Below are 54783 nucleotides of genomic sequence, written 5' to 3' on the forward strand. Positions count from 1 at the left end.
GCCGCCGGGGGGGGGGGGGGGCCACCGCGTGTGCCCCCCCCCGCGGTGGGGGGGGTGCTCATCCATGGTTTCCTGCGGGCCCCCCCCCGGGGGGCGTACGAAACGACTTCGACGACACCCCCTAGGATCGGGAGCATGAACAGGACCGACCGCGCCAGCCGGGTGATCGCGGCACCACCGGCGGCCGTCTACCGGGCGCTCCTCGACCGTGGGTCGCTGGAGGCCTGGCTGCCGCCGGACGGCATGCTCGGGCGCGTCGAGCGGTGGGATCCCCGTCCCGGGGGCGGGTTCCGGATGGTGCTCACCCACCTCGACCCCACCGGAAGCCCCGGCAAGACCTCGGACGCGACGGACGTCGTCGACGTGGGCTTCGCGGAACTGGTGCCGGCGGAGCGGGTGGTGCACCGGGCGGTGTTCGAGGCCGACGATCCTTCGTACGCGGGCACGATGACGATGACCTGGAGCCTCGCCGCCATCGGTGGCGGGACCGAGGTGACCGTCACCGCCACGGACGTCCCGCCCGGCATCGATCGCGCGGACCACGAGGCCGGCATCGCCTCCTCGTTGGCCAACCTGGCGTCGTACGTCGAAGGCGCGTCCGGCTGAACCAGGGCCCCGGCGCTGCCCGTTCCGCCCGTGCTGCCGTGCCGCCCGTGCTGCCACGATGGGCGGATGAGCGGACATCGGAAAGACGGTCTTCTGGCGGAAGCGGTCGGGCTGCGCGAACAGGGCCGACTACAGGAAGCCCGGGCCGCATTGCTGGCCCTTGCCGCAGAACATCCCGAGGACGCACAGGTGGCGTACCAGACCGCCTGGGTCCACGACGCGATGGGACTCGAAGCCGAAGCCGTTCCCTTCTACGAACACAGCCTCGCCGGAGGCGCGTTGCCGGCGCAGGAGCGCAAGGGCGCGTTCCTCGGGCTCGGCAGCACCTTCCGGGTGCTCGGCGCGCACGAGAGGGCCGTCGACACCCTTCGCGCGGGCCTGTCGGAGTTCCCGGGGGACGGGGCGCTCGAGACCTTCCTCGCCATGGCGCTGTACAACACCGGCCACCACCACGAGTCCGTGCAGCTCTTGCTGCGGCTGCTCGCCGCCACGAGCGACGACCCCGGCGTCCAGCGGTACCGGCGCGCCGTCGAGCACTACGCCCAGGACCTCGACGACACGGTCTGAGCCGGCGCTCGCCGGTCGCGCCGCCGGCCTCGTCCGGACCGGCGACGCGGCCGGAGGGTGACGATTCGGGCACATGTGCCCGTGGGGCCGACAGCGCGCCCCGGCCTACAGTGATGCGCCGGCCGCCACCCGGTGAGCAGCGGTCGGCGGCGGTTCACGGTTCGGTTCGGCGTCGAGGGAGGCCGCTCATGGCCAGTGCGTTTCAGGAGCGCAAGCTCAGGGGGATGTTCGCCGCGTTCGACGCGGACGGCGACGGCTATCTGCGCGAGGAGGACTTCGCAGCGCTCGTCGCCCGCTGGAGCCGGCTGCCGGGAGTGGGGCCGGGCACGGAGCTGCGGGCGCGCATGGAGGCGCTGCTGATGGGCTGGTGGGCGGCCCTGCTGGAAGCGGGCGACGCCAACGGGGACGGCGCGGTCGACATGGGTGAGCTGCTGTCCCTCGTCGACAGACTGCCCGCAATGGTCGCCGACGTCACCGCGACCGCCGACACCGTCTTCGACGCCGTGGATTCCAACGGCGACGGCGTCATCTCCCCGGAGGAGCACCTCCGGCTCGTGGAAACGTGGAACGGACAGGCCGTCGACATGACCGGCGTGTTCGAGCTGCTCGACCTGAACGGCGACGGACACCTCAGCCGCGAGGAATTCGCGATCCTGTGGCGGCAGTTCTGGATCAGCGACGATCCGGCGGAGCCGGGGAACTGGCTCTGCGGCCGGTTCGAGGCCGCGGCCTAGGAGGAGGGTCGTCGAACTCGTTCCGTGTGCCCGCACGGCGGGAACGAGTTCGGCGACACCGCCTGGCTCCCGCGGTCGACCGCCGGCTCCGGGCGAGGGGGCCGGAGCCGGCGGACGGCGCTCACTCCCCCGTCGACCCGTCGATCGCCTCGCGCAGCAGGTCAGCGTGACCGTTGTGCCGGGCGTACTCCTCGATCAAGTGGGCCAGGACGTAGTGCAGCGTGTACGCCTGGTCCCCGGAGTGCCCCACCGAGTCCAGGGATTCGGCGGCGTCCACGACGGCCCGCGACCGCGCACAGGCCTCTTCCCAGATCGCGAAGGACGCGGCCGGTTCCGCGTCCTCGACGTGGACCGTCCACGCGCCGCCCTCGCTGCTCGGGAAGTACGCCGGTACGTCCTCGCCGCCGACGACGGTGTGGAACCACCCCCGCTCGACTTCCGCGAGATGGCGCACGAGGCCGAGCAGCGTCAGGCTCGACGGCGCGACCGCCTTCCTGCACAACTGCTCGGCGCTCAGTCCCGCGCACTTCATCATCAGGGTGTCGCGCTGCCCCTGCAGGACGCTCGTCAACGTGGCGCGCTCGTCGCCCGTCAGAACGGGCGGGGTCCGCTGTTCATCGATCATGAGCCGATCATCGCGGGTGCCGGTTGGTCGTGCCCAGCAGGTTTCCCCCGTCGTTGCGGACACCCCTGGTCCGGCGGGTCCGGTCAGGGCAGTGGGGTGGCCCGGGCCGTGATCCAGAGCTCGTACCACTCCTCGTGGGTGAGGTCGGGCTCGCGCACGGCCGCGTCGCGGCAGGCGCGGATGCGGTCCGGGCGGGCGGTGCCGATGACCGGGGCGATGCCCGCGGGATGACGGGCCAGCCACCACAGCAGGACCGTTTCGGGGGTCGTGTCCTTCTTGCGGGCGAGGTCGGCCAGGAGCTCCGCGGTGGCGTGCTCGGCGGCCGTGCTCTGGCGGCCGGTGAAACGCCCCTGGGCCAGCGCGCCCCAGGCCTGGAGGCGGATGCCGTGGTCACGGCAGTGTTCCAGCGTGCCGAACGGGAAGCCGTTCGACGCGTACCCGGGGGTGTTGAGCAGGACCCCGGCCTCGACCCAGTCACGGCTGTGCAGGCTCATCTCCAGCTGGTTGGCGACGAGCGGTACGTCGAGCCGGGCCTGGAGGGCCGTGATCTGCGGGGCGCCCATGTTGGACACCCCGAAGGCGCGGACGAGGCCCTGCCGGTGCAGGGACATAAGCGCCCGCGCCGTCTCGTCCGGGTCCGCCAGCGGGTCGGGGCGGTGCAGCAGCAGGACGTCGATCACGTCGGTGCGCAGCCGCGCGAGGCTCTCCTCGACGCGCCGGACGATGCTCGGACCGCGCAGGTCGTACCGGCCGGGGCCGTGCTCGCCGCCCAGGCGGATGCCGCACTTGGTCTGCAGGGTGATCCGCTCGCGCAGGCCGGGCGTGCGCGCGAGCACTTCGCCGAACACGGCCTCGGCCTTGCCGTGCCGGTAGATGTCGGCGTGGTCGAAGGTGGTGATGCCGCTGTCGAGGGCCGCCTCGACGGCGGCCTCGGCCGCGTCGATGTCGTCCGGGCCGTACGGGCCCGGTTCCCAGCTCCCGCCGAGGCCCATGCAGCCGTACAGCACCCGGTCGCCCGTGGTGTCCCGGTTCACGGGCGCATCGGTGCTCGTCCCGACGTCCGCGCGTGCGTTGTCGTCTGTGTTCAGGTTCGCCGCCACGCGCCCACCCTATGGGCTGTCCCGCCGTGGTCCCAGGGCCGGTGTCCGCTGTGGGGCCGGGGCAGCTGGGTGGGCCGTACACTCGGCCCATGGGTGACACACGTTCTTCGAGGCAGTGCCTGCAGCAGGCCGCCTTCGGGACGTGTCCGGCCGCCGGGGTTCCGACCGTCGTCGACCCGGCCCGCGCAGCCTTCGCCGCGGCGCCCGAGACCCGCCGTGTCGCCTTGCACGGCCACGGCTAGCGCTCCGCGCCTCGGGCCCCTCCGCTCCACATCACCACAGCAGCCCTCCGGCATGCCGCCGGCGCTGCCGCCTGGCTACGGCCGCACGCCCGGGCCGAGCCCCCTCGAAGGGATCATTGTGAAGCTGAGCGATTTGCTGGCCGGGCAGGAGTACCACGTCCTGCAGGGTGATCCCGACACGACGCTGATCACCGCGGGCACCACCTTCGACGCCGACAGGGTGACGCCCGGTTCCCTGTTCATCGCCGTACCCGGCCACCGGGAGGGCGGCCCCGGCTCCGTCTCGCCGGCGCTGGCCCGGGGAGCCGCCGCCGTGCTCGTCGACGGCGGTGAACCCTCCCTGCCCGCGGCGGTCTGGCCGCCGGGCACCTGCGCCGTACGCGTTCCCGACACCCGGACGGCGGCCGCGGTGGTGACCTCCCGGTACTTCGGCGAGCCCGGCCGCCAGATGGACATGGTGGCGATCACCGGCACGAACGGGAAGACGTCCGTGTCGTACATGGTCGAATCCGTCCTGCGGCTCGCCGAAGGGTCGAAGGTGGGGGTCATCGGCACCGCCGGGAGCCGGATCGGCGACGAGCCGATCCCGATGCCGCGCTCGGTGCTGACCACTCCGGAATCGCCGGACCTGCAGTACCTGCTGGGCTACATGCGCGATCGCGGCGCCGCCAGCGTGGTGCTGGAGGCCACCTCCATGGCGCTGCTGACGCACCGGGTGGACCGTACGTTCATCGACGTCGGCGTCTTCACCAACCTGACGCAGGACCATCTCGACGACCACGGGACGATGGCGGACTACCGGGACGCCAAGCTGCGGCTGTTCCAGGGGCTGTGCCGGCGCGCGGTGGTCAACGCCGACGACCCGGTGGGCGCGGGCATCGTGGCGATGATGCCGGGTGCGGTGACCACGTACGCGCTGGACTCCCCGGCCGACTACCGGGCCACGGACCTGGAGGTGAGCGCGGCGGGCACCCGGTTCACGCTGCACCACGGCGGGCGCGCCTACCCGGCGTCGATCCCGGTGCCCGGGCGGTTCTCGGTGGCCAACGCGCTGGCCACGGTGGCGGCCTGCCACGTGCTGGGTCACGAGCTGGGCCCCCTGGTGGACGCGCTCGACCGGATGCCTCCGGTGCCGGGCCGCCTGGAGCGCTTCCGCACCCCGTCGGGCACGTCGGTGATCGTGGACTACGCCCACTCGCCGGACTCCCTGGACAAGGTCCTCAGGACCATCCGCGGGTTCGCCCGCGGCCGGGTGATCACGGTCTTCGGATGCGGCGGGGACCGCGACACCACCAAGCGGGCCGAGATGGGCCGGATCGCCGGGACCCATTCCGACGTGTGCGTCCTGACCTCGGACAATCCCCGCCACGAGGACCCCGACGCCATCCTGGACCAGGTCGCCCCCGGCCTGACGGCGACCGGCACCCCCTTCCACCGCCACGCCGACCGGCGCCGGGCGATCGCCTTCGCACTGTCCGCCGCGGGCCCCGAGGACACGGTCCTGATCGCCGGCAAGGGCAGTGAGCCGCACCAGATCGTGGGCGACGAACTGCTCCCGTTCAGCGACATGGCCACGGTGCGCGAGCTGGCGCTGCCGTAGGGATGCCGGCCCCCGTCACGGCGCGTCGCCGGGGCCCGGCATCGCTACGGGGCCCGGGGCCTCGACAGGGCCCAGGGTCTCGACCGTTCCGGCGAGCCGGGCGCGTTCGGCGGCCAGCACGGTCAGGTGGCTGGTGAGGGACTCCCGGGGGCCCGACTTCACGAGGGCCGGGTTCCCCGTGGCCACCGCGGCCACGAACGCGTCCATGAGGCCCGCGTCGCCGCCTCCGTGGCCGCCGCCCGCGTCCATCGTCCCCCCGGCGCCGGGGTCGACGTGCTCCTCGGTGCGGGTGAGGAAGTCGTAGATCCGCAGGCTCCGGCCGTCGCCCCGCAGTTCGGCCCTGGTGCCGAAGACGCGGGTCTGGCGGTCCGCCTGCTCGGTGAAGGCCGTCATCGTGAAGGTGGCGGTGGCTCCGGAGGCGAACTCCATGGCGACCACCTGGTGGTCGACCACGTCGTTGTCGCAGGCGTACACGCACCGCCCGTACGGGCCGTCCCGCAGGGCGCCGGCGAGGGCCTGCGGGGTGAACTCGTCGAGCACCGCGCTCAGCGGCCACCCGTGCCGGCCGGCCGCGAGCCGCTCGCCGTACTCGCGCGGGGCCGAGTAGGGGCAGGTCGGCTCGACCGCGCAGTCCAGGCACCGGTCCGCGGCGCCCGCCGGCCGGTGTTCGGGGCGGAAGTGCGAGAGCCGGCCGAAGCTGGAGACGCGCACCGGCGGCCGGCCGAGGACGTACTGCAGCCAGTCCAGGTCGTGGCAGGACTTCGCCATGAGCATGGAGGTGGCCTCGTCCTCGCGGCGCCAGTTGCCCCGTACGAACGAGTGCGCCTGGTGCCAGAAGCCGACCGGCTCCAGGTGCTGGACGCTGACGACGTCGCCGAGCCGGCCGGAGTCGACGACGCCCTTCAGCGCCCGGGTGTACGGGGTGTAGCGCAGGACGTGGCCGACGGCGAGGACCACTCCGGCCGCCTCGACCGCGGCGACGATCCGCCGGCACGCGTCCCCGTCCAGTGCCATCGGCTTCTCCAGCAGGACGTGGTAGCCGAGGGCGGCGAACGCGAGCACCGGTTCCAGGTGGTCGCGGTCCAGGGTGCAGATCAGGACGGCGTCCGCGATCCGGCCGCGGGCCGCCAGGGTCCGCCAGTCGTCCACGGCCACCGCGGGTGCCAGGCCGTGGGCGGCCGCCAGCCGGTTCCTGCGCGGACCGCGCGGCTCGGCGACGGCCACCACCTTCGCGCGGTCCGGGTGGGCCAGCGCCCAGCGGGCGTGGCCGGTTCCCCGGTCTCCGGCACCGACGACGGCGAGAGTGACCACTGAGGACATCTGACCCACTTCCCGGAGCAGCGAGGCGGTCTGCCCCTCTCATGCTCCTCTTCCGTCGGCGGATCCGGGGAGAGACGCGGCGAGTGGTCGAAACGAATGTAAGGAGCGATCGTTCAATACATTCATCCTGGATCGCGGGCGCGGCGTAGAGTGACCCGTACGACAGGAGCAACAGGGGGACGAGACGTGCGAGTTCATGTCCACGAGCGGCACGAGCACGTGATCCGGATCGTCCGTGAACACGGCAGCATGGCCATCGCCGAGGTGGCGGCCGCCCTGAACGTCTCCATGGTCACCGTGCGCCGCGACGCGGGACTGCTCGTCGCCGAGGGCCGGCTCGGCCGGGTGCACGGGTCCCTGGTGTGGCCGGGGAGCGGCCGGCCGTTCCGGACGCCCGCGCCGGACGCCGCCCCGGTGCGGGAGGGGACCGTGGTCGGCATGATCGTGCCGACGATGCACCACGCGTTCTCCGAGATCGTCCAGGGGGCCCGCTCGGTGCTGGCGGACCGCGGGGCTCGGCTCGTCCTCAGCCTGACCGGGTATCTGGCCGAGGAGGACGGCAGGCAGATCGAGCGCCTCGTCGCCTCCGGGGTGAACGGCCTCCTGATCACTCCGAGTTGGGTCCGGGGCGAACCTGGTGACGGTGAGGCCGAGGCGCTCCTCGCGGCGACCGTGCCCACCGTGCTGGTCGAGCGGTGGACCACCCCGGGCCGCCCCGCCCACGATCTGGACCGCGTGCGCTCGGACTCGGCCCACGGCGCCGGCTCGGCCGTCCGCCACCTGGCCGCCCTGGGTCACGTCCGGTTCGCGCTGGCCTTGCAGAGCAGTCCGCACGCGGCGCAGCTGCGGGCGGGCTTCGAGGCCGCGCTGGCGACGCTCGGGCTCCCGGCCGCGCTCGCGCCCGGATTCGACGCGGGAGCCCTCGCGTCGGAGTCGGAACGCTACGCCCGCACGCTGGAGTTCCTGCGCCGGGGCGTGCGCGAGCACGGGGTCACGGCCGCGTTCGTGCACAGCGACGCCGACGCCGTCGTCCTGGTGCCGCGCCTCCAGGCGCAGGGCGTCCGCGTTCCCGGGGACCTCGCGCTGGTGGTCTACGACGACGAGGTGTCCGGGCTGTCCGAACTGGCGCTCACCGCGGTGGCGCCGCCCAAGCGCGCGGTGGGCGCGGTGGCGGCCCGACTGCTGCTCGACCGGCTCGCGGCCGGCCCGGTGGCCGGCGCGCACGGGGCAACCGGGGGAAACGGCGCAGACAGTGCGAACGGTTCGCGCCGCCACGTCGAGCTGCTTCCGGAGCTGCGCGTGCGCGACTCGTGCGGCGGCTCCGTGCCCCTGATCTGATCGCTTGAGCGTATCGATCCGTACGCGCCTCTTGAGCGTTCTTTCGATCGCGTGCTAGAAACCGGTCAGCGGGGCGCCCTCCCACCCCGCATCCCGCCGTGTCGCCGCCTCGGCGTCGCGCGGTCGCCTCCTGCTGCGCGCGCACCCGCGCGGCCCGCGGCCCGCCGCACGTCGAGCCGGTCCACGCCCAGCTCTGGAGGCCCCATGTCCACCCCGTGGTCCCGCCGTTCCTTCCTCCTGCTGTCCGGCAGCGCCCCCTTCCTCGCCGGAGCCCTCTCGCCCGGACCGGCCGCGGCCGCCGTCCCGCGGTCCGCGGCGGGCGACGCGTACGACGCGCTGCGCGGTGTCTGGCGCGGGACGCTGCTGGGCAGTGGGTTCGACCCGGCGGCCGCGCCCTTCGCGGAGAAGCTGGCCCTGCTGGGCGTTCAGGCGGGCGAGCACCGCTCGACGATGGCTGCCGCGAGCGGGTCGCTCTGGCCCGACCTCCCGCTGAACGTGTCGAGTTCGATCACCGCCAGCTACACGCGGCTGGCCACCATGGCGCAGGCCCACGCCCAGCCCGGCACGGGCCTGACCGGCAGCGCCGCGCTCCTGAGCGAGATCAGGACGGGGCTCGACCACCTGCACGACCAGGCCTACAACGCGTCCGCGAGCCCGTTCGGCAACTGGTGGGACTTCCAGATCGGCTCCCCGCAGGCCCTGCTGGACATCAGCACGATCCTGTACGACCAGCTCTCCGTCACCCCCCAACTGACCCGGTACCTGGCAGCTGTCGACCGCTTCGTCCCCGACTCCTCGGTGGGCAGCTACACCGGCACCAGCACCGGCGCCAACCGCGTGGACCTGTGCCGTTCGCTGGCGCTGCGCGGCGTCCTCGGCAAGGACCCGGCCAAGATCGCGCTCGCCCGCGACGCCCTCTCCCCCGTCTTCCCGTTCGTCACCACGGGGGACGGCTTCCACGCCGACGGATCCTTCGTCCAGCACACGTACGTCGCCTACACGGGCTCGTACGGCGCCGTGCTGCTGAGCGGCCTGGCCGGGCTGTTCTCGCTGCTGGACGGATCGGCCTGGGCGGTGTCGGACCCCTGGCGGCAGATCGTCCTCGACTCGGTGGAGCGGTCCTTCGCGCCGTTCCTCTACAACGGTCTGATGATGGACGCGGTGTCGGGCCGCTCCACCAGCCGGGGCAACCCCCGGACCACGTCCCACGGCTTCCAGGGCGGCGACCACGGGCGGGGCCACGGCGTCCTGGCCGCCATCGCGCTGCTGGGCACCGCCGCGAGCGGCGCGGAGAACCGGCGCTGGCGCGGACTGGTCAAGGGCTGGATCCAGCGGGACTACTACAGCCCGGTGCTCGCCGACACCGACCTGGGCGTGGCCGCGCTGGCCCGCCTGAAGGCCGTACGGGACGACGACGCCGTCGCGGCGATCGCCGAGCCGACCGGGCACCGGCTCTTCCCGGGCATGGACCGGGCCGTCCACCGGCGGCCCCGCTGGGCGGCGTCGATCAGCATGGCCTCCCGGCGGATCGCCTCCTACGAAACGGGCAACGGGGAGAACCTCCGCGGCTGGCACACCGGCGCGGGCATGCTCCAGTGGTGGGGCGACACGTACGCGAACGGCCAGTACACGGACGCGTTCTGGCCGACCGTCGACCCGTACCGGCTGCCGGGGACCACCGTCTCCACGAAGGCGCTCGCCGACGCCGAGGGCGGCGCCTGGGCCCTGCCGCGGCCCGATGTGAGCTGGGTCGGCGGCGCCACGGACGGGGAGTACGCGGCCGTGGGGCAGTTCGTCCGCGGGCTCTCCAGCACCCTGTACGCCAAGAAGTCCTGGTTCTGCCTGGACGACTCCGTCGTCTGCCTGACGGGCGCGGTCCGGAGCACCGACGGCGTCGCGGCACAGACGGTGGTGGAGAACCGCAACCTCGGCGCGACCGGTTCCCACGCCTTCACGGTGAACGGCGCCGTCCAGCCCGCCGCCCTCGGCTGGTCGGCCACCCTCGCCGGCAGTCGCTGGGCGCACATCGCGGGCCACGGCGGGTACGTGTTCCCGGGCGGGGCCACGCTCAGGGCTCGGCGCGAGGCCCGCACCGGGTCCTGGCGCGACGTCAACTCCACGGGGACGGCCGACCCCGTCACCCGCCGCTACCTGACCCTGTGGTTCGACCACGGGGTGGATCCCGTCGACGCGTCCTGCGCGTCCGTCCTGATGCCCGGTGCCACCGCGGCCGCGACCGCCGCCCGGGCCGCGGACCACGGCTGGGTGGTGGTCCTCGCCAACGACAACACCCGGCAGGGGATCGCGCTGCCCTCGCTCGGCGTCACCGCCGTGAACTTCTGGTTCGCCGGTTCGGCGGGCACCCTCACCGCCGACAACCCAGCCTGCGTCCTGGTCCGGGAGCGCGGGGACGGTACCGCGACCGTCTGCGTGTCCGACCCGATGCGGATGCGGACCGGCCTCACGGTTAGGTGGAACCGCCCCGTGGCAGCCGTCCTGTCCGCACCGGCCACCGTCACTTCCGCCGTGCCGGGATCCGCCCTCACCCTGACCTTCGGGGACCTCACGGGTCAGGCAGGAGCCACCCAGCGGATCGAGGTCGCGCTCGCCTGAACGGCGTGCGTCCCCCTCCCGGCACGGCGGCCGGGAGGGGGACGCCCGGGTCAGTTCCGTACGAGGGAGCGCAGCAGCGGGACGTCGACGCCGGTCAGCGCGGGCAGGACGAGCCGGCCCGGCGCCGCGCCGATCGGCACGGTGGAGGGGACGGCCAGGACGGCGCAACCCGCCGACTCGGCGGAGGCCAGGCCCGAGGGGCTGTCCTCCACGGCGACGCAGGAACGGGGCTCGACGCCGAGGGCGGCGGCCGCGGCCAGGTAGGGGTCGGGGTGGGGCTTGGTCCGCGGCGTCTCGCCCTCCGCCACGGTGACGGCGAAGCGGTGCGCGCCGAGTCCGGGCAGGACCAGGTCGACGACCGACCGCGGCGAGGCGGAGACCAGGCCGAGCGGGATCCCGGCCCCGGTCAGGGCGTCGAGGAGCTCCGGCGCCCCCGGCATGGGGAGGGGGCCGCGGGCGACCCGGGCGAGGAACCCGGTGAGCAGGTCCCCGCCGATCACGCGGACCGGGGCCGCTCCGCCGGTGACGCGGTGCAGGTGGGCGGCCGTGTCCGCGACGGAACGCCCCACCACGGCGGGTGCGTCGGCGTCGGCGAGGACGTGACCCGCGGAGCGGGCGACCGCCCGCGCCGTGCGCCACCACAGGGACTCGGTGTCGACGAGGGTGCCGTCCATGTCGAAGAGCACGGCTCCCGGTCCCCCACCGGCTCGGCGCGCCGACGGCACTCGCCGTGATCCCGGGTGCCCGGGGGACGTCGTCATCGGCGGCCGGCCGCGGCGGACGCGGGGGCGGACGCGATGGCGGACGCGGGGTGTTCGGGAGTGGAGAACGGGAGGCCGTCGAGGGTCCAGTGCGAGTCGGCGGCGCGTCCGAGGGAGGCGTACACGTGGGCGGCGACGTCCGCGAAGCGCAGCGGCCGGGAGGGCGGCGGCCCGGCGGCGACGTCCGGTCCGCAGCAGGCGACCCAGGCCGTCCGCTCCGGGTCGGTGCGCCCGCCGTGGCCGCCGTCGTCCCGGTGCCCGTGGTCGGTGACGACGATCAGCGTCCAGGACTCCTCCCCGTGGGCGGGGCGCGCCCGGACCGCGTCGAGCAGCCGCCCCAGGCGGGCGTCGGCGCGTGCGATCGCGCGCCGGTAGGCGTCGCCGCAGCCGCGCAGGTGGCCGGTCTCGTCGACCGCGCCGAGGTAGACGAACGACGCCTCGGGATCGTCGGTGCCCAGCACGTGTACGGCCTCGGCGGTGACTTCGTCGTCGCAGGCCTCCCAGGCCTCGCAGGTGTCGGCGCGGGGTGCGATGTAGGAGAGGCGGCCGGGCGCGGCGAAGAGGGGTCCGCCGTCGCGCGCGAGGAACAGGGGCTCCCAGCCTCCGGCCGTGAAGGTCCTGCGGCCGTCCTGCCGGGCGAGGCGCGTGGCGAAGTCCGGGAAGACGTCGAGGCGGTGGCCGCCGAAGTGGTTCCCGTACACGCCGTGCTTGGCGACTCCCACCCCGGTGGCGATGGTGGCCCAGCAAGGTCCCGACATGGTGGGCGTGGTCGCGTCGATGTCGATCCGGCCGAGGAATCCGGCCGCGGCGATCCCGTCCAGATGGGGGGTCGGTACGGCCTGGAGGACGTCGAGGCGTACGCCGTCGATGCCGACGACCAGGACGCGGCGGCGGCCGCGGGGTGAGGTGGACAACGGTCGTGGTCCCGTCTTCGCTGGGTGGGTGGGAGGGGTGGGTGGGAGGGGTGCTTCCGTGCGCGCGGGTCAGGGTGCGGAGGGACCGGGCTGGTCCCCGGCGAGCTCGGGGACCGCGCTGTGGCCCGTACGGAATCCGCGCACCCCGGTCAGCCGGGCCCCCGCGCCCGTGAGGCGGATGCGCAGTTCGGTGACCTCGACGGGCGGGAACGCGTGGACCCTGCGTACGCCGACCGTCCGCCCGGCGGCGATGGTCCTGCCGTCGGCGAGCACCTCGTGGGCGTCGACGCACTGGCCGTTCACGAGGTCCTCGGCGAGTTCCAGGTGGTCGAGCACGACGGGAGCGGGGAACCGGGCGGTGAGGGTCCCCCGCGTCGCGTGCGTCCCCCGCGTCCCGTCCCCGCCGTCCACGGTCAGTTCGGCGGTGGCGGGCCGCGCGAACCGGCGGGAGAGCTCGGCGGTGAAGTCGAGGAGCCGCGCCCGGTCGGCGGGGTCGAGGCGGCCCGTACGGTCGGGCGGCACGTTGAGGAGCAGGCCGGCGCCGAGGCCCACCGAGCGGTACCAGACGGCCAGCAGGTGCTCCCGGGTCTTGAGGGTGTGCAGGTCGTCCGGTTGCCAGAACCAGTTCCGGCGGATGGGCACGTCGCACTCGGGCGGCAGGTACCGCGGCCGGTCGAGGGGGGCCGCGCCGAGGTCGTACACGCTGATCCCGGTGGAGTCGACGGTGTAGTGGCAGGGGTCGGACGCCAGGCCGTCCTCGTTGCCGGCCCAGCGGATCGTGGGGAGGCCCATGTTGAAGACCATGGCGTCCGGCTGGTGCTCGGCGACGACGGCCATGGCGGCGGCCCAGTCGTACGTCCGCCCCTCGGATCCGGCGCCGTCGAACCACAGCTCGTAGAGGGGTCCGTAGCCCGTGCAGAGTTCGGTGAGCTGACGCAGGTAGAACGCGTCGTAGGCCGGCGGGTCCTGGTAGCAGTCCGCGTTGCGGTCCCACGGGGAGAGGTAGAGCCCCAGCCCGATCCCCGCCTCGCGGCAGGCGTCGGCGAGTTCGGCGACGACGTCTCCGCCGCCGTCCCGCCACGGGGACGAGGCGACCGAATAGGTGGTGGTGGCCGTGGGCCACAGGCAGAAGCCGTCGTGGTGCTTGGCCGTCAGGACCACGTAGCGGGCTCCGGCCTCCACGGCGGTCCGCACCCACTGCCGGGCGTCGAGGTCCGACGGGGCGAAGACGGCCGGGTCCAGGGTGCCGTCGCTCCATTCCCGGCCGCTGAAGGTGTTGACGCCGAAGTGCAGGAAGAGCCCGAACCCGGCTTCCTGCCAGGCGCGTTGCGCGGGGGTCGGCCGCACCGTCACGGCTACTTCACCGCGCCGGCGGTCAGGCCCGAGCGCCAGAAGCGCTGGAGCAGGAGGAAGGCGGCCACCAGGGGGATCACGGCGATGAGCGAACCGGTGATGGCGAGCGAGTACATCTCGGGGCTCTCCGTGATGGAGACGTTCCACATGTGGAGTCCGAGACTGACGGGGTACAGGTCCTTGTCGTTCAGCATGACCAGCGCGCCGTAGAAGTTGTTCCAGCTCGCGGTGAAGGAGAACAGGAACAGCGTCACGAACCCCGGCGCCAGCATGGGCAGAGCGATGGCACGGAAGGTCCGCACCTCGCCCGCGCCGTCGACCCGGGCCGCCTCGATGACCTCGTACGGGACGTAGCCCTCGGAGAAGACCCGGGCGAGGTAGACGCCGAACGGGTTGACCAGGGAAGGGATCAGCAGTGCCCAGTAGGTGTTGGTGAGGCCCGCCTTCGAGGCCAGCAGGTACATCGGCAGGGTGAGGACGGCCCCCGGCACCAGTACGCCCGCCAGGACCACGCCGAAGAGCTTCTCCTTGCCCGCGAAGGCGTACTTGTCGAAGGCGTACCCGGCCGCGACCGAGATCAGGGAGGAGAGCGCCGAGCCCACCACCGCGTAGAGGAGGGTGTTGAGCAGCCAGCGTCCGTAGATGCCGTCGTTGTGGGTGAACACCTCGTGGACGTTGGAGAGGAGGTTGAACTCGCCGAGGCTGAAACCGCCGGTGCCGAAGAGGTCGCGGCGGTTCTTGGTGGCGGCGACCAGCAGCCAGCTGATCGGCATCAGCGTGTACAGCGCCAGCATGATCAGCACGCCGTTGACGGCGGCTTTGGAGGCCCACGCGGTGCGCGGGGCACGGGGCCTGGCCGGCGCCGCGGGGGCTCCCGGCCGCGGCGGGCCGGCCCGTTCGGTGGTGCGGGGGGAGACGGTGTCCGTGCTCATGATTCCTGCCACCGCTTCCCTATCCGGGTGACCACGAAGGAGAGTGCTCCGGCCACGACGGCCAGCAGCAGGGAGGCCGCGGCGGCGGCCGCGTAGTCGTGGTCGACGAACGCCTTGCTGACGATGTACATCGTGGGAGACCAGTCGTTGCCGAGGGCCTGCGCCTTGTCGGAGAGGAGCTTGGGCTCGGTGAAGAGCTGGATGGCGCCGACGCAGGTGAAGAGCACGGTCATGACCACCGAGGAGCGGATGATCGGCACCTTGATGCCCAGGGCGATGCGCCAGGCGCCGGCGCCGTCCACCGTCGCGGCCTCGACGACCTCGCGGGGCACGGCCTGGAGCGCGGCGAAGAAGATCACCATGTTGTAGCCGACCCACTGCCACACGGCGATGTTCACCATGGACGACAGGGCGTGGTCGGGCGAGAAGAAGTTCCAGCTGCCGCCGGCGCCGTCGATCCACTCGATGACCGGGCTGAGCCCCGGGGTGTAGAGGTAGATCCAGACGATCGAGGCGATCAGTCCCGGTACGGCGTGCGGCAGGAAGAAGGCGAGCTGGAAGAAGCGCTTGGCGCGGGCGTGGGCGGAGTCGACCAGGAGCGCCAGGCCGAGCGCGACGCCGATCATCACCGGGATGTAGACGAGGCAGTACGCGGCGACGTGCAGGAAGGAGTCCCGGAACGCCGGATCGGACAGGACCGTCGCGTAGTTTGCCATCCCGGCGAACGTGCGCTCGACGCCGCCGAACCCGAGTCCCGAGGACTGCTCCCGGTAGAGGCTCATCCAGCCCGCGTACACGACGGGCGCGACCGTCACGGCGGCGAAGAGCACGAAGAACGGGGAGAGGAAGAGGACCACGGCGCCGCGCTGTCTGCGGCGGAGCGCGCTTCCGGCGGGTGCCGGGGTGGTGGTTGCTGCCACGGGAGGGCTCCTTGGCGTACGGGTGGTGCGTGACGGAGGGCGATCGCGTCGACGGGCGCTCGCGGCCGCGGGGTGGTGGTACGGCGGCGGCGGTGCGGGCGGGGTGGGGGTCGGGGCGGGGTGCGGGCCGGGCGGGGCGGGTGCGGGCGGCCCGGGTGCGGGCGGCCCGGGTCGGAGTCGGGGCATGCGCCCCGACCGGGCCCGGGCGCCCCGGCTCACTTGGCGAGCTTGAGCCCGCGGCTCCCGATCGCCGTCCGGGCCGATTCCTGGGCCTTCGTCAGGCCGCTCGGCAGGCCGTTCCTGGCGGCCTCGTCCTTGAAGTCGGCGCCGACCTTCCCCCAGACCGGGCCCCACGTCCAGCCGGGGACGATCGTGGCGACCTGCTCGCCGGTCAGCTTGTAGAGGTCCTGGCCGCCGAAGTACGAGGTGTCGAAGGCCTGCGCCGCCACCTCGGCCATGGCCGGGTTCGCGGGCAGGGCGCTGCTCGGGTTCTTCAGGGCGCCGATCCGGGCCTTCATCGACGCCGGGTCGGTGGTCACCCACTTGATGAACTCGGCTGCGGCCGCCGCGTGCTTGCTGCCCTTGGTGACGGCGAAGCTGGTGCCGCCGTACATCCCGCTGGCGGGCGTGCCCCAGTGGGGAACGGGGGCGACGCCCCACTTGCCCTTGAGGTCCGGCATGCTGGAGACCATGCCGCCCGCGCTCCAGGAGGCGCCCACGACGCTGACCGTCGTACCGTCGGCCTTCGACTTGTTCTCCTCCGGGGTGCCGGCGCCGAAGTTGAAGACCAGGTCGTCCTTGAGCATGCCCTGCCAGTAGGCGGCGACCTTCTGCGAGGGCGCGTCGTCGATCGCGGGCTTCCAGGCGTCGCCCTTGACCTCGAACCACTTGGCGCCCGCCTGCCAGGACAGGGTCGCCTGCAGCGGGGCGTCCGTCGGGAAGGAGCCGATGCGTGCCGCGGCGTCGGCGGCCTTGATCTTCTCCGCGGCGGTGCGGTACTCGTCCCACGTCCCCGGGACGCTGACGCCGTACTTCTCGAAGAGGTCCTTGCGGTAGAAGTACACCTGCGGGGTGGCGTCGAAGGGGACCGACCAGGTCTTTCCGCCGAAGGTCACCAGGTCCTGGACACCGGCCGGGAAGCTCTTCTTCACCAGCGTGCCGGAGGAGGCGGTGAGGTCCTCCAGGTATCCCTGGCTCGCGAACTCCGGGACCATGTTGTACTCGATCGTCGCGACGTCCGGCGCGTCCCCCGCCTTGATGGCGTTGCTGATCTTGCTGTAGCCGTCGGCGCCGCCCGGGATCTGGGAGAAGTGCACCTGTATGTCGGTGTGCGTCCTGTTGAACTCCGCGGCCGCGGCCTCCGCTCCGCTCGTCCAGGTCCAGTACGTGAGGGTCACCGGCTTGCCGTCGTCCCCGGCGGTGGGCGACGCGGTGGAATCGGAGCCGGCGCAGGCGGAGGTCAGCAGGGCGAGGGAAACCGCTGCGGCCACCGCTCCGTAGACACGCAAGGACTGAGACTTCATGTGGACTGCTCCTTGGCGAGTGGGCTGAACGGGTTGAATCATTCGCCCCCGCTTCTTGAACGTCAAGAGCATGTGAACCATTGATCAATACGATCAGTTCGGCGGATCGGTTCGGCGGATCCGTTCGGACTCCGAGGCGGCACGACGTAACGACGGGGCACCACCCCGTACCCGGCGGGCAGCGGGCGGGCGGAGCGGGGCCGGACCCCATCGGGCGGCGGGAGTTCAGGCCGTCCGGTCGAGATCTTCGCGGCGCACCGGGTGGGCGAAGGGCTCGCCCGCGGCGTAGCGGGCGATCTCCTCGACGGCGGAGTCGGCCATCCGGTGCAGCTCGTTGCCGAGCGAGCCCGCGATGTGCGGGGTGAGCAGCACGTTGGGGAGGTCGTAGAGCGGGGAGTCCCCAGGCAGCACCTCCGGTTCGGTGACGTCGATGACCGCGTGCAGCCGACCGGAGGCGAGCTCCGCCGTGCACGCGGCCGCGTCGACCAGCGACCCGCGCGCCGTGTTGATGAGGGTGGCGCCGTCGCGCATCAGCGCCAGCCGCCTGCGGTCGATCATCGCCCGGGTCTCGGGGAGTTCCGGTGCGTGCAGGCTGACCACGTCCGAGATCCGGCACAGCTCGTCGAGCCCGACGCCGCGGACGCCGAGCGCCGCGGCCGCGCCGGCCGACACGTACGGGTCGTACAGGACGAGTTCGAGGTCGTACGGACGCAGGAGCTCGATGACGCGGCGTCCGATCCGGGAGGCTCCGACGATGCCGACGGTCCGGCGGTAGTTGCCGGCGTGGGGGTACCTCAGGTGCCAGTCGTGCCTGGTCCCGCGGACGCTGCGGTACTCCTCGCGGAGCTGCATCACCCGCTTGTTGGAGAGCAGCACCATCGCGACGGTGTACTCCGCCACGGGCAGGGAGTTCGCCAGCGCCGCGGAGGAGACGGCGATGCCGCGGTCCCAGCAGGCGCCGGTGACGAGCTGTTTGACCGAACCGGCGGCGTGCACGACGGCCTTCAGCCGGGGGGCGCGCGCGAGAGCCCGGGCGTCCACGGCGGGCGCCCCCCAGAAGGTGAGCAGGACCTCGGCCTCGGCGAGGGCCGCCGCCGCCTCGGGTCTGGCGTAGTCGTCGGCGACGAGCTCGGGGTCAAACTCGGCTACTACGCCTAGCCGTTGGGCGACGCCGTCACCCAGCAGGCGGGGGCGGAGTTCGGGGGCCATGGCAAGCAGGACTCGCGGTCGGCGACCAGGCATCTGGGGTGCTCCTTGCGGCTGGATGAGGCCGCGCCGACTCTATGAAGCCCGGTTGCGATCGTCAAGATCCATCAATCATAAAGTTCTATTCGCTCGAAACGATCGCACCCGTCCGGCGGTACGAGGCCCGCACGTCGCGGATCGGGGAAAACGGTGCCGTGTGGGAGCGGGGCGCCGGGCACCGTGGCGGGGTGGCCGATCTCCTCTGGGACGACGTGCGGGACCTCTTCGGCCCCGATCTGACGGGGTCGTTGCCGGACGTGCGCGTCCCGGGGTGTTCGGTGCAGGACCGGCAGTCGCTCCTCGATCTCGTCCGGGCGAGGGGCTGGGGGGTACCGGTACTCCGAAGGCGCGAGCCTGCTGCGGCTGCCCCGGGCGGAGGCCGTGCTGTCCCGCCCGGCGGACGCCGAATGCCCGGACCTGCGGGTCTGGCCGACCCCCGGCTCGCGTGCGCGGATGTGCCGCCGCCCTACCCTTTCCCTGCCCCCGCCCGGCAGCCACCCGTCGAGCCCCCGGGCCGGGGCTCGGCGGGTGGCTGCCTGCGGCTCTCGTTCGGCGCGGCTGCGGCTACAGCGCGCCGGTCCGGCCGGCGACGTACAGACCGATGAGCCCGACGACGCAGGCCACGACCAGCCAGGAGACGAGGCCGGTGTGCCGGCCCCGGGCGCGCCCGCGCTCGGACCGACGGGTGCGGGACGGGGCCGGGCGGGAGGGGCCCGGCGCGGTTTCGGCCAGCAGCCTGCGGCAGACGGCCGCGAGCGCGGTCGTGCCGGCCGAGAGGCTGGCGACCGCCTCGCTGCGGGCCGGTGCGGTGGTCCCGCCGTCCAGTATCCGGCCGGCGCGCAGGAGCACCTCGTCACGGCCGGCGCCGGTGGACAGACTGATCCACCGCTCGACGTGCTCCCCCCGGATCACGACGCCGCCCGTCCGGTCGCGGTAGACGGTGTGCTCCCGCCACAACACGTCCGCCAACTCGTCTGCGGTTTCCCGCAGTTTCGCGCTCATCCAGTCCCCCGGTTCACATCGATTCGAACAAACACGGGACTCTAGCGCCGGTCTCCCGGCACGCAGAAGCCGGGGTCCGCCGGGGCCGGGACAGTCGTGCACACGCACCGCCGCGCAAGCCGGCGTACTACCTGGGGCGTATCCCGGAAACGCTACGCCGGGGTGACGCCGGTGACGGCGGACGAGGTCTAGCGTGGCGGGTATGGGAGAGCAGCGCGAGCGCCTCGGACCCCCGTGGCGGCGATGGGTGGAGCGGACCGGGCGGGGCCCGGTCTGGCGCTCCACCCTGTTCGTCGCCGTGTTCGCGCAGATCGGGGCGGGATGGGCCGGGCAGGCCCAGACCGGCCGTGTCCCGCTGGACTGGATCGGCCGGCTCCTGCTGCTTCTCGGGCCCGCGCTGCTGCTGGTCCGCCACCGGTACCCGGTGGCGGTGGCCTACGGCGTCGCCGTCGTCACCCTTGCCTACGTCGGGGCCGGTTTCCCCTACGGTCCGGCCTTTCTCAGTCTCGCCGTGGCCTGCTTCGCGGCGGTCGTCGCCGGACACCGGCGGGCGGCCTGGGGAGCCGTCGCGCTGACCTGGGCCGGACAGCTGCTCATCGGGCACTGGCTCTACCGTTGGCTTCCACCGCCCCGCGACGGTCCGACGTCCTGGGCCCGGGAAGTCGCCGTCGCCGGGTGGCTCCTCGCCGTGCTGGTGGTCTTCGAGCTGGTGCGCGTTCGCCGGGAGCAGTGGTCGCGCGAGCGGGCCGAGCGGGCGGCGGCCGAGCGTCGGCGGGTGGACGAGGAGCGGCTGCGCATCGCGCGGGAGCTGCACGACGTGCTGGCCCACAGCATCTCGGTGATGAACGTGCAGGCAGGGGTCGGGCTGGCCCTCCTCGACACCGATCCCGAACAGGCCCGTACAGCCCTGACCACCATCAAGGCGGCGAGCAAGGAGGCACTGGGCGAGGTCCGGCAGGTCCTCGACACCCTGCGCGCCCCCGGCGAGGCCCCGCGCACGCCCGCCCCAGGGCTCGACCGGCTCCCCGAACTGGTCGAACAGGCGGCTACTGCCGGGCTCGCCGTGGAAGTGACCTCCGAGGGGACGGCCCGCGCGCTGCCGCCGGGCGTGGACTTGGCCGCGTTCCGCATCGTCCAGGAGGCGCTGAGCAACGTCGCACGGCGCTCCGCCGCCCGAACCGCTCGGGTCCGCCTGACCTGGACGGGGCGTGCGCTGACCGTGCGGGTGGAGGACGACGGTCCGCCGTCGGACGGCCGAGCGGACGACTCCCCGGACGGCAGCGGCGACGGCCTGGTCGGCATGCGCGAACGGGCGGCGTCCCTCGGCGGGACCCTGGACACGGACCCGCGGCCGGACGTCGGGTACGCGGTGTCCGTGACGCTTCCGCTGGAACCCGCCGCCCCCGAGGAGGACCCCTGGCCCCCGGCCTGACGCGCGCCGACCCCCGCCGCTCGGCGCCCGGCCCGACATCGAGGTGGTGGGCGACCAGAGCCTTCCCCGCGGCGGGTCTACAGTGCGGCCATGACGTCACTACTGGCCGGTAAGCAGTGCCACGGGGCCCTCAATCCCCTCCACTCCCTGATCTACTTCGCGCCCGAGGCCGAAGAGGAGTTCACCCGAGCCGGACTGGACAAGGGCCGCATGGGGTACTTCGCCGGGCGGGCCGCGGCCATGGGAGTCGTGGGCGCGGGCGTGGTGGCCGCCACGTTCTACAACTTCAGCCCGGCGCTGGTGGCCGCGCACATCCCGCGGGCCTGGGATCTGACGTCACCCGGCGCCGTCCTGACGGCCCGGCTCAAGGCGGTGGACCGGGTGCTGCGCCGCCTGCTGGGCGATGCCGTCGCCGAGGACCCCGAGGTGCGGGAGGCAGCCGAGCTGGCCGCGTCCGGCGCCGAGGCGTGCGCCGCGGCGGGAAGGCCGCTGTACGCCGCCCATGCCGATCTGCCGACCCCGGGCCCGGCGCACCTCGCGCTGTGGCATGCCGTCACCGTGCTGCGCGAGTACCGCGGCGACGGCCATCTGGCAGCGCTGTCCACCGCTGGTCTCGACGGACTCGAGGCGTTGATCACCCACACCGCCACCGGCGAGGGCTTCACCGAGGAATTCGCCCGGCAGAGCCGCGGCTGGAGTGCGCAGGAGTGGGAAGCGGCTCGGGAGCGGCTGCGCGCACGCGGCGTCCTCGACTCCGGGGGCCGCCTCACCGCGCTCGGGCAGGAGCTGAGGAACGAGGTGGAGGGACGCACGGACGTACTCGCCCGGGCGCCCTACGACCACCTCGGGCAGGCGGCGGTCGAACGGCTGACCGCCATCGGCGGGCGCCTCACGCGTACCGCCCTGGCGAACGGAGCCTTCCCTCCGGGGGTCTTTGCCGGAAGGTGACCGGCACCGCGGGCCGGCGCCTTCAGACACCGCGGCCAAGACCCGGACGGGGCCGCCCCCCGGCCTGGGACGCGGGCCGGGGCCGGCCGGCGCCGGGGGTCAGGGGGCCGCAACCTGCGGGGCGGCCACTCGGTCGCGGAGGGGGAGGAACGCCAGGAGGTAGCACAGCCCGGCGAGCGGGAGGAGGTCCAGGTTCACCGCGATGCCGACCGAACCCAGGACGAACAGCAGGAGCGAGCGGATGGCGCCGGGACCCTTGAGGGTGGCCAGGAGGGCGATCATGCCGAGGTACAGGAACAGCGGTACGACCGTGTACACGAGCGGGAGCACCCCGGGAAGGCTCTGCACCCGGTGGAAGAGGTCGCTCATCTCCGGCTTGTCGGCGGCCCGGAGACCGACGTAAAGGTCGATCACCGCCTGTGCCGACGCCGCTGTGACACCCGCCAGAGCCACCATCCAGGCGGTGCGGACCACGCGCCGCCGGGCCGGGCCGGCCGAGACGGCTGCCGCGCGACGCAGTCCCTCGCAGGTCACTGCGAGGAACAACGCCGCACCGAGGAAGGCGAGATGGCCGGTGGTCCACGCCGTGCCCGGCTCCTTCGACGCCGGGGCCAGGAGGCGGATCGAGCCGTAGACCACAAGCAGCAGGGGGGCCGCGACGAAGGAAAACCTGATGAGTCGTACCACTCGCTCTGTCATGCCCCCAGCCTCGCGCCCGCCCACCCGGAACCACCATCGGTGATCACCCCGAGAACACCCCTACCTCCGGCGGCTGCCACGCCCGCGGAAGCGACGTTGGGTCACCGCGCCAATCCGCGCCAGGACAGTTCCGCCCGCGCCCCTCACCCCTGCCCGGTGACGCCGTCCTGCTCGGGGCCCGGCTGCGGAGCCGTTTTCGTCCGGCGCGGCGGCGGGGTGTGAGTGGCCGGGCCGGGGGTGCGGGCCAGGGCGCGGACGGCCGGGACGGAAAGCATCGCGCCGATGCACACGAGGCCCGTCACCGAGGAGAACAGCAGGACCCGGTCCGCGCCGAAGGCGTCGGCCGCCGGCCCGGCGAGGGCGCGGCCCACCGGAATGACCATGATCGAGCCGGCCACGTCGTAGGCCGATACGCGGCTCAGGACGGCCAGCGGGACGTGGGACTGGACGCTCGTCGCCCACATGACGCCCCAGAACGCGAAGCCGCAGCCCGCCACGACCCCGGTGATGACGGTCACCGTGAAGGACCAGCCGAGCGCGGGAGCGAGCGGGTTGAGGGAGAAGAAGAACATCGCGCACGCCCCCGCCACGAGGGGGCGCCGGGGCCGGACCCGCATGCCCAGCAGGCCGCCGATGATCGTGCCGGCGCCGTCGGCCGAGGCGATCCAGCCGTACCCGCTCGCGCCGTGCTGCTCCGTGAGCAGGGCCGCGCCCAGCGGAATGGCCGGGCCGAAGACGAACAGGCCGTACACCGCCCAGATGGAGATCACGCCCCACAACCAGTCACGGGACCGGAACTCGTGCCAGCCGGTCTTGAGCCGGTGCCACATCGGGTCGTCGTCGGTGGTGCGGCCCGTGCCGAGGCGGCGCAGCGGGACCAGACCCAGCGCGCTGAGCGCGTACGCGGCCGCGATGACGACGAACGACCCGGCGACGTTCCAGTAGGCGACGAGCAGTCCGGCCACGCCGGGACCGAGCAGGGTGCAGATGGCTTCGGAGATGCGCAGGAGCGCGTTGGCCCGCTGGATGTCCTCGGCGACCTGCGGGACCATGCTCGCGAGTCCGGGCTGGAACATGGCGGTGGCGGCGCCGCTGAGCGCCAGCAGGGCCATGACGTGCCACAGCCGTACGCCGATGCCGATCAGCAGCAGCGCGAGGGCGAGCATGGCGACCATGCGAACGACGTCCGCGCCGACCATCATCACCTGGGGGGTGAACCGGTCGGCCAGCACTCCGCCGAACAGAACGAGGAGCACGATCGGTGCCATCCACGCGGCCAGCGCGTACCCCACGCCCGCCGCGCCGTAGCCGGCGCCGAGCACGGCGGTCGTCAGGGACACCATCAGCATGCCGTCGGCGAGCAGCGAAGCGCTGCGGGCGGTGAAGAAGAGCCGGAAGCGGCTCGATCTCCAGGGGCTGGGCGGCGCGGTGTGCCGCTCGCCGGGTACCACTACCTCGTCCGTTGTCATGTCACATCCGCCGGAGCCCGGCCGGTCCCTTCGCTGAGTATCCGTTGATGGAGCCATGCGCTGCTCCGGTCCGCCTCGGCCGGCGGGTGCCGGACGATCACGTACCGGCGGGGGGCCAGTACGCCGGGGCGCCCCGGCAGCGCGTCCATGAGCGCGGCGTGGGCCCGCTCCGGGGTCGGCGGGTCGTCTCCGGCGGCGACGTACGCCGTCAGGCCGTCCGCGGTGACGTGCACGGTGCGGCCGTCCAGGACCCCGCTCAGCGTCGCCGCCACGAGGGGCGGCGACGTCCAGCAGGCGTCCGCGCGGATCCATTCCGGGCCGCGCCGGACCGGCCGGACCCCCGTCACCCCGGTCAGGGAGGGGAGCGTCACGTCCGCTGCTGCGGCCGCCTCCAGCAGCCGGACCAGTCCGGTGAGGAAGCCCTCCGCCTGCGCGCGGGTGAACAGCGCGGGGTCGGCCCACAGGGCGAGGTGCAGCAGCGGATCGGTGGCGTACACGAAGGTCAGGGCGCGGGTCGGCAGGACCTGGCCCTCGCCCCAGCTCAGTTCGTGCTCCGGGCCGTCCGCCGCGTCCTGCACGAAGGTGCTGACGTCGTTGAACACGACGTCGCGCGCGAAGTGGCTGCCCCGCTCGAAGGTGGTCGCGCCGATCATCTCCCACAGCCGGAGCGCGTCGAACCGGCTGTTGCGGTAGGCGTCCAGGGCCGCGCCCCAGGCCTTCTTCAGGAGCGCGTCGAAGGTCGGGACCCGGGTGTCGAGACAGAGCAGGGCGTCCTGGGACAGCGTGTTGACGGAGCGCGCGAGCCGGGGGTGGTACCGGTTCGAGGTGGGGACGGCGACGACGCACGCGTCGTGTCCCGTCCGGTGTGCGATCAACGCGCACCAGGCGGTCAGCAGCACGGTGGACGGCAGGGCGCCGGTGCGCGCCGCGACGCCGGCCAGGGCGCGGGCGGCCCGGCGCGACCGGAGGGTGAGCCGCGGTGTCGGCACCTCGGTGCCCTCGGCGGCCGGTTCCGCGAACATGGCCTGGGGTCCGGTGCGGATGATCCGCTCCCAGTAGCGCAGCGACGCCTCGGACTTGCGCACTCCGGCCGGGGTCGCCTCCTCGGCCGCGCGGTCGAGCGGGGTGAGCGATGTCGGCGCGGGCAGCGTCCCGCCGGCGGGCAGGGCGAGGAGGGCGAGCCATTCCTCCTTCAGGACCGCGAGGGCGCCGGCGTCGGTCGCGGCGTGGCTCGCCGCCATGGCGACGTGGAGGGGCTCGCCGGCGCGTGTCACGAGGGTGATGCGCAGCGGGAAGTCCCGGTCCAGTCGGAAGCGTGCGGTGCGGGCCTGCCGGGCGAGCGACTCGGCGTACGCGGCGGCCGCCTCGGGGAGTTCCGTGTGGTCCAGGACGGTGACCGTGAAGGTGCCCCGGGAGGCCACGGTCTGCTCCCGGGGAGCGCCCTCGCCGGTGTGGGGGAAGGTCGTGCGCAGTGCCTCGTGCCGCGCTGCCAGGGCTCGGATTGCGTCCAGGACCGCGCTGGTCCCGGTCCCTTCCGGCACCGGCCATACGTCGTGGATGTTGATGTGCTCGGGCTCGTCGCGCAGCATGCAGCGGATCATGTTGGCCTGTCCCATGGTGACGGGACCCCGGCGGTGCGTGCCGCCCTCGTACGCGAGGGTGTGCACGGTCGCGGTGGGCAGGCCGGGGGCCCGGCTCATGCGCCGTGCTCCGCGGGTTGCGGGGCGCGCTCCCGCGCGGTGTGCCGGTGCGGGTGCGCGCGGGCGGCGCGGGTCAGCTGCTGCCATGCGTCGATCAGGAGGGCGAAGTCCTCCATGTCGCGGCGGACCTCGTCGAGGAGTTCCTCGGCGCGCGCGGTGAGGACGTCGGCCGCCTCGGCGTACCGGCCGCCCAGGGCCCGGTAGGCGCGGCCGAGTCGGTCGAGCCGGTCGGCTCCGTGGGCCCGATCGACGCGGACGGCATCCCGGACGGTACGGGCCACGGCGTCGGGGCGGATCCGGTCCTCGGCGTCGAGCAGAGCGGCCCCGTCCCGGCGCGTGGCGGCGTACACGGCGTCGAAGTGCGGCCCCGCGAGGAGGAACTTCGCGAACCGCAGGTGGTAGGCGAGGAAGCCGGTGTCGGAACGCCGTTCTTCCGTGTGGTAGTTGACTATGTGCCGGTTGTGGAGGACGCCCGGCAGCCGCGCGTCGTGGACGAGGTGGATGAGGAAGTAGTCGCTCCCGATGGTGTCGGGGGCGGGCGGCAGCGGAACGCGGCCGTAGACCTCGCGGTCGAGGGCGATGTTGCACATGTCCACGCGGTTCGCGGCGACGCTCGTGAGCGTGGTGAGATCGGCGGTGAACGCTGCGGTCCCGGCGCCCCGGAAGGACTCCGCGATGAGGTTCCCGCGCCACAGGTCGGGGTAGCCGGCGGGGACCGAGAGGCCGACGACCTCCTCGTACACCGACGGGTCCGTACGGCGGATCTCCGCGAGGTCGACGGACATCTCGCCGATGAAGGAGCCGCCGACCAGGGACACCGGCCGCGCGGCGCACGCGGGGTCGAGCCTGCTGCGCGTCACCCGTCGGGAGACGTCGCGGGCGCGCCGCCCCAGGGCATCCAGTTCGTGGTGCAGGGGGTGGACCGGCTCTCCGTCCAGGTACTGGTAGTGGCTGTCGGAGTCCCGGCGGTGGACGGAGGTGCACCCCAGTCCCTCCGCGATGACGAACGCGCGGTTGGTGCAGGCGCCGTAGGAGACCCGGGAGGGCAGCATGAGATCGAGCAGCCGCTCGGGCTCCGGGGCGCCGGACCGGGCGATCACCTCGCTCAGGAAGGTCCGCTGCTGGTCCTCGTCGTAGTGGTGCACGACCACTCCGGGTGCGGCGGGCAGCGCGGCCACCGCCGTTCGATGCTCGGCGAGGTCCTCGGGGTCGCAGGAGTCGAGGACGAGGAGGTGCACCTCGGTGCCGGAACGCCGGGCGCCGAGGGCCGCCTCCTCGAAGACGGCCCTGATGGTCACGGCGGCAGGGCGGTTCGTGGGGAGGGTCAGACAGACGCGGCGCATGCCGACTCCCCGCTCCGGTCGGTGACGGCCTCGCGGGGTCCGGCGTCCGGGGCGCCGGGGGCGTCGGCGTCGTGCCAGGAGGTGAGTCCGAGGAGGCGGCTGCCGAGCGGATCGAGGGTGGCGGTGGGGTACCGCTTGGACTCGTGCAGTACGGGGTCGCCGACCAGTGTCCGGTTCCAGCGCGGGGTCCGCAGGTGCCGCCAGGCGTCGACGCGTGACCGCCTGAGCCGCTCGTGTTCCTCCAGGGCCGGCATCATCGACAGGTACTGGACGGCACGTACTCGGTCCCGGGAGGTGTTGCGGGCCACTCCGTGGGCGAGCAGGCCGTTCCAGATCAACAGGTCTCCGGGGTTCAGGTCGGGGCGCACGACGGGGTACTGGTCCCGGTCCACTTCGGGGCGCAGGGGGTCGCGGTCGGCGGGCTGGGCGGTCTTCCACTCCTCGAACCGCCGGAACAGTTCGGGATTGCACTGGAAGCCGCCGGCCTCCGGCTGTGTCGCGTTGAGCGCGATGATGCCCTGCACCCGCTGCGGCGGGACGCCGAGGGTGGTGTCGATGTCCCAGTGGAGATCGATGTCGAAGCCTCGGTCGGTGGGCTCGATGAGGGCGCGGTCGCGGTTCTTGATGTTGGGCGGGTTGAGGTTGAGCCGGTCCTGGGTGACCCAGAGTTCCTCGCAGTCCCAGACGTCGACGAAGGCGTCGTAGACGCGCCGGGCCTGCCGGTTGTCCCAGAGCAACTGGTGGTGGTAGGCCTCCACGAAGCCGTAGACGTGCAGTTGCCGGTCGAGTTCGGAGCGCAGCGGCCGGTCCTCGTACCAGCTGTCGGGCCGGTCCGGATCGAGGCCCTGGAACTCCCAGGCGAAGTCGAGGAGGCGGCGCGCGGCTTCCGCCGGAACGGCCTCGCGGACGATGACGTAGCCGTACGTCTGCCAGTGGGCGAAGTCCGCCTCGGACAGCACCCGCAGCGGCCGTGACTTGTGCAGTTCCCGCAGGGTGGTCTGGGCGAGGTAGGACTCGCCGTCCGCGCTGAAGTACGGCAGGTCCGAGGCGGCGCGGTGGAGGCGGGGGCGGGGCCGGCGGGGAGCGGGGGTCGTCATGCGGTCCCTCCAGAAAGGGAGTCGGGGAGGCGGTCCGGCACGCGCCCCTCCCCCTGGTGGACATGGAGGGGCGGGCCGGGTGATCGCAGGCCGGTGGGCCGGCGCACACCGGGACGGCGGACGGCAGGCGGGATCGGCGGCCCGGCATGCAGTCGGCCCGGCGTGCCGTCGGCCCGGATGCCCGGGCCGCACCATGAGCAGAATTGGTGTAGACCATGACCGCTGTCAAGTGCCCTTTTGTCGAAACGAGTTGTATCGGCCAACGACTCTCGGCCATCACACGGGCACTTCCCCCTCGGCCGAGGTTTGGTCTAGACAATAGGAGCGCAGGCGGCTTACTGTCCCCATGCGCGGTCCGGTCCTTGACGGGACATCAGCCGACTTGTCCTGCGCTGCTGCACCCGCGTCGCGGTCGAGGGCGACCACGCACACGGACGGCCGCCCGCACGCCCTGTGCACCCGGGCCGGCCCGGACACCACGCGGCTCTCACGGCGCACCCGGCTGCCCCCTCCGGCCGCCGGTGCGGGCGCCCGACGCCTTCGCCTGTTCATCCACGCCCTGAGGAGCGGTTTCCATGAGCACACCCGGCATCACGGCCTTGCCAGGCCTCGGTCTCAAGAGCCCGGGTGCGGGCCTGATCACGCTGGACCCGGTCCGGACCGCCCTGCTGCACGGGCTGGACGGCCTGCTCACAGGACTGGCGGCACGACTGGGCGCACCGGAGGTGGTGGGCCCGCCGCTGCTGGCCGTGGAGGGCCTGGCCCGGCTCGACTTCTTCCGCAACTTTCCCCACCTCGGCGTCTCCACCGGGCGCTTCACCCCGGACGCCCTCGACGGTCTGGCCGCCGGCGAGGCGGCCGGGGAGCTGCCCCTGCGTCCCACGGGCCACCTCCTGCCGTCCGCCACGTGCTACGGGCTGCTCCTCTCCCTGGAGGGCGCCGACGTCGGCGAGGACGGGCTCCGCCTCTCCGCCGCCGGCCGCTGCTTCCGCAACGAGACCCACTACGACGGACTGCGCCGCCTGTGGGGCTTCCACATGCGCGAGGTGGTGTACCTCGGCACCAAGGAGGGTGCGGTGGAACACCTGGAGCGGGGAGCCGAGTTCATCGCGGAGGCCGCCGCGGGACTCGGCCTGGAGCTGACCAGGGCGGTGGCGGACGACCCCTTCTACGACAAGGGCGGCTCGCGGGCCCGGCTGATGGCCCTGGACCCCGTCAAGCACGAGTACTCCGCCCCCGACGGCACGGCCATCGCCTCCGTGAACCGGCACCGCAACTTCTTCGGGGAGCGGCTGGACATCCGCGCCGGATCGGCGGGTCACGCGTACAGCGCCTGCGTCGCGTTCGGCATCGAACGGTGGGTCCACGCGATGCTCCTCGCCCACGGCACCCCCGAGAAGGCCCTGGACCGACTCCGCGAAGCCCGCGCCTGAACCGGCCCGCCCGGCCCCCGCCGCCACCGCCCCGCCCCGCCCCGCCCCCACGTCACCCGTACCGGCAACAAGGAGCGACCCTTTCCGATGGACCCCGTCACCGCATGGCTGCACGAGAAGAACCCCGGCCTCGAGGGCCCCGTCGACCCCGACGAGGACCTCATAGAGGCGCGCCTCATCGACTCCATGGACTTCCTGGAGTTCATCGACCTGCTGGAGGAACTCTCCGGCAGCACCATCGACCTGCAGGAGGTCGACATCGACGACTTCCGCACGCTCGGCACCGTACAGAAGCGCTTCCTGAGCACCACCGGCTGACCGGTGCGGACGACGGCAGGCTCGGCGCCGGACCGCGGGGATCACGTGACGGCCCCTCGCCCCGGCGGTGCACTGACGGTGGTGGCGACCACCGCGGAGGTCCTCGCCCACCCCCTGCTCCACGAGGGGCTGCTGGAGCCGTGGGAGCACGACCGGCTCGCCCGCATCAGGATTCCGAGCCGCCGTGACGACGTGGTGGCGGCCCGGCTCCTCGTCCGGTGGTGCGCCGCCCGCTACACCGGCCTCCCCCTGAGCGCGTCGGCCCCGCGCCAGCGCTGCCCCCGGTGCGGGCGGGCCGGCCACGGGCGTCCGTACCTGCCCGGCCGGCCCGGGGTGGGGCTCAGCCTCAGCCACGCGGACGGCTTGGTGGCGGCGGCCGCGGGCCACGGCAGCATCGGCATCGACGTCGAACCCTCGACGCGGCGCCCGGCCCCCGCGCACCTGCTACGCCGCCTGCTGCCCGACGCCGACCTCCGCGAAGCCGTCGGCCGGCCGGACCCGGGACCGGAGTTGCTGCGCCTGTGGGTGCGCAGGGAAGCCCTGGTGAAGGCCGGCCGCGACGACCTCCCCGTCCTCGTGTGGTCGGACCCCGAACGGTCTGCCACGGCGGCCGTGGCAGCCCCGCCCGCCCCCGCACCGGCCGGTCACGCGCACGCCGCGGAGCCCCTGGTACTGAGAGCCGTACTCGCCTGACCGGCGCGGCCGAGCGGGGAGCGGGGAACGGGGAGGGCACCGTACGGCGTCGTCGGACCGGCCCCGGGAATCCATGCGGCCTACAACTGGTGTGCCGATGGCGGGATTTGCTGTGGCCACGGTGTGGATTCGGTTGTGCAGAACCCTGTGAAGACCACCCAAAAGTGGTGTAGACCTTACGCCCGGCAGGGAGCGGAAAGGGGTGGGTCATGAGGGTGAAGCGTCGTTGGCTGCGGGAGTCCGGGGTCAGCTGTCTGGTGCTGATGCTGGTGGCCGGGTGCGCAGGCGCGTCCGACGGGGGCTCGGCCCAGGTGGTGCTGCGGGTCGTGGCCGCCGACTACGGCGACAGCCCGGCCAACTCCTCCGAGCCGTACTGGAAGGCGCTGGCCTCCGGCTTCGAAGAGGCGAATCCCGGCATACGGGTGGAGGTCAGCGTCCTGTCCTGGAACGACGTGGACGCGAAGGTCGCCGAGATGGTCCGGGGCGGCAAGGCCCCCGACATCGCGCAGATAGGCGCCTACGCCGACTATGCGGCCGCCGGGAAGCTCTACGCTGCCGACGACCTTCTCTCGGTGCGCACGGAAGCCGATCTGCTCGCGCCGCTCGCGGAGGCGGGCAGGGCCCGGGGCAAACAGTACGGTCTGCCCTTCGTGGCCTCGACCCGGCTGATGTTCTACAACGCGAAGCTCCTGGAGGACGCGGGCGTCATCGCCAAGGGCGCGTCGTGGCAGCCCCGGAACTGGGCCGACCTGACAGCGGCGGCACGGAAGCTCAAGGGCGACGGGGTGCCTACGCCGATCGCGGTGCCCCTGGGCCCGGAGGAGGCACAGGCCGAGTCGATGCAGTGGATGCTCGCCGGCGGGGGCGGCATCGCGAACGAGTCCGAGAACTACGTCATCGACTCGTCCTCGAACGTGAAGACCTTCGAGTTCCTGCGGGACGACCTGGTCGGCGCCGGGCTGACCGGCCCGGACGAACCGGGCAAGCTCGATCGCCAGAAGGCCTTCGACGCGTTCGCACGGGGAGAGGTCGGGATCCTCAACGGCCACCCCACCCTGGTGAAGCAGGCGACCGCCAAGGGGGTCAAGCTCGGCATGGTCGCCCTGCCCACGGCGGACGGCTCGGCTCCGCAGGCGATGGGCGTTGCCGACTGGGCCATGGCCTTCAGGAACGGGCACCCGGCGGAATCCGGGAAGTTCCTCGACTACCTGTACGAGGAGAAGAACGTCACCGCCTTCACCTCGAAGTACGGGCTGCTTCCGGTGACGACGACGGGCTATCAGCGGATGCTCGGCTCCGCGGATCCCGCGACCGAACCGCTCAAGGTGTTCCTGCGCGCCCTGCCGTCCTCACGTCTCTACCCGGTGGGCAAGGAGTCCTGGGCCGGGGTGAACGCCGACTTCAAGAAGAACATCGGTGAAGCCGTGCGGCCGGGCGGCCGGCCGTCGAAGGTACTCGGGGACATCGCCCAGAGCGCCCGCAAGGCGGACGGCTAGGGCGTCTCTTTGGCGACAGCCGGTGCGGGGTGGGCGGCCCCGAGGTGCGCACCCCAGTCGGGACCACCCGAGGGTGATCAGTCCTGCGCCGCGGCCGCGGCCGTCACGTTCTGGATCACGCGGCCGAGTTTGGTCTGGGCCCGGGCAAGGTCCTGGATGCGTGCGGCGATGCGGTCGCGTTCGATGATGAGCTGGTCGAGCATGGCGGGGGTCGCCACGCCGGTGCTCACGCACGGCAGAAGCTCGACGACGGTACGGCTGGAGAGGCCGGCCGCGAAGAGGTCCTGGATGAGCTGGACCCGCTCCAGGGCTTCGTCGGGATACTCACGCTGCCCACCGGGCGTCCGCGCCGATTCCAGGAGCCGCTGTTCCTCGTAGTAGCGCAGGGCACGCACGCTGACCCCTGACCGCCTGGCGAGCTGTCCGATGCGCATGCCGCGAGGCACTCCCTTCTCGCTCACACCTGCCGTTCACGTCAGGTTGAGGCTACCAACACCGGCGCCGGAGGGGCCCGACGGCCGGCGTCGCCCCTCCGCGCCTGCTCCCCTCCGGTCGGGCGGAAATTGCGGCTTGCACCTCACGTCAACGTCAGGTTCTAGAGTGACGGGCGTCGGATGAACACGCCGTTCCGGCCCGTCAACGTAAGGCAGACCACCATGCGCGCAGCCCGGTTCCACGAGTACGGCGAAGCGGAGATCCTGGTGATCGAGCAAGCCCCCGACCCGCACCCCGGCCCCGGTGAGATCCGGGTCCGCGTCGCGGCCGCCAGCGTCAATCCCATCGACTGGAAGCTGCGCGCCGGCGCCCTGCACCAGCTGCTTCCCCTGGAACTGCCCGCCGTTCCCGGGCGCGACGCCGCCGGTGTGGTCGACGAGATCGGCGAGGGGGCGGACGGGGTGGGCATCGGCGACCGCGTCTTCGGGCTGGGCGGGATCACCGGCGCGAGCGCGGAGCGGGTCGTCCTTTCCGCCTGGGCGCACACCCCCGCCGCGTGGACCGACGAGCAAGCCGCGGGCGCCGGTCTCGCGTCCGTAACCGCGATGCGCGGGCTCGGCGCGCTCGGTCCCCTCGCGGGGCGCACCCTCCTCGTCGAGGGCGCCGCCGGAGGCGTGGGCAGCGCGGCGGTCGAGATCGCGGTGGCGCGGGGTGCCACGGTGATCGGGACAGCCGGCGAACGCAACCACGAGTTCCTCGCCTCTCTCGGCGCCGTTCCCACCACCTACGGCCCCGGCCTCGCCCAGCGCCTCTCCACCCTGGCTCCGCACGGCGTCGACGTCGTGCTCGACACCGCGGCCTCCGGTTCCCTGGACGACCTCGTCGCGATCGCGGGCGACCCGAAGCGCGTCGCGACGGTCGCCGACCACGCGGGCGGGCACCGCCTGGGCACGCACGTGGTCAATGCGGAGAACGACTCCTCCCTCCTGTCCGCGGCGGCCGCACTGGGCGGGCAAGGCCGCTACACGCCCCGCATCGAGGAGACTTACCCCCTGGAGCGGATCGCCGACGCCCACGCGCACGCCGAGCGCGGACGTACCCGGGGAAAGATCGTGATCTGCATCTGAACGGGCCCACGAGGCAGGCACCTCGCACCGCGGGCGCCTGCGCGGCGCCGTCAGATGGTGGGACGCACCGCAGGTGCGCGCCGCCTTCGCCCACGCCGCGACCGCGGGTCCACGCGAAGGTGACGGTCGCGCTCACCGCCATCACGCCCCGTCCGCTGCGCGACCACCCGCGCTTTCGCAGGCATACAGCCGAAGAGAGCGGGCAATCGTTCGACGCAAGGGTATGCGGGTCGTGCAGAGAAGAGGGTGTCCATGCTCCCCATGAAGATGACTGACGGTGGCGTGCTGATCGTCGGCCTGTCGGCGGACCTCGACATCGCCGACCGCGCCGCGGCAGCGTGGGCGTTCGACGGCCTTCTGTCCGCCCACGGGTCCTCGCCGGTCGTCCTGGAGCTGACCGGCGCCCCGGTGAGCCCCGCGGCGGTGAGTACCGTCGTACGGGTCAGCCGCATGTGCTCCGAAGCCAACGTGCCGCTGACCGTGGTCGCTCCCGGCGCCGAAGCCCGACGCGCCCTGGCGGTCGGCGTGGGCGCTCAGGCTCCGGAGTTCCACTCCACCGTGGCCGGCGCGCTCGGAGCCCTGGCGGACTCCGTCGGTCTGGCCGCCTGACCGGGGCGCAAGGCCCCGGCCACGGCAGAGCCGCCGGGGTGTCGGGGCGGCTACTTCTGGTTCAGGGGCAGGGCGACGTCGAAGACCTGTCGGTCAGCGGGGAACGCGCCGATGTCGCGGGCCGCGCCGCTGAGCGGGTTGACCCGGTAGAAGCGGTAGGCGCCGCCGGTGGAGAGCGCGGCGAAGCCCTGGTTGCCGCCGTCCTTGGGTGAGAAGTAGATGTCGAAGCCCGCGCTGGGTCCCGCGTCGACGCCGAGGCTGCCGGTGGGGGCGAGGGTGCCCGAATTGGCCGGGGACTGCAGTACGACGCGGTCGCCCGCCGTGTCGATGTCGAACAGGCTGGTGCCGGTCGCCGCGTCCAGGTCGTTGTTCGTGTAGGCGGCACCGGTGACACCCAGGGTGGGGGTGGTGGCCGGCGGGGTGGTGAGCGTGGTGTCGGCGAGGGTCCCGCCCGTGGCGACGTTCACGTCGTGGCGCAGGTTCTGCCCGGTGTCGCTGATGACGCGCAGCCGGTCGGCGGCCGGGTTGAAGTCCACGCCGAAGGCGGTGCCCGTCAGGGCGATGCTCAGCTGGGACACCTTGACCGCTGCGGCGTTCCCGGGGTCGAGCGTGTAGACCCCACCGGCGTTGCCCACGCCGTAGAGCAGGCCGTCCTGGACGCGGTAGTCGATCCCGACCAGCGCCGTGTCGCCGACGAGACCGGTGACGGTCCCTGCCGAGGACACGCGGTCGGGGTCGCCGACCCGGAACGACACCAGCCGCTGGTCGCCGGTCAGCCCGGTCACCTTCAGGCCACCCCGGCCGTGGTCGTGCTGGTCACCGTCCGCGGCAACCGCCGGTCCGGTCCCGGACAGGGCGACGGCGAGCGCCATCACGAGGACTGACTTGCGCATGAGTTCTCCAGTGAGTCGAACCGCCCGCACAGCCGGGCGTCACCTGGCAGACACAATCAGTCACCTCCCGTTCCGGCTCGCCGAGCGCAGCCAGATGGAGTCGGGAGGCACCGGGTCCGTCCCCCACATGCACGCACGCCGAATCCCGCGGGGCTGCGGCCGGAAGGGCGCCAGACGGACCGACTACGCCACCCGGATCCGCGCAGCCGACGGACGGGCCGAACTCCACGGGCGGGCGGCGGCTTCCACGGCTTCGACGCGCGGTCCCCGTCGGCCGGTTCGGGTCAGCCGGTGCAGGTGATCGAGAAGGGGACCGGGTTGGACGTGGTGCGGATGGGGCTCTGGAGTTCCACGGCCATTCCGGTGGTCAGCGTGCCCGCCTTCGCGTAGGTCGTCAGCCGTACCGTGTCGTGGCCGGTGGGGTTGGCCTTGCTCCCGATGGACATCGTCCGCCAGTGCGGATCCACCACGGAACCGTCGCCGGACACCCAGCGGTAGGAGATCAGGATGGGCTCGGAGGCGGTGAAGGTCGCGGTGAACGCGGGGGCCTGGCTCTGCGGGGTGGGGCAGGTGCCGGTGTAGGTGGTGTTCGCGCCCGCCACCGACATCCGTACGCCGCCCGAACCGGCGGCGGATCCTTCGCCGTCGCCGCTGAAGGCGTACACCAGACCGCCGGCGGCCAGTACGCAGGCGGCCGCGCCGGCCGCGACGAAGACGGCCGTACGACGCTTGCGGGGCGGGCCGGCAGGCACCGCGGCCGCCGGTCCCCCGGTGGCCGGACCGGACGGGTCGGACGGGTCGGACGGGTCGGCCGGAACGGGCGGGGAGGGCGCGGTCGCGGCGGGCAGGACGGCCCCCGCGGTGGTCCCCGCGACGGAGCCGGCAGCGGTCTCGGCGGCGGCGCCGGTGGCCGCCGTCCCCGTGGCCGCCGTCCCCGTGGCCGCCGTCACGGCCGTGGCGGCCGTGACGGGTTCCGCCGGACCCGGCAGGACGCGGGAGGCGGCCGTGGTGGCGTCCGGCTCGTGGGCGATGCCCCGGAGGGCCACGGCGACTTCGGCGGCGGGCGTCCGCTCGGCCGGTTCCTTGCGCAGCAGGCCGGCGATGACCGGGGCGAGCGGGCCCGCCCTGGTCGGCACCGGCGGTTCCTCGTCCACGACGGCCCGCAGGGTGCTCAGCGCGGTGTCCTGCCGGAACGGGGAGATCCCTTCCACCGCCGCGTACAGCAGGACGCCCAGCGACCACAGGTCGGATTCGGGGCCCGAGGGGCGGCCCAGCGCCCGCTCCGGCGGCAGGTACTCCGGTGAGCCGACCACCTCGCCGGTCATGGTCAGCGCGGTGCTGCCCTCGACCACCGCGATGCCGAAGTCGCTGAGCACCACCCGCCCGTCCCCGGCGATCAGCACGTTGGCCGGCTTCACGTCGCGGTGCTCCACCCCGACGGCGTGCGCGGCCCGCAGCGCGCCCAGCACCTCCGCGCCGATGTGCGCGACGTGCCGGGGGGTCAGGGGCCCCTCGGCGCGCAGCAGATCGGCCAGCGACTGCCCGCGGATCAGCTCCATGACGATCCAGGGCCGGCCGTCCTCCGTGACCACGTCGTGGACCATCACCACGTTGCGGTCGGGGATCCGGGCCGCCGCCCACGCCTCCCGCTCCAGCCTGCTGTACATCCGCGCGATGTCGCCGTCCCGCAGGTGGGCCGGGGCCCGGACCTCCTTGACCGCGACCTCGCGGTGCAGGGTCTCGTCACGGGCCCGCCACACGGTGCCCATGCCGCCCTCGCCGAGCCGGGACAGCAGCCGGTACCGGCCGGCGATCAGCCGTTCCGGCTCGCCGCCCGGCGCGCCCGGCGCGCCCGGTGCACTCGGCGTACCCGGCTCGGCCGCGGTGGTGGCCGCGAGCGTTCTCTCCGCCACGGTCTCGGAATCCTCGTTGTACATGGGGGCGGTTCTCCTCTGATCGCCTACCGACGTCAACATCACGTACGAACCGGCGCTTCCGGTTCACGAACTGGCCAAACTCTTTCGAAAATGATTGAACCGAACACCTTCTCGATGGCGTGTTGCAGTCGTAGAGCAGTCAGCAGGCGTCTCATTCAAGGAGTGTCGGAGTGCCTTCGGTCATCGTCGGACGCACGGGTCCCTTCACGGGGCAGAGCGTGGTCCTGGGCAACGAGCCCCTCAGCTTCGGGCGCAAGGGCGAGAGCAGCGTCGTGATCGTCAGTCCCAGCGCCTCCCGGCTGCACGCCGAGATCCTCACGGAGGACGCCGGCTTCGTCCTCTACGACCGGGACAGCCGGAACGGAACCTTCGTCAACGACCAGCGCGTCACGCGGCACGTGCTGCGTCCGAACGACTGCATCCGCATCGGCGACGAGACGTTCCTCTACGAGGCGCAGGACGCGATGGAGACGGTCATGGACCTCTCCCTCATGGACGTGCCCCGGCCGAGCGCCGCGGACCCCGGAACCCTCCGGGTCACCGTGACGGGCGGGGGCCCGGTGGGCCTCGCCTTCGCCCTGGCGCTCGACGAGATGCTGCCCGGGCGGACCGCCATCACCCTCTACGACGGGCGCTGGACGCGGAAGGGCTCCACGGTCGTCTGGAAGGACGAGACCCAGGGCAACTTCCGCCGCCAGCAGGTGGTGACCGTGCAGAGCCGGCAGTACCTCGCCCTGCCCGAGGAGGTGCTCTCCGCGCTCTTCGGCGACGGCTCCGCCTACTCGGAGATGTGGCCCGTCGGCCCCGACTCGGTCGACGGCCGGCCGCCGCGCAACATCCGCATCGCCCACATCGAGGACCGGCTGCTGGACCTGGCCAACCGGCGCCCGTCGATCCGCCTGGTCCCCAAGCGCTTCGACGTGGCGGAGCAGCCGGGCCGGATCACCCAGGAGCACGTCCTGGTCGTGGCCGAGGGGGGCCGCTCCCGCACCCGGGAGCACTACGCGGACCGCTTCGGCGCGGCCGACGCGTCGATCTACTCCCTCGACGGCGAGCACCTGCAGGACATCGTGCTGGGACTGCGCGTCAAGTCGAGGCTGCCGGACCCGATGAGCGTGCTGCTCACCGTGTCGCAGAACCGCTTCCTTCTCAACTCCCTGCGCGGCGAGGGCTTCCTGAACATGCGGCTCACCCGGGAGGAGGCCAGGAACGTCATCGGCATCGACCCGGTCCGCCACGTCTTCGAGGAGTGCATCGCCGCCCGGCCCTGCCTGATGAGCCGGCAGGAGGAGGACAACGAGTTCCGCTGCCCCACCCACGGCACCCTGTTCCTCCCCGCCCTGCTGCGCGGTTCACCCCTGTGGAAGGAGATCCGGCAGGGCCTCGCCCTGTTCGGGGTGGCCGAGGACGACCTGTCCGCGATCACCTCGTTCCGGCTGGACATGGTGCAGCGCCCGCGGTTCACCGCCCAGCTGCACCGGCCGACCGGGACGACCCCCGGCACCTACGGCTTCCTGCTGGGCGACGCGGCCAACGCGATCCACTTCTGGCCGGGCCGGGGCCTCAACAGCGGTCTCTCCTCGGCCACTTCGCTGGCCCGTTCGCTCAGCCGCTCCTGGCGGGGCAAGCCGCTGCGGGACGCCGACTTCATCCGGCACGAGGCGGCGATGTCCATGCTCCAGTACCGGCACAAGAGCCGGGCCTGGAACGCCATGGTGACCACCGACGAACAGGGCGTCACCCACGCCATCAAGGACATCATCGCGCGCAGCGCGGAGGCCGGCACCGGCCCCGCCTCCGGATCCGCCTCCGGTCCCGCGGACGGGAGCGACCTGGACGCCCTGCTGGACCGCATGAGCGGGATCCGCGAGCGGCTGGCTCCCCGGATGCCCGGTCTGCCCGGCGACGCGGAGCTCCGCGCCCACCTCGCCGGGATCGCCCCGTCCACCCTGCGCACCCTGCGGGAGAGCGGCGCCTGGGACACGTTGATCGTGGGCGGCGAGGAGGCCGACATCGACCTCTTCTACCAGTCGGACTCCCCGGTCTTCGTCCCCCGCCCGACCGACCCGCGCAGCCCCTCCCCGGTGGGCTGACACCGGGCGCCGCCGGGCGGCCGGCGGTCACGGCCGCGGCCGGCCGCCGGACGGCGGTTCAGGCGGGGCGGGCCGTCGCGGGGCGGGCGGCGGAAGCGGGGACCCGGAACGTCGCCGGGTCGGGGTAGGTGGCCTTCTCCGCGCGGACGACCTCCTCGACCTCCTCCCGGAACCCGGGCTCGAAGAGGTCCACGGCGAGCAGGAGCCGCAGCCCCCGTACGGTCGGTTCGAGCAGCGGGCGGGCCATGCGGGAGCCGCCGACGGAGACCCCGGTGAATCCCTTGCGGACCGCGTCGAGACGGCCGCCGACCGGGTCCTCCAGGCCGGCCGCCGCGTATCCGACGATCACCGCGAGGTCCGCGAGGTGCCGGCGTGCGCCGCGGGCCATCTCCTCGGCGCCCTGGAGCGTCTGGACCGGGCCGCCCGCCACCTTGAAGTCGTCGCCGGTCCGCTTGGGGCCGCGTGCGCCGTACACGGCGAGGGCGTCCTCGAAGAGCCGACCCGCCTCGTCGACGGCCTTCATCGCCGCCACCAGTTCATCGATGCCGATCTCGCGCTCCACGCTGCCTCCTGGTCCGGAACTGTGCTGCACCGACCGTAGGAGGCAAAGGGTCCGGTATGGAACACCTTTGCGATAGCGAGATCATGCTGTTTCCGGCCAGAGCCCGAGACCGGCCCGTCCGCCGCGCGTCCGCGCCCTGCCGAACGGACGGACGACCGCCGGGCGCCGCCCCGGGTCGAGCTCCCGGCCAACGCCCGCACCCCCAGGGGAGCAGCCCCGGCACGCCCGCAACGCCCTGACCACCGCAGCTTTCCCCAGGGCGCGTTCGTGCGGCCCCACAGCCCTGCGGCGCATCCCTCCGCCGGGCTGCGGCGGTACGCCCGCGCCGCCGCGCCCGGCACGGGCCGGAACAGCCGGACTCCCAGGGCCGGTTTCGGCCACCGTGCGAGCCGCCGACCGCGGGGTCCGTCCCCGCGCGCCTTCCGGATGCCGGAGGCCTTCTTGTGAGTTCGGGCGGACGTCCTAACAATGCGCATGACAACCGAGGATTCTTCGGCCGCATCGTCCACTGAGGGGAACCCCCACATGAACAAGCCTCTCGCCGGCGCCCTGCTCTCCCTGTTGTTGGTGGCAGCCGCGGGCGCCCCCGCCATGGCCGCCGCACCGGTGGCGCCCCCCGCGCCGGCCGCGCCCGCCGTCGCCGTCACCTACGCGGGAACCGTGGCGCTCAGCAACTGTTCCGGTTCCGTCGTCCGCGCTCCCGCCTCCCGGCCCGACGACCCCGCACTGGTGCTCTCCAACGGGCACTGTCTGGAGACCGGCTTCCCGGCGGCCGGCGAAGTCGTCAAGGACCGGCCGTCCACCCGCTCCTTCTCCCTGCTCAACTCGGCGGGCTCCAAGGTCGCCACGCTGCGGGCGAGCAAGATCTCGTACGCGACGATGACCGACACTGACCTCTCCCTCTACCAGCTGACCACGACGTACGCGCAGATCCAGAGCCAGTACGGGATCGCCGCGCTCACCCTCAACGACGTCCGCCCCGCCCAGGGCTCGGCGATCAAGGTCGTCTCCGGCTACTGGAAGCGGACCTACACCTGCAGCGTCGACGGGTTCGCGTACCGCCTCAAGGAGGGCGCCTGGACCTGGAAGGACTCGGTCCGCTACACCTCCGCCTGCAACACCATCGGCGGCACCTCCGGCTCGCCCGTGATCGACACGGCCACCGGCAAGGTCGTCGCCGTGAACAACACGGGCAACGAGGACGGCGGCCGCTGCACGGACAACAACCCCTGTGAGGTGGACGAGAGCGGCAGGGTGACGGTCCGCAAGGGCATCAACTACGCACAGGAGACGTACACCGTCGTTCCGTGCATAGGCCCCCGCAACGTGATCGACCTGAACCGCCCCGGCTGCACCCTGCCGAGGCCGTAGCGATCCGGATCCGCCCCGCGCCCGGGCCGGAAAGGCCTCCGGCGCGGGGTGCGGGCGTGGATACTCGGGGTATGGCCGAGACCACCCCTCCCCCGCACGCCGCCGTCCCCCCGCGCGCCGGCGCCACCGGCCGCCCGGACCTCCGGGCGGCGTGAGGCGCGTGGAACTGCACATCGACCACCGCTGGCTGCTGGAGCGTCAGGAGGCCCTGTTCAAGGACGTGGAGGTCGCCGACCACTCCGCGCTCGTCGCCGCCGTCGCCCGCCACCGGGTGAACACCCCCAGTCTGCGCGTGGACGACCCGGACGCCTTCTGGCGGGCCGCCGCGCTGCTGGAGGCGATCGTCCTGCTGCGGCCGCTCCCCGACCACAACGAGTACTTCGCGTACGGGGTGGCCGTCGCCTACGTCGAGGCCTCCGGGGGCGGGACGGTCGACGCCGCGTACGAACAGTGGCACGAGCTCGTCACCGACATCCGGCTGTTGCGCGTGAGCGTCTTCGACGTGGCCGACCGCCTGCGGTCATGGCGGGCGTAACCCGCACCCGTCCGCCCGAGGCCGCAGGTGCCTTCGCGGCGACGGCGGTCAGCGCTTGCGCTGCGCGGACTTCATCGCCTCGTCGACGAGGCGGACGCCGCGGGCGAGGCGGCTGAGCTGTTCGAGCTCCACCGCGTACATCCGGATGGTGTTCTCGATGACGGACTCGGCCACGCCCAGCGTGGGCAGCTCGGCCCGGCTCGTCTGCAGGGCCACGCGGACCGCGCGTATCTCGTGCTGGAGCTGGAGCTGCACGTGCCGGACGAGGATCGCGTGGTGGCGGTTCAGCGTCAGGTAGCTGCCGTAGCGGGCCGGGAGGAGGTCCCTCAGCCAGCGCGAGGCCGTGCGTTCCCAGTCGTGGGTCCCGGGTGCCTTGACCTGGAGGGGCCAGTCCGGGCTGCGCGTGATGGTGGCCGTCTGGGGCATTCTCGTCACTTCCGAGGGGTGTCGAACTCTGATCGAGACGTGCAGGGTGGGCGGCCTCGGCCCAGGGGTTGACCGAGGCCGCCGGGGCGCTCAGCGGGATCCGAAAGCCTGGACTCGGCACCCGGGGCGCGACCTGAGGAGGTTCGTCGTGCCGGGTGTCTCTTCAGGAGGGCGTGGGGACGCCTTCCTTGGCATCTGGTGGATCCGGAGCGCCGCCGCCAGTAAACATATATACCGTCGAGTAAGCAAGCGTATGAAAAATTTCATGCACCCGTAGGTTTGAATATCCCCTGCGGTCAAACAGCCGTGACCGGCTGCTACAGGAAGAATCCGTGCTGGTCGGCGACCTGCTCGTAGCTTTCGAGCCGGGCCTGCGTGCGCTCCGGGTCGGCGTCCGCCATCGCCTGCAGGAGGGCCGCCGACAGCATGCCGGGCGCGGCGTACGAGTCGAACACCAGGCGTGACCCGGTCCCCGCCGTCAGCGACACGTCCGCCTCGTCCACCAGCGGTCCCAGCGTGGGGTCCGTGATCAGCACGACGCGCAGCCCGGTGCTGCGGGCGGCCCGGATCGCCGCCAGGGTCTCCTTGGCGTGCCGCGGCATGGCGAAGGCCAGCACCCACGTCCCGCCGGCCGCCCGGGACTGCAGGAGGGCGTCGAAGGCGACGCTCCCGCCGCGGGTCACCAGGCGTACGTCGGGGTGGATGCGCCGCGCCGCGTACGCGAAGTACTCCGCCAGGGAGACCGAGATCCGCAGCCCCAGCACGGTCAGCGGCACCGAGGCCGCCAGCTCGCGGCCGATGTCGAGGACCTGGTTGGTGTCGGCGAGCAGCCGGCGCACGCTCTCCAGGTTCTCGATCTCCGCGTCGACGGCCGCCTGGAGCTCGTTGCGGCGGATCTGTTCGCGGAGGTCCGGGGATCCGGCGACCGCGCTCAGCGCGATCGGCTGGAGCACGTCCCGCAGGGCGGGATAGCCGCTGAACCCGAGGGAGGCGGCGAAGCGGGTCACCGAGGGCTGGCTGACCCCGACCCGTTCGGCGAGCTCGGTGATCGACAGGAACGCCGCCTCGGTGAGGTGGTCGATCAGGTACTGGGCGATCCGGCGCTGCCCCGGGGAGAGCCGGTGGCCGTCGAAGAGCGCGAGGAGCCGGTCGGCCGGGGGTTTCCCCAGCTCCGGACCCAGCGGCGGTCGGCCGCTCGGCGTGATCGCGGCCGCCTGCGCGCGTGCCTGCTGCCCCGATGACACCGGCGGGCCTCCTTCTCATGTCACTCGCGTTCAAACATAGCTCACGCCCTGTGGTCGCCGACGCGCCGGACGGCCCGGTACGGGCGCCGGAGGTCCCCGGCTCCGGAGGTCGGCGCGCTCCCCCGGCCCGGCGCCGGGACGGCCACGCGCGGCGGGACCCGCACACCAGGGTGTGCGGGTCCCGTCCGTACCGCTCGGTTCACTTGGCGGCGGAGTTCTCCCAGCGGTAGAACTCGTGCGCCATGGCGTCCTTGGGGCTGCGCCAGGTGTCCGGGTTGTGCGGGCTGATGTACGCCGTGAGCCGGTCGCTGAGGTCCCGGAACTCGGGGTGTTCGGTGACCTGGGCGATGGCCGGGCCGGGCGGCCGCTCGGACTCGATCAGGTGCAGGTACACGTCGCCGAACTGGAACAGGCTGCGGCGCGAGACCCCGACCAGGTGCGGGAGCTCTCCCGCGTCCGAGCCGGAGAACAGCTCGGCGATGTCGGGGGCCGATCCCGGCGCCATGCGGGCGACGATGAGAGCGCGGTGCATCCGGTTGCTGCCTTTCGCTTCGAGGGCGGATCACGCGGGGCGGATCACGGGAACGGGTCGCGGGGGCCGGCCACCGGGGACGGACCGCCGATGCCGGTTCACCGGGACCGGTTCAGCGGTGGCTGACGGCGGGGGCGGTCCCCTCGCGCTCCCGCTGCTCGATCTTGTCCCGGATCAGCGCCATCTGGACCTTGGAGTTGCGGTTGATGTTGTCGGTCATCCAGGCGTCGTCGACGGGCGCCTCCGGCTTCATCGCGAAGTCCTGGGTCCACTTCATCCGGGTCCCGCCGCCGGGCACCTCGTCGTACTGCCAGTGGATGTCCATGTGCGCGAAGGGCCCGGTCTCGACCCGGCGGGCGCGCACGCTGCGGGCGGCGCGGTCGGCGGTGCGCTCCGAGACCCAGCTCCACACGGTGCCGTTCTCGTCGGGGTGCATGGTGAGGCGGAACCGGGTGGTGTCCCCCTCCTCCTCCAGGATCTCCAGCGCGGCGTACTCGCTGAACAACTGCGGCCAGTTGGGGAGGTCGTTGGTCACCTCCCACACCAGGTCGAGGGGCGCGTTGACGGTGATCTCGTTCTCGGTGTGGCCTGTCATCTCAAGCTCCTGTCATCAGGCTGTTGTTGACGAGGTCGAGGAACTCGCCGGGGGTCTTGCAGCGGTCCGCGTCGGTGGGCAGCGCCCGTCCGCGCCGGTTCTCCAGCTCGCCGACGATTCCGAGCAGGCCCAGCGAGTCGAGCCCGTAGGAGTCGAAGGCGGAGTCGGGGCGGGTCGCCATCTCGGCGGGGTCGACGGTGATGCCTGCGGTCTTCATCAGGACCGCCAGCTCTTCCATGGTCAGTCGGTCGGACATGGTGGCGTCTCTCTTCCTGTGAGGGGACTGCTGGGCTCCTACGCGGGCGCCGCGGGGCCCTTGCGCAGGACGAGCGCGGAGTTCGAGCCCATCCGGCCGCGGCTCAGGACGAGCGCGGTGCGCAGCTCCGCGGGGCGGGCGCTGCCGGTCACCACGTCGAGGTCGTGGCACACGTCGAAGACGTTCGGGGTCGGCGGGACCACCCCGTGTTCCAGTGCCAGGACCGCCGCGGCGGTGTCCAGCGCCGGTGCCGCGCAGTAGGCCCTGCCCGTACCGGTCTTGGGCGCCGTCACGGGCACCCTGCGCCCGTGTCCGCCGAGGGCGTCGGCAAGGGCCGCCGCCTCGGCCGCGTCGGCCCGCGGGGTCCCCAGGGCGTCGGCGAAGACCACGTCGATCTCCTCGGGGGCGCAGTCCGCCTCTCGCAGGGCGCCGCGGATGGCGTGGGCCAGGCCCTCGCCGGCGTCGTCGGGCCGCCGGGTGCCGCTGAAGGTCGCGGCGTGGCCGGCCAGTACGGCGCGCACGGTGGCTCCGCGCGCGAGGGCGGCCCGCTCGTCCTCGACGACGAACATCGCGCCGCCCTCGGCGGGTACGTAGCCGCAGGCGCCGGCGGTGAACGGCCGGTAGGCCCGCTCGGGGTCGTCCCGGGTGCTCAGTCCCTCGTACTCCAGCTGGCAGACGATGGAGTACGGCGCGAGCGGTGCCTCCGTCGCGCCGGCCAGCATCGCCCGGCTGCCCCGGCGGATGCCGCGGACGGCGTGCGCGAAGGCGTCGAGACCGCCGGCCTCGTCGCTGGCGACGACCCCGCAGGGGCCCTTGAGGCCTCGGCGGATGGACACCTGGCCGGTGCTCGCCGCGTAGAACCAGGCGATCGACTGGTACGGGCCGACGAAGCGCGGGCCCTGCTCCCAGAGGTGCTGGAGCTCGCGCTGGCCGAACTCTCCGCCGCCGGAGCCCGCGGCCGTGACGACGCCGAAGGAGAACGGGTCGTCCTCGTAGTCGGCGCGGCCGAGCCGGGCGTCCTCCAGGGCGAGGTCGGCGGCGGCGAGCGCGTGGTGGGTGAACCGGTCCGTCTGGACGAGGAACCGGTCCTCGACCATCGCGCCGGGGTCGAAGCCCCGCACCTCGCCCGCGACGCGCAGCGGCAGGTGCTCGCATCCGGGCCGGGTGACCCGGTCCAGGACGCTGACGCCGGACTGGGTGGCCTTCCAGAAGGCGTCGGCGCCGATGCCGTTGGGCGCGACGACCCCGATGCCGGTGATGACCGTACGGCTGCTCACGAGACCTCCTCCTTCGGCCGGCTCATGACGACGGCGGACTGGAACCCGCCGAAGCCGCTGCCGACCGAGAGCACGCTGCGCAGCGTGCGGCTGCGGGCGGTGCGGGGCACGTAGTCGAGATCGCACTCGGGGTCCGGCGTCTCGTAGTTCGCCGTCGGCGGGACCACCTGGTGGGTCATGGCGAGGACGCAGGCGGCGAGTTCGATCGCCCCGATGGCGCCGAGGGAGTGGCCCACCATCGACTTGATGGAGGTCATCGGCGTCTTGTACGCGTGGTCCCCGAGGACCCGCTTGACGGCCGCCGTCTCGTGGCGGTCGTTCTGCTTGGTCCCGGAGCCGTGCGCGTTGACGTAGTCGATGTCGGACGGGGATATGCGGGCCTGTGCCAGGGCCGTCTCGATCGCGCGGGCCATCTCCAGGCCTTCGGTGGTCAGCCCGGTCATGTGGTGGGCGTTGCCGAAGGTGGAGTAGCCGCCGATCTCGCAGTACACGGTCGCGCCGCGGGCGCGGGCGTGTTCCAGCTCCTCCAGGACGAGGACGGCGCCGCCCTCGCCGAGGACGAAGCCGTCCCGGTCGGCGTCGAAGGGCCGGGAGGCGTGGGCCGGGTCGTCGTTGTTGGGGGAGGTCGCCTTGATGGCGTCGAAACAGGCGACGGTGATGGGCGAGACGGGTGAGTCGGAGGCGCCGGCGATGCAGACGTCCATCCGTCCCTCCTCGATGGAGTGGACGGCGTACCCGACCGCGTCGAGCCCGGAGGTGCAGCCGGTGGAGACGGTCTGCACCGGTCCGCGCGCCCCCGTCTGCTCCGCGACGGCGGAGGCGAGGGTGGCGGGCGTGAACGCCCGGTGCAGGAAGGGACTGGCGAGCTTGTGGTCGACGTCCCACCAGGCACCGGACTGGCTCACGGCCACGTAGTCGTGCTCCAGACGGGTGGTTCCGCCGACGGCGGTGCCGAGGGAGACCCCGGTCCGCCAGGCGTCGTCGGTGGTGAGGTCGAGACCGGAGTCCCGGACCGCCTCGCGGGCGGCGACCAGGGCGAACTGGATGTACCGGTCCGCCCGGGCCGCCTCGTCCTCGGTGAGGCCGTGCGCGGCGGGGTCGAAGTCGACCTCGGCGGCTATCCGGGAGCGGAACCCGGCCGGGTCGAAGAGGGTGATGCCGCGGGTCGCCGTACGCCCGTTGGAGAGCAGGTCCCAGAAGGCGGTGACGCCGATCCCGCCGGGGGCGACGACGCCGACCCCGGTGACCGCCACCCGGCGGCGCGTCATGAGACCACCCCGGTACGGTCCGGGGGCTGCTCCCAGGCGGTGCTCTCCGGGTGCGGCGCCTCCTCGGTGTCCACGTGGCCGAGCTCCGGACGCGGGGCGAGCGGGCCGAGGTGGAAGACCATCCGGGCCTCGGTGTCGCCGACGTTGCGGAAGCGGTGGCGGACGTTCAGCGGGACGAGGAGCCCCTGGTCGGTGCGGAGCGGGTGGGCCTCGCCGTCGAGGTCCACCTCCAGCTGTCCGGCGACCACGTACACGAACTCCTCGGAGTACGGGTGGTAGTGCTCGGCGATCGACTCCCCGGGGGCCATCACGGCCAGACCCATGAAGCCGCTGGTGGACCCCACGGAGGTGGGGGTGAGCACCGCCCGGAGGTCGCCTCCGCGCCTGCGGTTGGGCGGCGTCTCGCTGAGGTCCACGATGCGTGGGCGCTGTCTGGTCATGACGGGGTTCCTCCTGGCGTGTGGGAAGCCTGGACGAGGCTGGGGGTGGGCTGGACCGGGGATCAGGACCGCGCGGGTGCCCGGCGGTCGGTGACCAGGTTCATCGTGCGGTGCGCGGCGCCGGCCCGCTCGGCGGGCGCGTCCGTCAGGCGGGCCAGCACCGCCGCCTTGCGGGGGTCCTGGATCCCGTAGGCCGCGTCGGGGTCGGTGCCCTGCGGTCCGCGCACGTCGACCAGGCGGACGACGATGTCGTCGCGCTGGAAGATGCTGCTGCTGCGCACGGGGCTGTCGGGGCCGTGCGCGGCGGCCTCGTCCTGTCGGGCGAGGAACTTGGCGAGGGCCGGGCCGCAGCCGGGCTTCGCCGGGTAGAACAGCGCGTGCCGCCGTACGTCGGCGCTCTCCGGTTCCCCGGCCGCGATGTGGTGGACGGCGGGGAGGGCGGCGCGCATGAAGAACATGCGGGCGGACTCCGGGTCGTTCAGGTTCCGGTCCTTCTCCAGGTGCGGGTTGAGCGCCTCTTCCGCGGCCCGGACCCCGGGCTGCTCGGACACGTGGCGCAGGGCCGCCATCAGGTCGCCCTGCACCTCCACCGTGCGCACGACGCGGTTGCCGTGCATGAACAGCGAGGTCCGGCAGAGCCGGGTGTGGTCGTCGACCCGTGCTTCCGGCGAGGCGTAGCTCGACAGGATGGAGGCGACCTCCTCCTCGCTGCCCGGCTTCACCGTGAAGGTGAGGGCGTGGCGCACGATGCCGGCGCCCAGCCGGGGGACGGGCTGGAGCCGGGCCGAGGCCGGGCGGGCCGCCTGGTCGTAGCCGCGTCCCGTCTCGCGCAGGACGGTGAACTTCAGCGGGCGCATGGCGCGGGCGCAGGCGCCCAGGGGCTTGACCTGCTCGGCGTGGTGCTCGCTGTTCACCCAGGCGAGGTACTGCGGGGCGCTCTCCCACTCGCTCGTGATGAGCCACTGCGAGGGGTTCTCGAAGGACTGGCACAGCTGGTCGCTGATGTGGCCCGGGACCGACGCGATGTCGTGGCGGAGCTTCTCGTACGCCTCGAAGAACTGCTGCTGGGTCCCCTCGTGGAGGTCCATCAGGAGGACGACCCGGAGCATGGAGCCGTCGAAGGCTGACTGCGACACCCGTTCGGACAGGGTGGTTGTCATCTACTCACTCCTTCATGAGGGGGTGGAGATCCATCGCGTACGGACCCCTCGTCCGTCACCGGTGGCGGTCTCCCGGGCCGGCGGCCGCCTCGATCGGGACGGGCAGGCCGGCGCGTCTCAGGGGGATCCGCTGTCGCTCATCGTCGTCCGGAAGGGGACGTACCGCTACATGTCCGGATCAAGCGGGTGACAACCGGCGAATCAACCGGGCCTGATCTTCGATCGGGGGCATAAAGACTCCACTCCCCCACACAGAAAACAGGAGCCCGCAGCTGATGGAAGACAAAGCCGATGTTCGCGTACCGGTTCTCGTCGTGGGCGGCTCTCTCGTGGGCCTGTCCACCTCGCTGTTCCTGAGTCGCCACGGAGTGCGGCACCTGCTGGTCGAGAAGCACTCCGGCACCTCCGCGCACCCGCGCGGCCGGGGCATCAACGCCCGGACGATGGAGCTGTTCCGTACCGCGGGAGCCGAGAGCGCGATCCGCCGGGCGGCGTCCGTACTGGAGGGCAACCAGGGCATTCTGCAGACCGAGTCACTGACCGGTGACAACCACAAGTGGCTGGTCAAGGCCATCGACCCGTCCGGGGCGCTCCGGCGTTTCAGCCCGACCGGGTGGTGCCTGTGCAGCCAGAACAACATCGAGCCGGTGCTCGCCTCACAGAGCCGCGCGCAGGGCGCCGACGTGCGGTTCTCCACCGAACTGATGAGTTTCGACCAGGACGCGACGGGGGTGAGCGCCGTGGTGAAGGACCGGGAGACCGGCGAGCACACCACCGTGCGCGCCGACTTCCTGATCGCGGCGGACGGGCCCCGCAGCCCCGTGCGCGAGCAGCTGCGGATCCCCCAGACGGGTAACGGCGAGCTGTTCCACAACGTGAGCATCACCTTCAGCTCGGAGCGGCTCGCGGAGGCCCTGGGCGACCTGCGGTTCATCGTCTGCTACCTGATGCGGCCCGGTGCCGACGGGGCGCTGCTGCCCGTGGACAACGACAAGCAGTGGGTGTTCCACGCCCCGTGGCACCCCGACCGGGGCGAAACCCTGGAGGACTTCACCGACGAGCGCTGCGTGGCCCAGATCCGCAACGCGATCGGCGTACCGGACCTGGACGTGGAGATCGGCGGCAAGGCGCCGTGGCACGCCGCCGAACGGGTGGCGCAGCGGTACTCGTCCGGACGGGTGTTCCTCGCCGGCGACGCGGCCCACGAGATGTCCCCCACGGGGGCGTTCGGCTCCAACACCGGCATCCAGGACGCGCACAACCTGGCCTGGAAGATCGCGGCCGTGCTGGACGGATCGGCCGGGATCGAGCTGCTCGACACGTACGAGGCCGAGCGGCTCCCGGTGGCCCGGGCCACGAGCGAGCGCGCTTCGGCCCGTTCGGCGGAACACAGCCACCCGGGGTACGCGCCGCCGCCCACCATGGGCGGCGGGCCCGGCAGCGGGGTCCTCACCACGGCGATGGGCTACAGCTACCCGCAGGGTGCGGTCGTCGGGGGCGATCCCGGTCGGCCGATCATCCCGGAGGCGCTGCGCCTGACGGGTGACACGGGCACCCGGGCCCCGCACCTGTGGGTCACCCGGGCGGGGGAGCGCGTCTCCACCCTGGACCTGTACGAGCGGTCCTTCGTCCTGCTCAGCGGGACGGGCACGCCGTGGCGCGAGGCCGCCGAAGAGGTCGCCGGGCAGCTGTCGGTGCGGCTGGACGCCTACGCGATCGGCTCCGGCCGGGACGCCGACCTGGTTCCGGAGGGCGATGCCGACTGGGCCGCGGCCCACGAGATGACGCCCGAGGGGGCCGTGCTCGTACGGCCGGACGGATTCGTCGCGTGGCGGTCCGAGGACGCGGTCTCCGATCCCCGGGCGGTCCTGCTCGACGTCATGTCTACGGTGCTGCGCCGGGCGTGACGACCTCGCTCCCCCTTCCGCCGGCCGTGCGCGCGGCCGGCGGAAGGGGTTCAGCGGCAGGCCCAGCAGCCTGCCCAGCAGCCGGCGTTCGCCCGGGCGGGACGGCGTCCGCCGTGCCCGGGGCCGGCTGCCTTCGCTTCGGCCGCGTCGCGCTCGCGACCGGTCCGGCGCGCGTAGCAGGCGACCACGACCGCGATGGCGGCCAGTTCCTCGGGGGCTGCCAGGCCCCTCTCCACCCGGATCAGACTCGCGATCGGGGCCGGGTCCACCTGGGCCATCGGGGCGGTCGCGGCGGTTGCGGCGGTCGCGGCATCGTTCGGCATCGGCACGGCCTCTCGTACGGGGGCTGCCCGTGTGCCCGGTCGCGGTGCGAGGGACGAACCTGCTCGGCGCTGACTCGGGCGGCGCACGGGTGGCGCGGCACGCTGACGGGAGGGGTTCCGCGCAAGCGAACCGGCCGGCGGATTCTCGTCGGGTCACCCGGACTCCCGACGCGACCGACGCTACAAGCGCGGCGCGCGCCCGGCACTCCGGCGCGGCGCGGCCCCCGGGCCGCGCAACGGAGCGCGCGGCGCACCCCTGCGGCCCTGCCGGAGGTCCCGATGTCCCCCGCGGCCCGGGCGTTCGCCGGGGCCGCACTCCAGAAGGCGGGCCCGTCATGAGCGGACACCAGACCCTGCTCTGCCGGGGTTGTTCCGGCCACCTGTACGCCGTGTGCACCACGGACCGGGCCGGCGGGAACGCGGCCGGCCAGTGGGAGGTCGACCACGAGACGGCGGTGGTGTGCCCCCTCGACGGGCTGCTGCCCCTGACGGGAACGGCGTCGGCGGTCCACGACCTGCCCGGCGCCGACGAGGTGCTCTGGCCGCCGGAGTGATCCGGGCCCGGCGGGTTGGCCCGGACGGGTGACGCGACCGCCCGGGCCGGCTCCCCGGGGCGGGGCACGGTCCGACCCGGCCGGTGTTCGACCGTTGAACCCTCCCGCCCTGCCACGCCCTTTCCCGGCGCGATGTCTTGACGCCCCGTGGGGTGGGGAGCACAGTGTCAGCGGCCCCCTTGAGAGCGCTCTCAAGGAGGGCGCCCCACTGCTCCCCCGGCTCTGATCCTCCCCCCACCGGCGCCTCGCGGCGCCTCAGAGAGGGCACCCATGCACCGGACATCCCCCACCGGGCGACCCACCGCCCGACGGGCCCGCGCGGCCGCACTGGCCGCCGTGGCCGTGATCGCCGCCGCCGCGGCGGCCCTGTCCCTGCCGGCCAGCGCGGCGGCTCCGCCCGCCCCCGCCGGCTGGTCCCAGGTGTTCCTGGACGACTTCGACGGAGCCGCGGGCTCCGGCGTGAACACCACGAACTGGCAGTACACCACCGGGACGAGCTACCCCGGCGGTCCCGGAGGCTTCGGCACCGGCGAGATCGAGACGATGACCGCCGACCCCGCCAACGTCTCGCTCGACGGCGCGGGCAACCTCCGCATCACGCCGAGGCGGGACGCGGCCGGCAACTGGACCTCGGGCCGCATAGAGACGAGACGGGCCGACTTCGAGCCTCCGGCCGGCGGGACGATGCGCACCGAGGCGCGCATCCAGATGCCGAACGTGACCGGCCCGGCGGCGAAGGGCTACTGGCCGGCGTTCTGGATGCTCGGTGCCCCCTACCGCGGCAACTGGTGGAACTGGCCGGGCGTGGGCGAGCTGGACATCCTGGAGAACGTCCAGGGCATCAACCAGGTGTGGGCCACGATGCACTGCGGCACCAGCCCGGGCGGCCCCTGCAACGAGAAGTCCGGCATCGGCGGCCAGACCGTCTGCCCGGGCACCAGCTGCCAGTCCGGGTTCCACACGTACGCGGTGGAGTGGGACCGGTCGACGGCGGTGGAGGAGATGCGCTTCTTCGTCGACGGCCTGAACTACCACACCGTACGGGCCAACCAGGTGGACGCGGCGACCTGGACGAACGCCACGAACCACGGCTACTTCATCATCCTGAACGTGGCGATGGGCGGGGAGTTCCCGGCGGCCTTCGGCGGCGGCCCCGACGCGGGCACCGAGCCGGGCCACCCGATGGTCGTCGACTACGTGTCGGTCCTCCGGTCGACCGGCGGCACGACCCCGCCCACGACACCGCCCACGACACCGCCGACGACTCCCCCGACCACGCCGCCCACCACACCGCCGCCCGGCCACCGGGACGCGTACGGCTCGATCCAGGCCGAGTCCCACGACGCCCAGGCGGGCCTCGTGCACGAGACGACCACCGACACCGGGGGCGGCGAGGACGTCACCACGATCGGCAACAGCGACTGGGCCCGCTACGACGGCGTGGACTTCGGTGCCGCATCCGCGCGGCAGTTCCTCGGCCGGGTGGCGAGCGGGGCCGCGGGCGGGGTCAGCGGTCTCGTGGAGGTGCGCCTCGACAGCAGGACCGCCCCGCCGATCGGCAGCTTCTCGGTGGCGAACACCGGCGGTTGGCAGAGCTGGCGGACGGTGCCGGCCAACATCACCGCCGTGACGGGAACCCACGACGTCTACCTGACCTTCACCAGCGGCCAGCCCGCCGACTTCGTCAACGTCAACTGGTTCGGCTTCGGCCACTGACCCGAGCGAGGAGGCCCCGATGAACACCCCACGCGCCACCCACCACAGCGGCCCGCACCGCCCGCACCGCCCGCGCCTTCCGCTCGGCGTGTTCCACCCGTTCCACCCGTTCCGCCTGCTCCGTCGCCGGCTCCTGCCGGCCGCGCCGTCCGGAACGCAGACCGGCCTGACCCTGGGCATCGGCTGGTGACCGACCGGTACGGCCGGGGCGTCCCGGCCGTACCGGTTACCCTGCTGTCCGCGGGCGAGGCGAGCGCCCCCGGACACCAGGAGGAGCATCCGTGCCCGAACTTCGTCCCGGGAACCGCCCCACCCTGGAGGCGGTCGCCGCGCGTGCGGGAGTGTCCCGCGCCACGGCCTCGCGCGTCGTCAACGGCGGCGACGGGGTCCGCGCGCCTCTGGTGGACAAGGTGCGCGAGGCCATCAGGGACCTGGGGTACGTCCCGAACCCCGCGGCCCGAACGCTGGTGACCCGGCGCACCGGCGCCGTCGCCGTGATCATCGCCGAGCCGGAGATCCGGATCTTCTCCGACCCCTTCTTCTCCCGCCAGGTGCGCGGCATCAGCAGGGAACTGACGGTGCACGACACCCAGTTGGTCCTGCTGCTCGTGGAGGACAGCGGCGACTACGACCGCATCGACCGCTATCTGGCGGGCGGCCACGTCGACGGGGCGCTCGCCTTCTCGCTGCACACCGACGACCCGCTGCCCGCGATCACGCGCCGCATCGGCATGCCCACCGTCTACGGCGGCCGCCCGGGGTGGACGGCCGGGCCCGGGGAGCTCGGGGACGTGGTGTACGTCGACGCGGACAACCGCGGCGGCGCGCGCGACGCGGTGCGGTACCTGCTGGACCGGGGCCGCCGGCGGATCGCGCACATCGCGGGCCCCCTCGACCAGACGTCGGCGGCGGACCGGCTGAGCGGGTACCGGGACGTACTGCCGCTGGCCGACCCGGCGCTGGTCGCCGAGGGGGACTTCACCGCGGCGGGCGGGGCGCGGGCGATGGCGCGGCTGCTGGACCGCGACGCCGGGATCGACGCGGTGTTCGCCGGGAACGACCTCATGGCGACCGGCGCGCTGCGGGTGCTGCGCGAGCGCGGACTGACCGTCCCCGGGGACGTGGCGCTGGTCGGCTTCGACGACGCGGAACTCGTGGCGGAGGGCACCGATCCGCCGTTGACGACCGTGCGCCAGGACGTCGAGGGGATGGGGCGCCTGATGGCCCGGCTGCTGCTGGGCATCCTGAACGGCGGCGCGGACGGGCGCCCCGCGCCCGGCCCGGTCATCACCGCGACGTCCCTCGTCGAGCGTTCCTCGGCCTGACGCCGGCCCGCTACGGGGTGCGGGGAGGCTTCCGGTCGGGCTCCAGCCGGTAGCTGACGCAGTCGCGGTTCTGGCAGGGCCCCGGGCCCCAGGTGGGAACGACGACACCGAGGGTCTTGTGGCGGTGGACCGCCGACTGCACGGACTGCTTGCAGGTCGGACACGTGTACGCGCC

54 protein-coding genes and 1 pseudogene (1 of these 55 cut by a window edge) are annotated in these 54783 nt (G+C 73.1%); 24 read left to right on the top strand and 31 right to left on the bottom strand.

The window, feature by feature from the left end; translation table 11 throughout:
* The first annotated feature begins 135 nt into the window (after window positions 1-135).
* From ACZ6S8_RS19355 to ACZ6S8_RS19365, 3 genes are all read left to right on the top strand, one after another.
* Window positions 136-606, top strand: coding sequence for an SRPBCC family protein (locus ACZ6S8_RS19355; RefSeq protein WP_469457259.1), 471 nt, complete (start codon window positions 136-138; stop codon window positions 604-606).
* Between the two features lie 66 nt (window positions 607-672).
* Window positions 673-1173: a tetratricopeptide repeat protein gene (locus tag ACZ6S8_RS19360; protein WP_469457261.1), complete on the top strand. Its 501-nt coding sequence runs from the start codon at window positions 673-675 to the stop codon at window positions 1171-1173.
* 188 nt (window positions 1174-1361) lie between these two features.
* Window positions 1362-1907 (top strand): EF-hand domain-containing protein, encoded by a 546-nt coding sequence (locus ACZ6S8_RS19365; RefSeq protein WP_469457264.1) that lies wholly within the window; start codon window positions 1362-1364, stop codon window positions 1905-1907.
* A gap of 121 nt (window positions 1908-2028) precedes the next feature.
* Here the strand turns inward: ACZ6S8_RS19365 and ACZ6S8_RS19370 are convergent, their stop codons facing one another.
* The gene (locus ACZ6S8_RS19370) at window positions 2029-2532 is read right to left on the bottom strand and encodes a DinB family protein (protein ID WP_469457266.1); all 504 of its coding nucleotides are present in this window, start codon (window positions 2530-2532) and stop codon (window positions 2029-2031) included.
* 83 nt (window positions 2533-2615) lie between these two features.
* Window positions 2616-3632 (bottom strand): aldo/keto reductase, encoded by a 1017-nt coding sequence (locus tag ACZ6S8_RS19375; protein ID WP_469457268.1) that lies wholly within the window; start codon window positions 3630-3632, stop codon window positions 2616-2618.
* Between the two features lie 89 nt (window positions 3633-3721).
* On the opposite strand from ACZ6S8_RS19375, the gene ACZ6S8_RS19380 reads away from it, so the two are divergent.
* Together ACZ6S8_RS19380 and ACZ6S8_RS19385 are read left to right on the top strand one after the other, a co-directional pair.
* Window positions 3722-3874 carry a hypothetical protein gene (locus tag ACZ6S8_RS19380; RefSeq protein ID WP_469457270.1) on the top strand — a complete coding sequence of 51 codons (153 nt, stop codon included), beginning with the start codon at window positions 3722-3724 and terminating at the stop codon, window positions 3872-3874.
* Window positions 3875-3992: 118 nt separating this feature from the next.
* Window positions 3993-5474 carry a UDP-N-acetylmuramoyl-L-alanyl-D-glutamate--2,6-diaminopimelate ligase gene (locus ACZ6S8_RS19385; protein ID WP_469457272.1) on the top strand — a complete coding sequence of 494 codons (1482 nt, stop codon included), beginning with the start codon at window positions 3993-3995 and terminating at the stop codon, window positions 5472-5474.
* A 15-nt stretch (window positions 5475-5489) separates the two neighbouring features.
* Here ACZ6S8_RS19385 and ACZ6S8_RS19390 read toward each other — a convergent pair whose 3' ends face one another.
* On the bottom strand, window positions 5490-6794 hold the full coding sequence (locus ACZ6S8_RS19390) for a Gfo/Idh/MocA family protein (RefSeq protein ID WP_469457274.1): 1305 nt from the start codon (window positions 6792-6794) through the stop codon (window positions 5490-5492).
* A 186-nt stretch (window positions 6795-6980) separates the two neighbouring features.
* Between ACZ6S8_RS19390 and ACZ6S8_RS19395 the strand changes: the two genes are divergently transcribed.
* Window positions 6981-8132, top strand: a complete 1152-nt coding sequence (locus tag ACZ6S8_RS19395; RefSeq protein ID WP_469457276.1) for a LacI family DNA-binding transcriptional regulator — start codon at window positions 6981-6983, stop codon at window positions 8130-8132.
* A gap of 204 nt (window positions 8133-8336) precedes the next feature.
* The gene (locus ACZ6S8_RS19400) at window positions 8337-10745 is read left to right on the top strand and encodes a polysaccharide lyase 8 family protein (protein WP_469457278.1); all 2409 of its coding nucleotides are present in this window, start codon (window positions 8337-8339) and stop codon (window positions 10743-10745) included.
* A 50-nt stretch (window positions 10746-10795) separates the two neighbouring features.
* Here the strand turns inward: ACZ6S8_RS19400 and ACZ6S8_RS19405 are convergent, their stop codons facing one another.
* From ACZ6S8_RS19405 to ACZ6S8_RS19435, 7 genes are all read right to left on the bottom strand, one after another.
* Window positions 10796-11431, bottom strand: a complete 636-nt coding sequence (locus ACZ6S8_RS19405; protein ID WP_469457280.1) for an HAD family hydrolase — start codon at window positions 11429-11431, stop codon at window positions 10796-10798.
* 71 nt (window positions 11432-11502) lie between these two features.
* Window positions 11503-12420 (bottom strand): alkaline phosphatase family protein, encoded by a 918-nt coding sequence (locus ACZ6S8_RS19410; RefSeq protein WP_469457282.1) that lies wholly within the window; start codon window positions 12418-12420, stop codon window positions 11503-11505.
* 69 nt (window positions 12421-12489) lie between these two features.
* Window positions 12490-13773, bottom strand: a complete 1284-nt coding sequence (locus ACZ6S8_RS19415; protein ID WP_469457284.1) for an alpha-L-fucosidase — start codon at window positions 13771-13773, stop codon at window positions 12490-12492.
* Between the two features lie 2 nt (window positions 13774-13775).
* The gene (locus ACZ6S8_RS19420) at window positions 13776-14705 is read right to left on the bottom strand and encodes a carbohydrate ABC transporter permease (RefSeq protein ID WP_469457285.1); all 930 of its coding nucleotides are present in this window, start codon (window positions 14703-14705) and stop codon (window positions 13776-13778) included.
* A complete protein-coding gene (locus tag ACZ6S8_RS19425) occupies window positions 14702-15811 on the bottom strand; it encodes a carbohydrate ABC transporter permease (protein WP_469457287.1) in 1110 nt (369 codons plus the stop codon). The genes ACZ6S8_RS19420 and ACZ6S8_RS19425 overlap by 4 nt, the downstream gene beginning before the upstream one ends.
* A gap of 29 nt (window positions 15812-15840) precedes the next feature.
* Window positions 15841-17148: an ABC transporter substrate-binding protein gene (locus ACZ6S8_RS19430; RefSeq protein WP_469457288.1), complete on the bottom strand. Its 1308-nt coding sequence runs from the start codon at window positions 17146-17148 to the stop codon at window positions 15841-15843.
* A 225-nt stretch (window positions 17149-17373) separates the two neighbouring features.
* Window positions 17374-18390 carry a hydroxyacid dehydrogenase gene (locus ACZ6S8_RS19435; protein ID WP_469457289.1) on the bottom strand — a complete coding sequence of 339 codons (1017 nt, stop codon included), beginning with the start codon at window positions 18388-18390 and terminating at the stop codon, window positions 17374-17376.
* A 191-nt stretch (window positions 18391-18581) separates the two neighbouring features.
* Between ACZ6S8_RS19435 and ACZ6S8_RS19440 the strand changes: the two are divergent.
* Window positions 18582-18828: pseudogene (locus tag ACZ6S8_RS19440) on the top strand (hypothetical protein); the annotation flags it as partial.
* A gap of 129 nt (window positions 18829-18957) precedes the next feature.
* Here ACZ6S8_RS19440 and ACZ6S8_RS19445 read toward each other — a convergent pair.
* Window positions 18958-19395 (bottom strand): hypothetical protein, encoded by a 438-nt coding sequence (locus ACZ6S8_RS19445; RefSeq protein ID WP_469457290.1) that lies wholly within the window; start codon window positions 19393-19395, stop codon window positions 18958-18960.
* A 202-nt stretch (window positions 19396-19597) separates the two neighbouring features.
* On the opposite strand from ACZ6S8_RS19445, the gene ACZ6S8_RS19450 reads away from it, so the two are divergent.
* Window positions 19598-20827: a sensor histidine kinase gene (locus ACZ6S8_RS19450; protein WP_469457292.1), complete on the top strand. Its 1230-nt coding sequence runs from the start codon at window positions 19598-19600 to the stop codon at window positions 20825-20827.
* A 90-nt stretch (window positions 20828-20917) separates the two neighbouring features.
* Complete coding sequence (locus ACZ6S8_RS19455; protein ID WP_469457294.1) at window positions 20918-21775, top strand: SCO6745 family protein; 858 nt, start codon at window positions 20918-20920, stop codon at window positions 21773-21775.
* A 99-nt stretch (window positions 21776-21874) separates the two neighbouring features.
* On the opposite strand, the gene ACZ6S8_RS19460 is transcribed toward ACZ6S8_RS19455, so the two are convergent.
* The 5 genes from ACZ6S8_RS19460 to ACZ6S8_RS19480 all read right to left on the bottom strand — a co-directional run bounded on the left by ACZ6S8_RS19460 (window position 21875) and on the right by ACZ6S8_RS19480 (window position 28083).
* Window positions 21875-22474, bottom strand: coding sequence for a hypothetical protein (locus tag ACZ6S8_RS19460; protein ID WP_469457296.1), 600 nt, complete (start codon window positions 22472-22474; stop codon window positions 21875-21877).
* A gap of 143 nt (window positions 22475-22617) precedes the next feature.
* On the bottom strand, window positions 22618-23943 hold the full coding sequence (locus tag ACZ6S8_RS19465; RefSeq protein WP_469457298.1) for an MFS transporter: 1326 nt from the start codon (window positions 23941-23943) through the stop codon (window positions 22618-22620).
* Window positions 23940-25643, bottom strand: a complete 1704-nt coding sequence (locus ACZ6S8_RS19470) for a condensation domain-containing protein (RefSeq protein WP_469457300.1) — start codon at window positions 25641-25643, stop codon at window positions 23940-23942. Before ACZ6S8_RS19470 ends, ACZ6S8_RS19465 begins: the two co-directional genes overlap by 4 nt.
* Window positions 25640-26986, bottom strand: a complete 1347-nt coding sequence (locus ACZ6S8_RS19475) for a DUF6271 family protein (RefSeq protein ID WP_469457302.1) — start codon at window positions 26984-26986, stop codon at window positions 25640-25642. The genes ACZ6S8_RS19470 and ACZ6S8_RS19475 overlap by 4 nt, the downstream gene beginning before the upstream one ends.
* Window positions 26968-28083, bottom strand: coding sequence for a phytanoyl-CoA dioxygenase family protein (locus ACZ6S8_RS19480; RefSeq protein ID WP_469457304.1), 1116 nt, complete (start codon window positions 28081-28083; stop codon window positions 26968-26970). The genes ACZ6S8_RS19475 and ACZ6S8_RS19480 overlap by 19 nt, the downstream gene beginning before the upstream one ends.
* A 575-nt stretch (window positions 28084-28658) precedes the next feature.
* On the opposite strand from ACZ6S8_RS19480, the gene ACZ6S8_RS19485 reads away from it, so the two are divergent.
* The 4 genes from ACZ6S8_RS19485 to ACZ6S8_RS19500 all read left to right on the top strand — a co-directional run bounded on the left by ACZ6S8_RS19485 (window position 28659) and on the right by ACZ6S8_RS19500 (window position 32023).
* Window positions 28659-29516, top strand: a complete 858-nt coding sequence (locus ACZ6S8_RS19485) for an aminoacyl--tRNA ligase-related protein (protein ID WP_469457305.1) — start codon at window positions 28659-28661, stop codon at window positions 29514-29516.
* An 87-nt stretch (window positions 29517-29603) separates the two neighbouring features.
* The gene (locus ACZ6S8_RS19490) at window positions 29604-29834 is read left to right on the top strand and encodes an acyl carrier protein (RefSeq protein WP_469457306.1); all 231 of its coding nucleotides are present in this window, start codon (window positions 29604-29606) and stop codon (window positions 29832-29834) included.
* 81 nt (window positions 29835-29915) lie between these two features.
* Entirely contained in the window at window positions 29916-30527 is a 612-nt protein-coding gene (locus ACZ6S8_RS19495; protein ID WP_469457308.1) for a 4'-phosphopantetheinyl transferase family protein, read from the top strand.
* Window positions 30528-30736: 209 nt separating this feature from the next.
* Window positions 30737-32023 (top strand): ABC transporter substrate-binding protein, encoded by a 1287-nt coding sequence (locus ACZ6S8_RS19500; protein ID WP_469457309.1) that lies wholly within the window; start codon window positions 30737-30739, stop codon window positions 32021-32023.
* A 77-nt stretch (window positions 32024-32100) separates the two neighbouring features.
* Here ACZ6S8_RS19500 and ACZ6S8_RS19505 read toward each other — a convergent pair whose 3' ends face one another.
* A complete protein-coding gene (locus tag ACZ6S8_RS19505) occupies window positions 32101-32457 on the bottom strand; it encodes a MerR family transcriptional regulator (RefSeq protein ID WP_469457310.1) in 357 nt (118 codons plus the stop codon).
* Between the two features lie 222 nt (window positions 32458-32679).
* Between ACZ6S8_RS19505 and ACZ6S8_RS19510 the strand changes: the two genes are divergently transcribed.
* Both ACZ6S8_RS19510 and ACZ6S8_RS19515 read left to right on the top strand, forming a co-directional pair.
* On the top strand, window positions 32680-33585 hold the full coding sequence (locus tag ACZ6S8_RS19510; RefSeq protein WP_469457311.1) for an NADP-dependent oxidoreductase: 906 nt from the start codon (window positions 32680-32682) through the stop codon (window positions 33583-33585).
* A gap of 261 nt (window positions 33586-33846) precedes the next feature.
* Entirely contained in the window at window positions 33847-34194 is a 348-nt protein-coding gene (locus ACZ6S8_RS19515; RefSeq protein ID WP_469457313.1) for a hypothetical protein, read from the top strand.
* A gap of 50 nt (window positions 34195-34244) precedes the next feature.
* Here the strand turns inward: ACZ6S8_RS19515 and ACZ6S8_RS19520 are convergent, their stop codons facing one another.
* Together ACZ6S8_RS19520 and ACZ6S8_RS19525 are read right to left on the bottom strand one after the other, a co-directional pair.
* The gene (locus tag ACZ6S8_RS19520; protein ID WP_469457314.1) at window positions 34245-35087 is read right to left on the bottom strand and encodes a DUF4394 domain-containing protein; all 843 of its coding nucleotides are present in this window, start codon (window positions 35085-35087) and stop codon (window positions 34245-34247) included.
* Between the two features lie 284 nt (window positions 35088-35371).
* A complete protein-coding gene (locus ACZ6S8_RS19525) occupies window positions 35372-37024 on the bottom strand; it encodes a protein kinase domain-containing protein (RefSeq protein WP_469457315.1) in 1653 nt (550 codons plus the stop codon).
* Window positions 37025-37194: 170 nt separating this feature from the next.
* On the opposite strand from ACZ6S8_RS19525, the gene ACZ6S8_RS19530 reads away from it, so the two are divergent.
* Window positions 37195-39117 (top strand): FHA domain-containing protein, encoded by a 1923-nt coding sequence (locus tag ACZ6S8_RS19530; protein WP_469457316.1) that lies wholly within the window; start codon window positions 37195-37197, stop codon window positions 39115-39117.
* 58 nt (window positions 39118-39175) lie between these two features.
* Here ACZ6S8_RS19530 and ACZ6S8_RS19535 read toward each other — a convergent pair whose 3' ends face one another.
* A complete protein-coding gene (locus tag ACZ6S8_RS19535) occupies window positions 39176-39679 on the bottom strand; it encodes a hypothetical protein (protein ID WP_469457317.1) in 504 nt (167 codons plus the stop codon).
* 525 nt (window positions 39680-40204) lie between these two features.
* Between ACZ6S8_RS19535 and ACZ6S8_RS19540 the strand changes: the two genes are divergently transcribed.
* Together ACZ6S8_RS19540 and ACZ6S8_RS19545 are read left to right on the top strand one after the other, a co-directional pair.
* Window positions 40205-41050 carry a S1 family peptidase gene (locus tag ACZ6S8_RS19540; protein WP_469457318.1) on the top strand — a complete coding sequence of 282 codons (846 nt, stop codon included), beginning with the start codon at window positions 40205-40207 and terminating at the stop codon, window positions 41048-41050.
* 160 nt (window positions 41051-41210) lie between these two features.
* Entirely contained in the window at window positions 41211-41585 is a 375-nt protein-coding gene (locus tag ACZ6S8_RS19545; RefSeq protein ID WP_469457319.1) for a toxin Doc, read from the top strand.
* A gap of 48 nt (window positions 41586-41633) precedes the next feature.
* On the opposite strand, the gene ACZ6S8_RS19550 is transcribed toward ACZ6S8_RS19545, so the two are convergent.
* The 9 genes from ACZ6S8_RS19550 to ACZ6S8_RS19590 all read right to left on the bottom strand — a co-directional run bounded on the left by ACZ6S8_RS19550 (window position 41634) and on the right by ACZ6S8_RS19590 (window position 48783).
* Window positions 41634-42011 (bottom strand): hypothetical protein, encoded by a 378-nt coding sequence (locus tag ACZ6S8_RS19550; RefSeq protein ID WP_469457320.1) that lies wholly within the window; start codon window positions 42009-42011, stop codon window positions 41634-41636.
* Window positions 42012-42328: 317 nt separating this feature from the next.
* Window positions 42329-43255 (bottom strand): MurR/RpiR family transcriptional regulator, encoded by a 927-nt coding sequence (locus ACZ6S8_RS19555; protein ID WP_469457321.1) that lies wholly within the window; start codon window positions 43253-43255, stop codon window positions 42329-42331.
* 199 nt (window positions 43256-43454) lie between these two features.
* Window positions 43455-43787, bottom strand: coding sequence for a TcmI family type II polyketide cyclase (locus tag ACZ6S8_RS19560; protein WP_469457323.1), 333 nt, complete (start codon window positions 43785-43787; stop codon window positions 43455-43457).
* A 112-nt stretch (window positions 43788-43899) separates the two neighbouring features.
* On the bottom strand, window positions 43900-44382 hold the full coding sequence (locus ACZ6S8_RS19565; RefSeq protein ID WP_469457324.1) for an SRPBCC family protein: 483 nt from the start codon (window positions 44380-44382) through the stop codon (window positions 43900-43902).
* A gap of 1 nt (window position 44383) precedes the next feature.
* Window positions 44384-44638 carry an acyl carrier protein gene (locus ACZ6S8_RS19570; protein WP_469457325.1) on the bottom strand — a complete coding sequence of 85 codons (255 nt, stop codon included), beginning with the start codon at window positions 44636-44638 and terminating at the stop codon, window positions 44384-44386.
* Between the two features lie 38 nt (window positions 44639-44676).
* Entirely contained in the window at window positions 44677-45915 is a 1239-nt protein-coding gene (locus tag ACZ6S8_RS19575) for a beta-ketoacyl synthase N-terminal-like domain-containing protein (protein WP_469457326.1), read from the bottom strand.
* A complete protein-coding gene (locus ACZ6S8_RS19580) occupies window positions 45912-47183 on the bottom strand; it encodes a beta-ketoacyl-[acyl-carrier-protein] synthase family protein (protein WP_469457327.1) in 1272 nt (423 codons plus the stop codon). Before ACZ6S8_RS19580 ends, ACZ6S8_RS19575 begins: the two co-directional genes overlap by 4 nt.
* Window positions 47180-47623, bottom strand: a complete 444-nt coding sequence (locus tag ACZ6S8_RS19585) for a cupin domain-containing protein (RefSeq protein WP_351282109.1) — start codon at window positions 47621-47623, stop codon at window positions 47180-47182. The genes ACZ6S8_RS19580 and ACZ6S8_RS19585 overlap by 4 nt, the downstream gene beginning before the upstream one ends.
* A gap of 62 nt (window positions 47624-47685) precedes the next feature.
* Window positions 47686-48783: a SchA/CurD-like domain-containing protein gene (locus ACZ6S8_RS19590; RefSeq protein WP_469457329.1), complete on the bottom strand. Its 1098-nt coding sequence runs from the start codon at window positions 48781-48783 to the stop codon at window positions 47686-47688.
* Between the two features lie 275 nt (window positions 48784-49058).
* Between ACZ6S8_RS19590 and ACZ6S8_RS19595 the strand changes: the two genes are divergently transcribed.
* Window positions 49059-50690 (top strand): FAD-dependent oxidoreductase, encoded by a 1632-nt coding sequence (locus ACZ6S8_RS19595; protein ID WP_469457330.1) that lies wholly within the window; start codon window positions 49059-49061, stop codon window positions 50688-50690.
* A 50-nt stretch (window positions 50691-50740) separates the two neighbouring features.
* Here ACZ6S8_RS19595 and ACZ6S8_RS19600 read toward each other — a convergent pair whose 3' ends face one another.
* Complete coding sequence (locus ACZ6S8_RS19600) at window positions 50741-51013, bottom strand: acyl-CoA carboxylase epsilon subunit (RefSeq protein WP_469457332.1); 273 nt, start codon at window positions 51011-51013, stop codon at window positions 50741-50743.
* A gap of 335 nt (window positions 51014-51348) precedes the next feature.
* Between ACZ6S8_RS19600 and ACZ6S8_RS19605 the strand changes: the two genes are divergently transcribed.
* The 4 genes from ACZ6S8_RS19605 to ACZ6S8_RS19620 all read left to right on the top strand — a co-directional run bounded on the left by ACZ6S8_RS19605 (window position 51349) and on the right by ACZ6S8_RS19620 (window position 54608).
* A complete protein-coding gene (locus tag ACZ6S8_RS19605) occupies window positions 51349-51567 on the top strand; it encodes a hypothetical protein (RefSeq protein ID WP_469457333.1) in 219 nt (72 codons plus the stop codon).
* 270 nt (window positions 51568-51837) lie between these two features.
* Window positions 51838-53283: a glycoside hydrolase family 16 protein gene (locus ACZ6S8_RS19610; protein ID WP_469457335.1), complete on the top strand. Its 1446-nt coding sequence runs from the start codon at window positions 51838-51840 to the stop codon at window positions 53281-53283.
* Between the two features lie 19 nt (window positions 53284-53302).
* Window positions 53303-53473, top strand: coding sequence for a hypothetical protein (locus tag ACZ6S8_RS19615; protein WP_469457338.1), 171 nt, complete (start codon window positions 53303-53305; stop codon window positions 53471-53473).
* A 91-nt stretch (window positions 53474-53564) separates the two neighbouring features.
* Window positions 53565-54608, top strand: coding sequence for a LacI family DNA-binding transcriptional regulator (locus ACZ6S8_RS19620; RefSeq protein WP_469457340.1), 1044 nt, complete (start codon window positions 53565-53567; stop codon window positions 54606-54608).
* A gap of 10 nt (window positions 54609-54618) precedes the next feature.
* Here ACZ6S8_RS19620 and ACZ6S8_RS19625 read toward each other — a convergent pair whose 3' ends face one another.
* Window positions 54619-54783: the 3' portion of a hypothetical protein gene (locus ACZ6S8_RS19625; protein ID WP_469457341.1), read on the bottom strand. 24 nt of this gene lie beyond the right edge of the window; 165 of the gene's 189 nt are visible here — the last part of the coding sequence; the start codon falls outside the window, past its right edge; its stop codon occupies window positions 54619-54621.

The sequence above is a fragment of the Streptomyces sp. NPDC048461 genome (assembly GCF_055587105.1).

Excerpts from the sequence above, each read along its gene's own strand:
- ACZ6S8_RS19500 (WP_469457309.1), top strand. The coding sequence starts at position 30,737 with ATGAGGGTGAAGCGTCGTTGGCTGCGGGAGTCCGGGGTCAGCTGTCTG.
- ACZ6S8_RS19470 (WP_469457300.1), bottom strand. The coding sequence starts at position 25,643 with ATGAGCCGGGCCCCCGGCCTGCCCACCGCGACCGTGCACACCCTCGCG.
- ACZ6S8_RS19420 (WP_469457285.1), bottom strand. The coding sequence starts at position 14,705 with ATGAGCACGGACACCGTCTCCCCCCGCACCACCGAACGGGCCGGCCCG.
- ACZ6S8_RS19480 (WP_469457304.1), bottom strand. The coding sequence starts at position 28,083 with ATGACGACCCCCGCTCCCCGCCGGCCCCGCCCCCGCCTCCACCGCGCC.
- ACZ6S8_RS19465 (WP_469457298.1), bottom strand. The coding sequence starts at position 23,943 with ATGACAACGGACGAGGTAGTGGTACCCGGCGAGCGGCACACCGCGCCG.
- ACZ6S8_RS19580 (WP_469457327.1), bottom strand. The coding sequence starts at position 47,183 with ATGACGCGCCGCCGGGTGGCGGTCACCGGGGTCGGCGTCGTCGCCCCC.
- ACZ6S8_RS19490 (WP_469457306.1), top strand. The coding sequence starts at position 29,604 with ATGGACCCCGTCACCGCATGGCTGCACGAGAAGAACCCCGGCCTCGAG.
- ACZ6S8_RS19510 (WP_469457311.1), top strand. The coding sequence starts at position 32,680 with ATGCGCGCAGCCCGGTTCCACGAGTACGGCGAAGCGGAGATCCTGGTG.
- ACZ6S8_RS19485 (WP_469457305.1), top strand. The coding sequence starts at position 28,659 with ATGAGCACACCCGGCATCACGGCCTTGCCAGGCCTCGGTCTCAAGAGC.
- ACZ6S8_RS19445 (WP_469457290.1), bottom strand. The coding sequence starts at position 19,395 with ATGAGCGCGAAACTGCGGGAAACCGCAGACGAGTTGGCGGACGTGTTG.
- ACZ6S8_RS19390 (WP_469457274.1), bottom strand. The coding sequence starts at position 6,794 with ATGTCCTCAGTGGTCACTCTCGCCGTCGTCGGTGCCGGAGACCGGGGA.
- ACZ6S8_RS19355 (WP_469457259.1), top strand. The coding sequence starts at position 136 with ATGAACAGGACCGACCGCGCCAGCCGGGTGATCGCGGCACCACCGGCG.
- ACZ6S8_RS19540 (WP_469457318.1), top strand. The coding sequence starts at position 40,205 with ATGAACAAGCCTCTCGCCGGCGCCCTGCTCTCCCTGTTGTTGGTGGCA.
- ACZ6S8_RS19605 (WP_469457333.1), top strand. The coding sequence starts at position 51,349 with ATGAGCGGACACCAGACCCTGCTCTGCCGGGGTTGTTCCGGCCACCTG.
- ACZ6S8_RS19570 (WP_469457325.1), bottom strand. The coding sequence starts at position 44,638 with ATGTCCGACCGACTGACCATGGAAGAGCTGGCGGTCCTGATGAAGACC.
- ACZ6S8_RS19360 (WP_469457261.1), top strand. The coding sequence starts at position 673 with ATGAGCGGACATCGGAAAGACGGTCTTCTGGCGGAAGCGGTCGGGCTG.
- ACZ6S8_RS19430 (WP_469457288.1), bottom strand. The coding sequence starts at position 17,148 with ATGAAGTCTCAGTCCTTGCGTGTCTACGGAGCGGTGGCCGCAGCGGTT.
- ACZ6S8_RS19520 (WP_469457314.1), bottom strand. The coding sequence starts at position 35,087 with ATGCGCAAGTCAGTCCTCGTGATGGCGCTCGCCGTCGCCCTGTCCGGG.
- ACZ6S8_RS19425 (WP_469457287.1), bottom strand. The coding sequence starts at position 15,811 with ATGCCCCGACTCCGACCCGGGCCGCCCGCACCCGGGCCGCCCGCACCC.
- ACZ6S8_RS19595 (WP_469457330.1), top strand. The coding sequence starts at position 49,059 with ATGGAAGACAAAGCCGATGTTCGCGTACCGGTTCTCGTCGTGGGCGGC.
- ACZ6S8_RS19515 (WP_469457313.1), top strand. The coding sequence starts at position 33,847 with ATGAAGATGACTGACGGTGGCGTGCTGATCGTCGGCCTGTCGGCGGAC.
- ACZ6S8_RS19600 (WP_469457332.1), bottom strand. The coding sequence starts at position 51,013 with ATGCCGAACGATGCCGCGACCGCCGCAACCGCCGCGACCGCCCCGATG.
- ACZ6S8_RS19560 (WP_469457323.1), bottom strand. The coding sequence starts at position 43,787 with ATGCACCGCGCTCTCATCGTCGCCCGCATGGCGCCGGGATCGGCCCCC.
- ACZ6S8_RS19475 (WP_469457302.1), bottom strand. The coding sequence starts at position 26,986 with ATGCGCCGCGTCTGTCTGACCCTCCCCACGAACCGCCCTGCCGCCGTG.
- ACZ6S8_RS19435 (WP_469457289.1), bottom strand. The coding sequence starts at position 18,390 with ATGCCTGGTCGCCGACCGCGAGTCCTGCTTGCCATGGCCCCCGAACTC.
- ACZ6S8_RS19590 (WP_469457329.1), bottom strand. The coding sequence starts at position 48,783 with ATGACAACCACCCTGTCCGAACGGGTGTCGCAGTCAGCCTTCGACGGC.
- ACZ6S8_RS19380 (WP_469457270.1), top strand. The coding sequence starts at position 3,722 with ATGGGTGACACACGTTCTTCGAGGCAGTGCCTGCAGCAGGCCGCCTTC.
- ACZ6S8_RS19450 (WP_469457292.1), top strand. The coding sequence starts at position 19,598 with ATGGGAGAGCAGCGCGAGCGCCTCGGACCCCCGTGGCGGCGATGGGTG.
- ACZ6S8_RS19505 (WP_469457310.1), bottom strand. The coding sequence starts at position 32,457 with ATGCGCATCGGACAGCTCGCCAGGCGGTCAGGGGTCAGCGTGCGTGCC.
- ACZ6S8_RS19400 (WP_469457278.1), top strand. The coding sequence starts at position 8,337 with ATGTCCACCCCGTGGTCCCGCCGTTCCTTCCTCCTGCTGTCCGGCAGC.
- ACZ6S8_RS19455 (WP_469457294.1), top strand. The coding sequence starts at position 20,918 with ATGACGTCACTACTGGCCGGTAAGCAGTGCCACGGGGCCCTCAATCCC.
- ACZ6S8_RS19525 (WP_469457315.1), bottom strand. The coding sequence starts at position 37,024 with ATGTACAACGAGGATTCCGAGACCGTGGCGGAGAGAACGCTCGCGGCC.
- ACZ6S8_RS19550 (WP_469457320.1), bottom strand. The coding sequence starts at position 42,011 with ATGCCCCAGACGGCCACCATCACGCGCAGCCCGGACTGGCCCCTCCAG.
- ACZ6S8_RS19615 (WP_469457338.1), top strand. The coding sequence starts at position 53,303 with ATGAACACCCCACGCGCCACCCACCACAGCGGCCCGCACCGCCCGCAC.
- ACZ6S8_RS19370 (WP_469457266.1), bottom strand. The coding sequence starts at position 2,532 with ATGATCGATGAACAGCGGACCCCGCCCGTTCTGACGGGCGACGAGCGC.
- ACZ6S8_RS19610 (WP_469457335.1), top strand. The coding sequence starts at position 51,838 with ATGCACCGGACATCCCCCACCGGGCGACCCACCGCCCGACGGGCCCGC.
- ACZ6S8_RS19565 (WP_469457324.1), bottom strand. The coding sequence starts at position 44,382 with ATGACAGGCCACACCGAGAACGAGATCACCGTCAACGCGCCCCTCGAC.
- ACZ6S8_RS19365 (WP_469457264.1), top strand. The coding sequence starts at position 1,362 with ATGGCCAGTGCGTTTCAGGAGCGCAAGCTCAGGGGGATGTTCGCCGCG.
- ACZ6S8_RS19460 (WP_469457296.1), bottom strand. The coding sequence starts at position 22,474 with ATGACAGAGCGAGTGGTACGACTCATCAGGTTTTCCTTCGTCGCGGCC.
- ACZ6S8_RS19585 (WP_351282109.1), bottom strand. The coding sequence starts at position 47,623 with ATGACCAGACAGCGCCCACGCATCGTGGACCTCAGCGAGACGCCGCCC.